The 55,249-nt window shown below is 63.8% G+C and carries 54 protein-coding genes and 1 pseudogene (1 of these 55 cut by a window edge); 28 read left to right on the plus strand and 27 right to left on the minus strand.

The annotated features are described in order from the left end of the window. The first annotated feature begins 48 nt into the window (after positions 1–48). Positions 49–672 (plus strand): glutathione S-transferase family protein, encoded by a 624-nt coding sequence (locus NKI08_RS18825; RefSeq protein ID WP_352771387.1) that lies wholly within the window; start codon positions 49–51, stop codon positions 670–672. Positions 673–687: 15 nt separating this feature from the next. On the opposite strand, the gene NKI08_RS18830 is transcribed toward NKI08_RS18825, so the two are convergent. Both NKI08_RS18830 and NKI08_RS18835 read right to left on the minus strand, forming a co-directional pair. Then, positions 688–1,944, minus strand: a complete 1,257-nt coding sequence (locus NKI08_RS18830) for an RNA polymerase sigma factor (protein ID WP_352771389.1) — start codon at positions 1,942–1,944, stop codon at positions 688–690. Next, on the minus strand, positions 1,944–2,297 hold the full coding sequence (locus NKI08_RS18835) for a YciI family protein (RefSeq protein WP_352614750.1): 354 nt from the start codon (positions 2,295–2,297) through the stop codon (positions 1,944–1,946). Before NKI08_RS18835 ends, NKI08_RS18830 begins: the two co-directional genes overlap by 1 nt. 253 nt (positions 2,298–2,550) lie before the next feature. Between NKI08_RS18835 and NKI08_RS18840 the strand changes: the two genes are divergently transcribed. The 3 genes from NKI08_RS18840 to NKI08_RS18850 all read left to right on the plus strand — a co-directional run bounded on the left by NKI08_RS18840 (position 2,551) and on the right by NKI08_RS18850 (position 6,145). Then, positions 2,551–3,510 (plus strand): TAXI family TRAP transporter solute-binding subunit, encoded by a 960-nt coding sequence (locus tag NKI08_RS18840; RefSeq protein WP_352771392.1) that lies wholly within the window; start codon positions 2,551–2,553, stop codon positions 3,508–3,510. Positions 3,511–3,668: 158 nt separating this feature from the next. Beyond that, entirely contained in the window at positions 3,669–5,765 is a 2,097-nt protein-coding gene (locus NKI08_RS18845; RefSeq protein WP_352684008.1) for a TRAP transporter permease, read from the plus strand. After that, positions 5,762–6,145 carry a DUF1850 domain-containing protein gene (locus tag NKI08_RS18850; protein ID WP_352451865.1) on the plus strand — a complete coding sequence of 128 codons (384 nt, stop codon included), beginning with the start codon at positions 5,762–5,764 and terminating at the stop codon, positions 6,143–6,145. Before NKI08_RS18845 ends, NKI08_RS18850 begins: the two co-directional genes overlap by 4 nt. On the opposite strand, the gene NKI08_RS18855 is transcribed toward NKI08_RS18850, so the two are convergent. From NKI08_RS18855 to NKI08_RS18865, 3 genes are all read right to left on the minus strand, one after another. Beyond that, positions 6,034–7,785 (minus strand): saccharopine dehydrogenase family protein, encoded by a 1,752-nt coding sequence (locus tag NKI08_RS18855; RefSeq protein ID WP_352771394.1) that lies wholly within the window; start codon positions 7,783–7,785, stop codon positions 6,034–6,036. The genes NKI08_RS18850 and NKI08_RS18855 overlap by 112 nt on opposite strands. Before the next feature lie 61 nt (positions 7,786–7,846). Next, entirely contained in the window at positions 7,847–8,290 is a 444-nt protein-coding gene (locus NKI08_RS18860) for a thiol-disulfide oxidoreductase DCC family protein (RefSeq protein ID WP_352771396.1), read from the minus strand. A gap of 194 nt (positions 8,291–8,484) precedes the next feature. Next, positions 8,485–8,631 carry a hypothetical protein gene (locus tag NKI08_RS18865; protein WP_023718851.1) on the minus strand — a complete coding sequence of 49 codons (147 nt, stop codon included), beginning with the start codon at positions 8,629–8,631 and terminating at the stop codon, positions 8,485–8,487. A 407-nt stretch (positions 8,632–9,038) separates the two neighbouring features. Between NKI08_RS18865 and NKI08_RS18870 the strand changes: the two genes are divergently transcribed. The 3 genes from NKI08_RS18870 (at position 9,039) to ligD (ending at position 13,027) form a co-directional block, all read left to right on the plus strand. Next, positions 9,039–9,545, plus strand: a complete 507-nt coding sequence (locus NKI08_RS18870) for a YciE/YciF ferroxidase family protein (protein WP_352473615.1) — start codon at positions 9,039–9,041, stop codon at positions 9,543–9,545. 119 nt (positions 9,546–9,664) lie between these two features. Continuing rightward, on the plus strand, positions 9,665–10,516 hold the full coding sequence (ku, locus tag NKI08_RS18875; protein ID WP_352771397.1) for a non-homologous end joining protein Ku: 852 nt from the start codon (positions 9,665–9,667) through the stop codon (positions 10,514–10,516). 9 nt (positions 10,517–10,525) lie between these two features. Then, positions 10,526–13,027: a DNA ligase D gene (ligD, locus tag NKI08_RS18880; RefSeq protein WP_352771399.1), complete on the plus strand. Its 2,502-nt coding sequence runs from the start codon at positions 10,526–10,528 to the stop codon at positions 13,025–13,027. Between the two features lie 120 nt (positions 13,028–13,147). Here ligD and NKI08_RS18885 read toward each other — a convergent pair whose 3' ends face one another. Then, a complete protein-coding gene (locus NKI08_RS18885) occupies positions 13,148–13,822 on the minus strand; it encodes an ArsR/SmtB family transcription factor (RefSeq protein ID WP_352539797.1) in 675 nt (224 codons plus the stop codon). 68 nt (positions 13,823–13,890) lie between these two features. Between NKI08_RS18885 and NKI08_RS18890 the strand changes: the two genes are divergently transcribed. The 3 genes from NKI08_RS18890 to NKI08_RS18900 all read left to right on the plus strand — a co-directional run bounded on the left by NKI08_RS18890 (position 13,891) and on the right by NKI08_RS18900 (position 14,876). After that, complete coding sequence (locus tag NKI08_RS18890; protein ID WP_352771401.1) at positions 13,891–14,106, plus strand: DUF1127 domain-containing protein; 216 nt, start codon at positions 13,891–13,893, stop codon at positions 14,104–14,106. Between the two features lie 96 nt (positions 14,107–14,202). Next, the gene (locus tag NKI08_RS18895; RefSeq protein ID WP_352614759.1) at positions 14,203–14,535 is read left to right on the plus strand and encodes an NIPSNAP family protein; all 333 of its coding nucleotides are present in this window, start codon (positions 14,203–14,205) and stop codon (positions 14,533–14,535) included. Next, the gene (locus NKI08_RS18900) at positions 14,532–14,876 is read left to right on the plus strand and encodes an antibiotic biosynthesis monooxygenase family protein (protein ID WP_352473592.1); all 345 of its coding nucleotides are present in this window, start codon (positions 14,532–14,534) and stop codon (positions 14,874–14,876) included. The genes NKI08_RS18895 and NKI08_RS18900 overlap by 4 nt, the downstream gene beginning before the upstream one ends. Here the strand turns inward: NKI08_RS18900 and mbfA are convergent. After that, the gene (gene mbfA / locus NKI08_RS18905) at positions 14,873–15,856 is read right to left on the minus strand and encodes an iron exporter MbfA (RefSeq protein WP_352473594.1); all 984 of its coding nucleotides are present in this window, start codon (positions 15,854–15,856) and stop codon (positions 14,873–14,875) included. The two genes, NKI08_RS18900 and mbfA, sit on opposite strands and share 4 nt — an antisense overlap. 179 nt (positions 15,857–16,035) lie before the next feature. On the opposite strand from mbfA, the gene NKI08_RS18910 reads away from it, so the two are divergent. From NKI08_RS18910 to NKI08_RS18920, 3 genes are all read left to right on the plus strand, one after another. Continuing rightward, positions 16,036–16,353, plus strand: a complete 318-nt coding sequence (locus NKI08_RS18910) for a hypothetical protein (RefSeq protein ID WP_352451855.1) — start codon at positions 16,036–16,038, stop codon at positions 16,351–16,353. A gap of 198 nt (positions 16,354–16,551) precedes the next feature. Then, positions 16,552–17,529 carry a threonine/serine dehydratase family protein gene (locus tag NKI08_RS18915; protein WP_352614761.1) on the plus strand — a complete coding sequence of 326 codons (978 nt, stop codon included), beginning with the start codon at positions 16,552–16,554 and terminating at the stop codon, positions 17,527–17,529. Between the two features lie 92 nt (positions 17,530–17,621). After that, entirely contained in the window at positions 17,622–18,260 is a 639-nt protein-coding gene (locus tag NKI08_RS18920) for a glutathione S-transferase family protein (protein ID WP_352614763.1), read from the plus strand. 51 nt (positions 18,261–18,311) lie between these two features. Here NKI08_RS18920 and NKI08_RS18925 read toward each other — a convergent pair whose 3' ends face one another. The 4 genes from NKI08_RS18925 to NKI08_RS18940 are packed head-to-tail and all read right to left on the minus strand — an operon-like array spanning position 18,312 to position 22,040. After that, a complete protein-coding gene (locus tag NKI08_RS18925; protein WP_352473617.1) occupies positions 18,312–19,448 on the minus strand; it encodes an ABC transporter permease in 1,137 nt (378 codons plus the stop codon). Between the two features lie 8 nt (positions 19,449–19,456). After that, positions 19,457–20,377, minus strand: coding sequence for an ABC transporter ATP-binding protein (locus NKI08_RS18930; protein WP_352614765.1), 921 nt, complete (start codon positions 20,375–20,377; stop codon positions 19,457–19,459). Further along, positions 20,374–21,327: an HlyD family secretion protein gene (locus tag NKI08_RS18935; RefSeq protein ID WP_352473602.1), complete on the minus strand. Its 954-nt coding sequence runs from the start codon at positions 21,325–21,327 to the stop codon at positions 20,374–20,376. Before NKI08_RS18935 ends, NKI08_RS18930 begins: the two co-directional genes overlap by 4 nt. Continuing rightward, positions 21,324–22,040 carry a CerR family C-terminal domain-containing protein gene (locus tag NKI08_RS18940; RefSeq protein WP_352771405.1) on the minus strand — a complete coding sequence of 239 codons (717 nt, stop codon included), beginning with the start codon at positions 22,038–22,040 and terminating at the stop codon, positions 21,324–21,326. The genes NKI08_RS18935 and NKI08_RS18940 overlap by 4 nt, the downstream gene beginning before the upstream one ends. Before the next feature lie 89 nt (positions 22,041–22,129). Between NKI08_RS18940 and NKI08_RS18945 the strand changes: the two genes are divergently transcribed. The 3 genes from NKI08_RS18945 to NKI08_RS18955 are packed head-to-tail and all read left to right on the plus strand — an operon-like array spanning position 22,130 to position 24,380. Continuing rightward, a complete protein-coding gene (locus NKI08_RS18945) occupies positions 22,130–22,603 on the plus strand; it encodes a CYTH domain-containing protein (RefSeq protein WP_352614767.1) in 474 nt (157 codons plus the stop codon). Beyond that, positions 22,600–23,541 carry a CHAD domain-containing protein gene (locus tag NKI08_RS18950; RefSeq protein ID WP_352771407.1) on the plus strand — a complete coding sequence of 314 codons (942 nt, stop codon included), beginning with the start codon at positions 22,600–22,602 and terminating at the stop codon, positions 23,539–23,541. The genes NKI08_RS18945 and NKI08_RS18950 overlap by 4 nt, the downstream gene beginning before the upstream one ends. 41 nt (positions 23,542–23,582) lie before the next feature. After that, positions 23,583–24,380: a C40 family peptidase gene (locus NKI08_RS18955; protein ID WP_352771408.1), complete on the plus strand. Its 798-nt coding sequence runs from the start codon at positions 23,583–23,585 to the stop codon at positions 24,378–24,380. 98 nt (positions 24,381–24,478) lie between these two features. Here the strand turns inward: NKI08_RS18955 and NKI08_RS18960 are convergent, their stop codons facing one another. Next, positions 24,479–25,282, minus strand: a complete 804-nt coding sequence (locus NKI08_RS18960; protein WP_352451850.1) for a helix-turn-helix domain-containing protein — start codon at positions 25,280–25,282, stop codon at positions 24,479–24,481. Between the two features lie 115 nt (positions 25,283–25,397). Here NKI08_RS18960 and NKI08_RS18965 point away from each other — a divergent pair, with 115 nt between their 5' ends. Continuing rightward, the gene (locus NKI08_RS18965) at positions 25,398–26,258 is read left to right on the plus strand and encodes an SMP-30/gluconolactonase/LRE family protein (RefSeq protein WP_352451849.1); all 861 of its coding nucleotides are present in this window, start codon (positions 25,398–25,400) and stop codon (positions 26,256–26,258) included. 13 nt (positions 26,259–26,271) lie between these two features. Here NKI08_RS18965 and NKI08_RS18970 read toward each other — a convergent pair. From NKI08_RS18970 to NKI08_RS18980, 3 genes and pseudogenes are all read right to left on the minus strand, one after another. After that, positions 26,272–26,519, minus strand: a pseudogene (locus NKI08_RS18970) (sodium-independent anion transporter); the annotation flags it as partial. Positions 26,520–26,778: 259 nt separating this feature from the next. Beyond that, complete coding sequence (locus tag NKI08_RS18975) at positions 26,779–27,480, minus strand: phosphatase PAP2 family protein (protein WP_352451848.1); 702 nt, start codon at positions 27,478–27,480, stop codon at positions 26,779–26,781. Between the two features lie 14 nt (positions 27,481–27,494). Continuing rightward, on the minus strand, positions 27,495–27,833 hold the full coding sequence (locus tag NKI08_RS18980; RefSeq protein ID WP_023679017.1) for a hypothetical protein: 339 nt from the start codon (positions 27,831–27,833) through the stop codon (positions 27,495–27,497). A 200-nt stretch (positions 27,834–28,033) separates the two neighbouring features. On the opposite strand from NKI08_RS18980, the gene NKI08_RS18985 reads away from it, so the two are divergent. Then, positions 28,034–30,028, plus strand: coding sequence for a PhoX family protein (locus tag NKI08_RS18985; protein WP_352771410.1), 1,995 nt, complete (start codon positions 28,034–28,036; stop codon positions 30,026–30,028). Between the two features lie 100 nt (positions 30,029–30,128). Here NKI08_RS18985 and NKI08_RS18990 read toward each other — a convergent pair whose 3' ends face one another. From NKI08_RS18990 to NKI08_RS19005, 4 genes are all read right to left on the minus strand, one after another. Next, positions 30,129–30,809 carry a GNAT family N-acetyltransferase gene (locus NKI08_RS18990; RefSeq protein ID WP_352771412.1) on the minus strand — a complete coding sequence of 227 codons (681 nt, stop codon included), beginning with the start codon at positions 30,807–30,809 and terminating at the stop codon, positions 30,129–30,131. Beyond that, positions 30,806–31,297, minus strand: a complete 492-nt coding sequence (locus tag NKI08_RS18995) for a MarR family winged helix-turn-helix transcriptional regulator (RefSeq protein ID WP_352539811.1) — start codon at positions 31,295–31,297, stop codon at positions 30,806–30,808. The genes NKI08_RS18990 and NKI08_RS18995 overlap by 4 nt, the downstream gene beginning before the upstream one ends. Before the next feature lie 167 nt (positions 31,298–31,464). After that, positions 31,465–32,226 (minus strand): ABC transporter permease, encoded by a 762-nt coding sequence (locus NKI08_RS19000; protein ID WP_352451914.1) that lies wholly within the window; start codon positions 32,224–32,226, stop codon positions 31,465–31,467. 14 nt (positions 32,227–32,240) lie between these two features. Further along, a complete protein-coding gene (locus NKI08_RS19005) occupies positions 32,241–33,167 on the minus strand; it encodes an ABC transporter ATP-binding protein (protein ID WP_352539812.1) in 927 nt (308 codons plus the stop codon). Positions 33,168–33,429: 262 nt separating this feature from the next. On the opposite strand from NKI08_RS19005, the gene NKI08_RS19010 reads away from it, so the two are divergent. From NKI08_RS19010 to NKI08_RS19020, 3 genes are all read left to right on the plus strand, one after another. Further along, the gene (locus NKI08_RS19010; protein ID WP_352771415.1) at positions 33,430–34,803 is read left to right on the plus strand and encodes a cytochrome ubiquinol oxidase subunit I; all 1,374 of its coding nucleotides are present in this window, start codon (positions 33,430–33,432) and stop codon (positions 34,801–34,803) included. Continuing rightward, entirely contained in the window at positions 34,800–35,804 is a 1,005-nt protein-coding gene (locus NKI08_RS19015; RefSeq protein ID WP_352771417.1) for a cytochrome d ubiquinol oxidase subunit II, read from the plus strand. The genes NKI08_RS19010 and NKI08_RS19015 overlap by 4 nt, the downstream gene beginning before the upstream one ends. A gap of 102 nt (positions 35,805–35,906) precedes the next feature. Next, entirely contained in the window at positions 35,907–38,441 is a 2,535-nt protein-coding gene (locus tag NKI08_RS19020) for a mechanosensitive ion channel family protein (protein ID WP_352771419.1), read from the plus strand. A 195-nt stretch (positions 38,442–38,636) separates the two neighbouring features. Here the strand turns inward: NKI08_RS19020 and msrA are convergent, their stop codons facing one another. The 4 genes from msrA to NKI08_RS19040 all read right to left on the minus strand — a co-directional run bounded on the left by msrA (position 38,637) and on the right by NKI08_RS19040 (position 41,770). Next, positions 38,637–39,365, minus strand: a complete 729-nt coding sequence (gene msrA / locus NKI08_RS19025; RefSeq protein ID WP_352771421.1) for a peptide-methionine (S)-S-oxide reductase MsrA — start codon at positions 39,363–39,365, stop codon at positions 38,637–38,639. A gap of 77 nt (positions 39,366–39,442) precedes the next feature. Continuing rightward, complete coding sequence (locus NKI08_RS19030) at positions 39,443–39,757, minus strand: hypothetical protein (protein ID WP_352771423.1); 315 nt, start codon at positions 39,755–39,757, stop codon at positions 39,443–39,445. Between the two features lie 78 nt (positions 39,758–39,835). Beyond that, entirely contained in the window at positions 39,836–40,552 is a 717-nt protein-coding gene (locus tag NKI08_RS19035; protein WP_502898622.1) for a DUF1223 domain-containing protein, read from the minus strand. Between the two features lie 186 nt (positions 40,553–40,738). After that, positions 40,739–41,770, minus strand: coding sequence for a pilus assembly protein TadG-related protein (locus tag NKI08_RS19040; RefSeq protein WP_352771425.1), 1,032 nt, complete (start codon positions 41,768–41,770; stop codon positions 40,739–40,741). Between NKI08_RS19040 and NKI08_RS19045 the strand changes: the two genes are divergently transcribed. From NKI08_RS19045 to NKI08_RS19075, 7 genes are all read left to right on the plus strand, one after another. After that, positions 41,721–41,849, plus strand: a complete 129-nt coding sequence (locus NKI08_RS19045) for a hypothetical protein (RefSeq protein ID WP_352771496.1) — start codon at positions 41,721–41,723, stop codon at positions 41,847–41,849. The genes NKI08_RS19040 and NKI08_RS19045 overlap by 50 nt on opposite strands. 134 nt (positions 41,850–41,983) lie before the next feature. Beyond that, a complete protein-coding gene (gene lepA / locus NKI08_RS19050) occupies positions 41,984–43,789 on the plus strand; it encodes a translation elongation factor 4 (RefSeq protein WP_352771427.1) in 1,806 nt (601 codons plus the stop codon). 267 nt (positions 43,790–44,056) lie between these two features. After that, the gene (locus NKI08_RS19055) at positions 44,057–44,569 is read left to right on the plus strand and encodes a hypothetical protein (protein ID WP_352771429.1); all 513 of its coding nucleotides are present in this window, start codon (positions 44,057–44,059) and stop codon (positions 44,567–44,569) included. Positions 44,570–44,843: 274 nt separating this feature from the next. Continuing rightward, entirely contained in the window at positions 44,844–45,218 is a 375-nt protein-coding gene (locus NKI08_RS19060) for a hypothetical protein (protein ID WP_352771431.1), read from the plus strand. Between the two features lie 376 nt (positions 45,219–45,594). Continuing rightward, the gene (locus NKI08_RS19065; protein ID WP_352771433.1) at positions 45,595–46,218 is read left to right on the plus strand and encodes a CDGSH iron-sulfur domain-containing protein; all 624 of its coding nucleotides are present in this window, start codon (positions 45,595–45,597) and stop codon (positions 46,216–46,218) included. Between the two features lie 246 nt (positions 46,219–46,464). After that, the gene (locus NKI08_RS19070) at positions 46,465–48,492 is read left to right on the plus strand and encodes a hydantoinase/oxoprolinase N-terminal domain-containing protein (RefSeq protein ID WP_352702080.1); all 2,028 of its coding nucleotides are present in this window, start codon (positions 46,465–46,467) and stop codon (positions 48,490–48,492) included. A 128-nt stretch (positions 48,493–48,620) separates the two neighbouring features. Beyond that, on the plus strand, positions 48,621–50,792 hold the full coding sequence (locus NKI08_RS19075) for a malate synthase G (RefSeq protein ID WP_352771435.1): 2,172 nt from the start codon (positions 48,621–48,623) through the stop codon (positions 50,790–50,792). Positions 50,793–51,044: 252 nt separating this feature from the next. Here the strand turns inward: NKI08_RS19075 and NKI08_RS19080 are convergent, their stop codons facing one another. From NKI08_RS19080 to NKI08_RS19095, 4 genes are all read right to left on the minus strand, one after another. Further along, complete coding sequence (locus NKI08_RS19080; protein WP_352771492.1) at positions 51,045–52,574, minus strand: YifB family Mg chelatase-like AAA ATPase; 1,530 nt, start codon at positions 52,572–52,574, stop codon at positions 51,045–51,047. 167 nt (positions 52,575–52,741) lie between these two features. After that, positions 52,742–53,683, minus strand: coding sequence for a glutathione synthase (gene gshB, locus NKI08_RS19085; protein ID WP_352491152.1), 942 nt, complete (start codon positions 53,681–53,683; stop codon positions 52,742–52,744). Positions 53,684–53,900: 217 nt separating this feature from the next. Beyond that, entirely contained in the window at positions 53,901–54,275 is a 375-nt protein-coding gene (locus tag NKI08_RS19090; RefSeq protein ID WP_352771437.1) for a GtrA family protein, read from the minus strand. Positions 54,276–54,283: 8 nt separating this feature from the next. Further along, positions 54,284–55,249: the 3' portion of a glycosyltransferase gene (locus NKI08_RS19095; protein ID WP_352472814.1), read on the minus strand. It continues 42 nt past the right edge of the window; 966 of the gene's 1,008 nt are visible here — the last part of the coding sequence; the start codon falls outside the window, past its right edge — the gene reads right to left on this strand; it ends in the stop codon at positions 54,284–54,286.

A 55,249-nucleotide genomic window follows, 5' to 3' on the forward strand; every position in this document is an offset into this window, starting at 1 on the left:
CGGGTCACTTCCGTATCAATCGTCGCTGCCCGGCAGGTGGAGGACTTTATGTACAAGCTCTATACGCGTGCCAATACCGGCGGCTTTGTCGTCGAGGCGGCGCTCGCTTTGGCGGGCGTGCCTTTCGACCAGATCGACGTTCCGAAGGGCCGACCCGACCAGGCCTTTTTAGATATCAGCCCCTTGAACCAGGTGCCGGTCCTGATCTTGCCGGACGGACGCTCGATGACCGAATCGGCGGCGATCTGCATCCTGCTGGCCGAGCGCCACCCCGAAGCAGGACTGGCGCCCGCAGCAAGTTCGGCTGACCGCGCCGACTTCCTGCGCTGGATGTTTTTCATGTCCTCCGTCATCTATTCGGCTGACCTGCGGTTCTTCTACGCTCATCGCTACACGACCGATCCCCGGGGCGTGGACGCTGTCAAACAGGCGGCGGTCTCGGAAATGGATCGCAGCCTCGCCATTCTCGATGCCGCCCTCGCAGGCCATGACTGGCTGGCCGGCGACCGGCTCTCGCTGGCCGACATCTATCTCGTCATGTTGGTGGCCTGGCATCCGGAGGTCGCGAAGGTTCCAACCGCTTGGCCGAACATCGAACGCCTGTGGGCCAATTTGCGGGAACACCGGGTGATAAAGAGGCTGAATGCTTCCCACGACATGTGGCCGGCCTAAGCACTCCGCCTTGTCTCAGTGTCTTTCCGCGCGGCCGAGCCCTGCCCGTCGTTCCTGCAGGAACCGGCGCACGGCCGGATCGCGTTCGAGGCCGATAGCCCGGTCATAGGCCTCGCTCGCTTGTGGAACTTTGCCGAGTCTGGCCAGCAGGCCCGCGCGGGCGGCCCAGTAAGGTTGATAGTCATACAGCCGCTTGTCGCCGCTGAGTTGATCAAGCGCGCCCAATCCTGCTGAAGCACCTTCGGCCTCGGCAATGGCCACCGCACGGTTGATCGACACCACCGGCGAGCCGGCAATCACCGACAGCGCGTCGTAGAGCTCCTTGATCGCGACCCAGTCGGTACAACCGGTCAGCCGCCGTGTCGTATGGGCGGATTGCACGGCGGCCTCGAGCTGGTAGCGGCCGACAACACCCTCGGCGGCCGCGCGCCCGAGCAGCGCCTCCGCTTCATCGATCAGGGTATCGTCCCACAATGCAAGATCCTGCTCGGCCAGCGGCACATAGTCACCCGCCGCATTGCGCCGGGCTGCACGCCGCGCCTCGGCGAACAGCATCAGCGCCAGCAGGCCGAGTGCTTCCGGCTCATCCGGCATCAGCGAGGCGATCAAACGGCCGAGCCAGATGCCTTCGGTCGCGAGATTGCGGCGCCGCATTTCGGTGCCGGCCGGGTCGGACCAACCTTCGGCAAACGCCGCGTAGATCGCTTCCAGAACGGTGCCCAGCCGCTCGCCGAGCTCGGCCCGCTCCGGCACGCGGAACGGAATGCCTGTCTCGCGAATTCGCGTCTTGGCGCGCACCAGGCGCTGGCTCATCGTGGCTGGCGAGACAAGAAAAGCCGAGGCGATGGTCGCTGCGTCGAAGCCCAGGACCGTCTGCAGGATCAGCGGTGCTCGCACGCCGGCCTCAATCGCGGGATGGGCGCAGGCAAACATGAGCCTGAGCCGCTCGTCCGGCAGGTCTTCCTCGGCCATGCGCGCCTCCATCTCCTCGGCGATCAGTCTGAGGTGCTCGCGGCCCGCCTCGCGTGTCAGCCGCCGTCTGATCGCGTCGACGCGGCGCTTGCGTGCCACCGCCAGCAGCCAGGCTTCCGGCTTGTCGGGCACGCCCGCCTGTGGCCAACGCTCGAGCGCCGCTGCAAAGGCATCGGCCAATGCGTCCTCGGCAGCGGCCACGTCGCGCGTGCGTGCGGCGAGATAAGCGACCAGCTTGCCGTAGCTTTGCCGGGCGGCCGCTTCCGCCGCCGCCCGCGCAGTATCGGGCAATTCCGGCATCACATGGTGAGTTCCCAGATCGGCCGCACCTCTACCGTGCCGGTGCTGGCGCCCGGGCAGCGCGCCGCCCAGGCGATGGCGGCGTCGACGTCCTCCGCTTCGATCATATAGAAGCCGGCAAGCTGCTCCTTGGTGTCGGCATAGGGGCCGTCGAGCACGTTGGTCTTGCCATTGGCCATCCGCACCGAGGTAGCGGATTGCGTCGGCTTCAGCCGGTCGCCGGCGAGCCAGGCGCCGGATTTCTTCAGCGCTTCGGTGTAGGCGACGTACGCGCTCGACATCTGTGTCACCGCATCTGGTGGCGCGGCTGCCATCCCCGCTTCGTTTCCATAGATCAAAAGCATGTATCGCATGGTCTTCTCCCGTTTCTCGAAGGCCGCATCGTTGCGAGCCGGACTTATGTCGCGCGGCCCTGCCGGATTTCGACAAGCGCTGGAAAAATCTTTCTGCCGCGATGCGACCTCGCGCAAGCGCCAACGTGTTGCGGCACTGCTTAGCCGTTCGTCTAATCGCTGCTATTGCGGGTTGGCATTTCCCGCCCGCTGTCTAAACTCGCTTCGTGCCGCCGAGGAGGGCACGGCGGCGAATTTTCAGGGAGGAAATCGCATGCTCAATTTCAGAACGAAATTTGTTGCAGCCGGCGTGCTGGCGCTGTCGCTTGGCCTTGGCGCGGTATCGGTCAAGGCACAGGAATTCATCAACGTGCTGACCGGCGGCACGTCCGGCGTCTACTATCCGCTCGGCGTCGCGCTGTCGGAAATCTACGGCAAGGGCATCGAAGGCGCGCGTACTCAGGTGCAGGCGACGAAAGCGTCGGTCGAAAACCTCAATCTGCTTCAGCAGGGCAAGGGCGAGATCGCCTTTGCGCTCGGCGATTCCGTCAAGCTGGCCGCCGAAGGCAATACTGAAGCAGGCTTCCCAGGCAAGCTCGACAAGCTGCGCGGCATTGCCGCCATCTATCCCAACTACATCCAGATCGTCGCCAGCAAGGAATCCGGCATCAAGACGCTCGCCGATCTCAAGGGCAAGAGCCTTTCGGTCGGCGCGCCGGCCTCAGGCACCGAGCTCAACGCCCGCACGATATTTGCCGCTGCCGGGCTGAAATACGAAGACCTCGGGCGGGTCGAATATCTGCCCTTCGCCGAATCGGTGGAGCTGATCAAGAACCGCCAGCTCGACGCCACGCTTCAGTCGGCTGGCCTTGGGGTCGCGTCGATCCGTGACCTCGCCACCTCATTGCCGGTAAACATCGTTGCCGTGCCGGCGGAGGACGTCGCCAAGATCGGCTCGCCCTATCTTTCCGTGGTCATCCCCAAGGGCACCTACGAGGGCCAGACCGAGGATGTTGCGACCGCCGCCGTCGGCAATTTCCTGATCACCAGCGCCGATGTCTCCGACGAGACCGCCTACCAGATGACGAAACTGCTGTTCGAGCATCTCGACCAGCTCACCGCTGCCCACGCCGCCGCCAAGGCGATCGACCCGGCTAAGGCGCTCGACGGCATGCCAGTGCCGCTGCATCCAGGCGCCGAGAGGTATTACAAGGAAAAGGGATTGGTGAAGTAAGGAGCCATCCCTCCCCCTTGAGGAAAAGGTGAACAGCTGCCGAAGGCGAATGGACCGGTAGGTTCGGTTGAGGCCGTACACTGCCGCACCGACCCCACCCGCCTAGCTTCGCTCGCACCTCCCTCGGGGAGGGGAGCGCCCCGCCAGGAACCCCGCTAATGACCGCAACCCCGACCGTTCTTTCCCCCACAGCGGAAGCTCCTGTCGAAGGATTGCCGCCTGGCTTCGGCGAAGGCATCGCTGGCAAGGCGGCTTTTTTTATCGCCATCGCCTTCTCCATCTTCCAAATCTACATCGCCGCCTACGGCAGCCTACCGAGCCAGGTCATACGCGCCATGCATGTCGGCTTCCTGCTGCTGCTCGGCTTTGCCCTAATCGCCAATCTGCGCGCCAAAAGCGTCCCGGCGAAAGCAGTGTTCTGGACGCTCGGCCTGCTTGGTTTCGCCACCGGTCTGTACAATTGGGTGTTCTATGCCGACCTCATCCGCCGCTCCGGCTTTCTCACCACGCCTGACCTGATCGTCGGCGCGGTGCTGGTCGTGCTGGTCTTCGAGGCGGCGCGGCGGTTGATGGGGCTGCCGCTTGCCGTCATTGCCTTCATCTTTCTCGCCTACGCATTCGCCGGCAATCATCTGCCACCGCCGTTCATCCATCGCGGCTATGATTTCGCCCAGCTCGTCGACACCTTCGCCTACGGTACCGAAGGCATCTACGGCACGCCGATCTATGTCTCGGCCGCCTACATCTTCATCTTCGTCGTTTTCGCCGCCTTTCTTGAGCGCGCCGGCATGATCGCGCTGTTCAACGATTTTGCGCTTGGCCTGGTCGGCTCATGGCGCGGCGGCCCGGCGCAAGTCTGCGTGCTGTCCTCGGCGCTGATGGGCACCATTTCCGGCTCCGGCGTCGCCAATGTGGTGGCCAGCGGCCAGTTCACCATCCCGCTGATGAAGCGCTTCGGTTTCCGCTCGGCTTTCGCCGGCGCCGTCGAGGCGACCTCGTCGATGGGCGGTCAGATCATGCCGCCGGTGATGGGAGCGGTTGCCTTTATCATGGCCGAGACCCTGAACATCCCCTATGCCGCTGTGGTCAAGGCGGCGATCATTCCGGCGCTGCTCTATTTCGGCGCCTGTTTCTGGCAGGTGCACCTGGAAGCCGGCAAGGCCGGCCTGCACGGCATGGCCAAGGCCGACCTGCCCAACCCGTGGGATGCGGTGAGACAACATTGGCCGCTGGTACTGCCTCTCGCAGCACTGATCTACCTGCTGTTTGCCGGCTACACACCGGTGTTCGCCGGCACCATGGGCCTGGCGTTGACCATTGTGCTTATCCTCGGCACGCCGCTGGCAGCATCGATCGGGCCGCTCGCCTTCCGCATCGTCTTCTGGCTGGCGCTCGGGCTTGCCGCGGCTTCCTTCATGAAATTCGGCGTCAACATCCTCAGCCTGGTCATCGCCGTGCTGGTCGCCGCCTGCCTCACCTTCAAGGGCGGGCGCGAGACGCTGCGCATATGCGTGGATTCGCTTGCCGAAGGAGCAAAGAACGCGCTGCCGGTCGGCATTGCCTGCGCCATTGTCGGCATCGTCATCGGCACGTTGACGCTTACCGGCATCGCCTCGACCTTCATCGGCTGGATCATCTCGATCGGCGAGAACAATCTGTTCCTGTCGCTGCTTTTGACCATGCTCACCTGCCTGGTGCTCGGCATGGGCATACCGACCATTCCCAACTACATCATCACTTCGTCGCTGGCCGGGCCAGCGCTGCTGTCGCTCGGCGTGCCGTTGGTGGTCAGCCATATGTTCGTCTTCTATTTCGGCATCATGGCCGATCTCACCCCGCCTGTGGCGCTGGCCGCCTTCGCCGCCGCGCCCATGGCCAAGGAAAGCGGCCTCAAGATCGGCGTCCAGGCCACCAAGCTTGCCATTGCCGGCTTCGTTGTGCCGTTCATGGCGGTCTATACCCCGGCGCTGATGCTGCAGGACCCCGGCCCGATCGCCGCCCAGTTCGGCTATCCCGTCGAGGTCGCCTATATCGTCATCAAAGCCTGCATGGGTATCGTCCTGTGGGGCGCCGCGGCCGTCGGATTTCTCGCCCGGCGCATGGCCTGGTGGGAACGCCTCGTCGCCTTCGCCGCCGGCGTGCTGCTGGTTGCGGCGCTGCCGCTCACCGACGAGGCGGGCTGGGCGCTATCCCTTGCCTGGATCGGCTGGCACTGCTGGCGCGCGCGGCAGGCTTCGCTGGCTAATTCAGCATGAGCCTCTGCATCGTCGCGGCCGGCAAGACGGTGACGCTCGCGGTCGCTGCCTTCACGCTCTCCTGGGTGCATTCGGTGGAGAAGACCCAGTGGCAGGAAGACTGGAAGGTGCTGCCGTCCGGCCTGCAATTGGTCGAGGCCCGCATCAAGGGATCGGGCGCCGGGATGGAGCCGCCGCAAGGCTCGGTGCTGAGAAACGGCTGGTGGGTCTATGCGCCCAAGGTCGGGCCACAGCGGCGCCTCGCGCTCGCCGCCTCGGGTGCCACGGGTCAGGGCTGGACGCTGTGCACGGCGCAGGACTGTCGCGAACTGGCCAAACTGGCAGGCGGCACGATCTCGCTGGAGCCGTGCGGGCCGGAGGGCTCCAGCCAGCCGCGGTAGCGGACGATCATGCCGGCAAGCGGATGCGAGATCTCGACATGGAAGCGGAAGCGGCCATCCTTCACCGTTTCGTAGGAAGTCGAGCGTGGACCGAGCCACATCGGAAGCGGCAGGCCAAAAAAACTCCAGCGGCGCAAGACCAGCGCCAGCCGGCCGTCTTCTGCAACCAGCGCCATCGCGAAGGTCAGCGGGCCGAAGCGTTCGCACAGCAGGCGCTGCGATCGACCCCGGCCCGCGGACTGTACGCTCGAAAAACTGTGCTTGCCGAATGTCCGCGTCCAGGTCTCGCCGTCCTTGTCGGTGTCGAAGCGGACATGAACCGGGATGGCCTCGCTTGCCCCGGGGAAGCCGACCATCCAGGCCATTAGCCGGCCAAGAACATTGCGCCCGCGGTCGACGCACGCGCGGCCTGCCGCCGTGATCGTACGGTCATGCATTGAACGAATTGCGTCGGGCAGGTCTTGCCAGGCATTGCCGAGCAGCTCGGCATAAAGCGGCTCGCTCTCGTCGCTGGGCTCGTCCCTGAACCCGGTGCAGATCGTTTTGCCAGCGAACAGGGCTTCGTAATCCCGGAGTTCCAGATCGCGCACGGCAGCCCGTGCGCCCGGCGCGGGCTGATCTCCGGCCAATGCTTTGCGGACCAACGCTTCGACCGCCATCGACGGGATCAGCGGCCCGTCATTGCCCTCCGCCAAGAGATGCCACGAGCGCTTGACGATGGCGCCCGCCCGGTCCGATCCCTCCACCTCGACGAACATGCCGCCGCGATGCTCGCCCCGGCACAGCCGGTTCGTTGCCTGATGCATCAGCGGCGCCAGTGGCGAAAGCGAACCGATCAATCCGGCGCGTACAAGCCAGGCGAGGCCGATCAGGGCGCGGTGCAGCGTCTCGGGAACCGGCCCGGCGCCCATCCAGATGGTCTTCGCCTCCGGCCAAAGCTTGGCCAGAGCGCGCAGGTCCGGAACGTCGACCAGCGAGAACAGCGTGTTTCGAAGCGGCAGCCGGCCCGGCGGCGCGACGGAGTAGCGCAATTGCTCTGTGAACGGATGGCCTTGTTCGGGACGGCCATTACGAACAAGCCGCACCGGCTGACCGGCGTAACCGGCGATAGCCCGAATGACGTTCTCGCCGACTCCGGCAAAGGGCGACGGCGCGATGCCGCCGCGAATGCCGTCGACCCGCGTCAGGTCCGAAGACAGGCGACGCACCACTGCCGCCGTCAGCACCGGAAAGCTCGACACGCCGGACAGCACGAAGACGCCGGCGTTTCGCGCCGCCTCGTCGAACGCAGAGACACCGGCGACGAAATCCGAGCCGTCGGCTAGATCGAGATAGTTGATGCGCCGGGCGATGCAGCCCTCGATCAGGCGATAGCGTCCCTCGCCATAGGCCTGGAACGGACCGCTCGCGTCGACTACAATATCAGGCTCTAATGCAGCGAGTTGCGCGGCGAGATCGCCGTCACGGTCGAACAGTGCCGGCACCAGCTGGGCTGCTGTCGGGGCGCGCTTCTTGCAATACGCGTCAGCCTTGGCGAGCGAGCGCCCGGCGACAAAGAGGATCAGATGCGGCTCGCCCTCCAAAAGCTCGACAGTGCGACCGCCAAAGGTGCCATAGCCGCCGACGACAAGAACCTTCATCCGCAGTTCCCCCAACAGTTCCCCCAAAATGCCCCGCCCGCTCCCGGCCACGGCAACGAATCTAGCCGATCAATCTTGCCCTCACCTCGGCGGAAGGGATTTCGCAATTGTCTTTCTTGCCGAACAGGGCGTAGCGGTTCTTTGCGATGCGGCCGTAGAGCCAGTCGCGAAGCGGGCGCGGCAACAGCAGCAGGATCCGCGCCGACCGACACGGCCAGCCGAGTTCGGCCATGACGGCAACGAAACTGTCCAGGCGGGTGAAAGCCGCGCCATCGACGATGACGAGATTGGTCTCGTAGCGATCCGTCCGCAGCCCGTATTTCTTGAACAGCACCTCGCCGAACGGTGACTGCGCCGTTACGAAATGGAAGCGGCCTTTGCGGTCGAGCTTCACCACCATGCGCACAAAGCCCGAGCACAACACGCAGACGCCGTCGAACACGATCAACGGGCGACTTGCATCGAATTCCGGCGGCTCAGGAGAATGGTTCGGCTTGACGGTCACGTGGCGCCTGACAGCTGGTGTCAGATGAAACTAGGCCTGCCGGCGGCTGGATCAAAGCCCGGAATGTCAGGGCCTTGGCGTTGTCGCACGCCGTCTGTCGGTCAGCGCAGGGCGCTCGGCGCGATAGGTCGTTGACCGGTTGTCGGCGTCGGGCCGGCAGATCCGGCTGTCGTGACGGCTTTCCGTGGTCATCATCAGTGCACGCTGATCCCAAGCGTGTTGCCACGGCGCGCGCAGGCGGGGCCTGGGCCGCGCATATAATAGCGCTCAGGCCGATAGGTCGGAGCGACGAATTCGCGGATGGCGGCGGCATAGCCGGCGATTTGATTCCAGAAGCTCATTTTACTCGGTCCCTGTCCCGCTTCGGATGTCCCTTCCGAATTGCGGGGATCATAGCGTCCAGGCGTGAATAGTCGGTGAACGCGATGTTAATCTCTGGTCGAAAATGCCTTTGTTCATGGCTGGAATGCGGCTGATTCGCGGTGTTTCCATGCAGTCCGTCGGCATTTCGTCCAGTGTGACTTTTGCATCACATATGTTTCGCCTGAATGTCGCAGAGGCGCGGTTTTGTTTCAGGTTTTGCCGGACCGCGAAATTTCCGTGCACGCGGCCGGAAAACCAGGAACCGGCCCGTCAGCCGCACGTTGATTTCCCAGTGCCGGGACGAACCGGCTCCGCAGGCTGTGGTGCTCGGGTGGGCCGCAGCCAAAAAATCCGAAACCGCAAGAGCAATGGAAAGGCAAAGGCCATGGGTTTCTTTTCGAAGGATATCAAAACCCTCGACGACCTCTTCGTGCACACGCTGCGCGACATCTATTACGCTGAAAAACAGATCGAGAAATCGCTGCCGAAGATGATCGACAAGGCGAGTGATCCGCAGCTGAAAGCCGGCTTTGAGAAACATCTCGCTCAGACCAAGGGTCATATCCAGCGTGTCGAGCAGGTGTTCGAACTGCACGGCGTGAAGGCCAAGCAGGTCGACTGCCCAGCCATCGACGGCATTCTCGAAGAAGCCGACGACGTCAGCGGCGACATCGCCGACAAGGAGGTCCTCGACGCTGCGCTGATCGCCTCCGCCCAGGCGGTCGAGCATTATGAGATGACCCGTTACGGCACCCTGATTGCTTGGGCCAAGCAACTGGGCCGCAGCGACTGCGCCAATGTGTTGGCCAACAACCTCAAGGAGGAGCAGGCAACCGACCGCAAGCTTACCGAGATAGCGGAAAGCAAGGTCAACCTGCAAGCCGCCGAGTAGCGCAGTGAGCGAGAACAAGGCAAGGCTGGGTTGAAAGCCCGGACTTGCCTTTTGCGCCGCCGGAACTGGAACGGACTTTGCCCGTTCTCGGTTGAACATTGTCGTGCAGGGAGTTTGTCATGGCGCCGCGCCCGGCCTGGAGAGGGTATCTCAAGCTTTCGCTGGTCACTTGCGCCGTCGAACTGACCAATGTCGTCACCCACGCGGAGAAAGTCTCATTCCGCGTGCTCAACCGCAAGACCGGCAATACCGTCAAGCGCGTCTATGTCGATTCGGCAAGCGGCAAGCCGCTCGATGAAGGCGACGAGATCAAGGGCTACGAAATCGGCGACGGCGACTTCGTCCAAATCGAGGAGGAGGAGATCGAAGCCGTGCAGATCGAATCCTCGCACACGATGAACCTCGATGGTTTCATCGAAAAATCCTCGATCCAACAGATCTATCTCGACGCGCCCTATTATGTGACGCCTGCGGACGAGGTCTCGGAAGAGGCCTTCGCCGTCATCCGCGACGCCATGGCCGCCAAGAAGACGGCGGGGCTAGCCCGCATTGTGCTCTATCGCCGCGAACGTCCGGTGGTCATCGAGCCGTTGGGCAAGGGTCTGCTGCTGACGACCTTGCGCTATGGCGATACGGTTCGCAGGCCCGAGATAGTGTTCGGCGACATCAAGACGGTGAAGACCGACGCCGAGATGATCAGGCTGGCCGAACACATCGTCGATGAGAAACAGGCGGCGTTCGATCCTTCCGAATTCGAGGACAAATACGAAAATGCCCTGATCGAGCTGGTCCGCGCCAAGAAGGCCGGCAAGAAGGCACCGAAGGCCAAGGCGGAACCACGGCCCTCCAACGTCGTCAACCTCTTCGATGCGCTGAAGAAGAGCCTTTCGTCGGAAGCCGGTGCGCCGGCAAAGACCGGACGCCCGGGAAAAGGCGCCAAGTCCAAAGCCGCCCGGCGCAAATCTGCTTAGGATCCGCCCATGGCCAGCCTCGAGCAGTATCACGCCAAGCGCAATTTCAAGAAGACGGCCGAACCAGCCGGCAAGGTTTCGCGCGGCAAGAAAGCCGTGGCGGGTGGCATCTTCGTCATCCACAAGCATGCCGCCACCAGGCTCCACTACGACCTTCGTCTCGAGCATGGTGGCGTGCTGTGGAGCTGGGCCGTGACGCGAGGCCCGAGCCTCGACCCGCACGAAAAGCGGCTCGCCGTGCACGTCGAGGACCACCCGATCGACTATGCACCGTTTGAAGGCACTATCCCGAAGGACCAATATGGCGGCGGCTCGGTCATTGTCTGGGACGAGGGAACTTGGGTCCCCGATGGCGAACCGGCAAGGGCGATGAAGAAAGGCCATATCAGTTTCGAACTGTATGGCCACAAATTGCATGGCGCCTGGCATCTGGTGCGGCTGAAGCCGCGTCCGGGCGAAAAGCGTGACAACTGGTTGCTGATCAAATCCGACGATGCCGCCGCGCGTCCGGGCGAGGACATTTTGCAGGAGGCGCCGCAATCGGTGAAATCCGGCCTGACCATCGAAGAGGTCGGCGAAGGCAAGACCGCCGACGGCAAGAAGCCAAGCGTCTGGCAGTCCGACAGGCCGGCCGCCAGCAAAGCGAAGGCCGTCGCGGCAAGGCGGCTGGAATTCATCGAACCGGCGCTCGCAACGCTGGAGCGGGACGCCCCGCCCGGCAAGGACTGGCTACATGAGGTGAAGTTCGACGGCTATCGCATGCAGGCGCAGCTTGCCGGCACCGAGGTGCGGCTTTTGACACGCGCCGGCCTCGACTGGACCGACAAATTCGGTGGCGCAATTGTCGCGGCACTTGGCGGCCTGAAATGCACCGATGCTATCATCGACGGCGAAATCGTCGTGCTGGCGCATAATGGCGTGTCATCATTCTCGCTGCTGCAGCAAGATCTGTCGGCGGGCCGTACGGATCGTTTCATCTACTACGTTTTCGACCTGTTGCGTCTCAACGGTGAGGATATCCGTTCAGAGCCGCTGGTCGAGCGCAAGGAAAGGCTGCGCACTTTGCTCGCCGGACAGGCCGAGGATCAGGCCGTGCGCTTCAGCGACCACTTTGCCGAGCCCGGCAAGATCATGCTGGAGCATGCTTGCCGGCTGGGGCTCGAAGGCGTCGTCTCCAAGCGCGCCGATGCGCCCTACCGCAGCGGCCGTGTCCCGTCCTGGGTGAAGTCGAAATGTACGGCGCGCCAGGAATTCGTCATCGGCGGCTACATGCCGTCGGACAAGACCGGGCGGGGCCTGCGCTCGCTGCTGGTCGGCTATCACGAGGGCGGCAAGCTGCGCTATGCCGGCCGCGTCGGCACCGGCTTCACGGCCAAAAGCACCAACGAGCTGAAGAGGAGGCTTGATGCGCTGAAGACGACAACCTCGCCCTTCGACAGGGCGGTGCCAAGGGGCAAGGGGCTGGTCTGGGTCAAGCCCGAACTTGTTGGCGAAGTGGAGTTTCGCAGTTGGACGTCGGACCGTATAATACGCCACGCGTCGTTCCAGGGATTGCGCGAGGACAAGCCGGCGGAGGAAGTCGTGCAGGAGAAACCGAAAGCACGCTCAGCTCCGGCAGAGTCGAAGCCAAAGCCCGACAAACCCGCGGCCACGGCGAAAACCTCGGTTACGCTGTCCCGCCCCGACAAGCTTCTGTGGCCGCAGGAGAACGTATCGAAGCAGGATCTGGTCGATCACTACGCGCTGGTCTGGCCGCGCATGAAGCAATTCGTCATCAACCGGCCGCTCAGCCTCGTGCGGGCGCCGGACGGTGTTGGCGGCCAACGGTTCTTCCAGAAGCATGCCTCGGCCGGCATGCACGACAAGATCGCCGTGGTGAAGGACCCCACCGACGGCGAGGAGATATTGTTCATCCGCGATTTCGACGGTGTCGTGGCCCTCGTTCAACTCGGCGTCGTCGAGATCCACATCTGGGGCTCGACCACGGACGAGCTGGAAAAACCAGACCAGATCATCTTCGATCTCGATCCCGACGAGGGTGTCGACGTGAAGGCGGTGCGTGCCGCGGCGCTCGATATCCGCAGCCGGCTCGACGAACTGTCCCTGCCTAATTTCGTCAAGACCTCGGGCGGCAAGGGCTATCATGTCCTCGTCCCGCTGAAGCCGTCGGCGGACTGGGACGAGGTCAAAGGCTTCGCCCATGAGTTCGCCCGAGCGCTCGAGCAAGCCGCACCCGACCGCTACACGGCGACGCTGTCTAAGAAGGCGCGCACCGGCAGGATATTCGTCGATTATCTGCGCAATGGCCGTGGCGCGACCACGGTCGCGCCCTATTCGTCGCGCGCCAAAAAAGGCGCCACGGTATCAATGCCGGTGACCTGGGCGGAAATCGAGGCCGGATTGCCGCCGAACGCCTTTCCGATCGGCGACAAGACGACGCTGAAGCGGCTTGGGCAAGCCGATCCCTGGGAGGATTTTTTCAAGCAGGCCAAGCCGCTCAAGCGCGGCTAGAGCAATTCCAGGAAAAGTGTGGAACGGTTTTCCGTCTGGGATTGCGTCAAAACAAAAAAGATAGAGCGGTTCGGTGTTTCCGTGAAACGACGAGCCGTTCTAGTGCGTCGAAGCGAGCCGTCAGGCGAGAAACGTCTTCTCGAACGCCTGCTTGCCTGTCGGCGAGAAAATCACCGCACGGCTGTCCTTCTCGCGCCGCGCCCATTTCTCGGCGAGGATCTTGTCGAGAATGGCGGCGCCCAGCGTGCCGGCGAGGTGCGAACGCCGCACGCTCCAGTCGAGGCAGGCCCGGCACACCGGTCGCCGCGCCTTGCCCTCGACATCGATGCCGATCGCGGCGAAATGCGAGGCGGCCGACGGCCCAAGCTGAATCTCCTCATCATCTCGCAGGAGCACTTGTCGAGCGACGAGACGGTCCAGCATCGCCACCGCCTGCTCGCCGGCGAGGTGGTCGTAGCAGACCCGCGCCACGCGCATGGCCGCGTCGCGTGGGCCAGGCCGCACTCGTTGCGGCCCGGCCGCAGCGGCAACACCTGTGATCGCCTCGATCATGCCTGCTACCTGCGGGCCGGCGAGGCCGTAGTAGCGATGCCGTCCCTGGCTTGCCAGCGTCAGCAGCCCGCCTTCCATCAGCTTCGACAGATGGGAGCTCGCTGTCGGAAGCGACACCCCGGCCTCGAGTGCCAGTTCACTCGCCGTCAGTGCCGTGCCGCCCATCAGTGCGGACAGCATGTTTGCCCGCGCTGGATCGCCCACCAGGCTGGCAATGCGGGCTATGTCAGGTCCTTCGCGCATGGTTCGTTCCTCATCGAAGCATCCTCGTCAGGAAAGCATTAGTCTCGATGCAAATCAAGGAGACAACGATGCCTGCAAGGACCATTCACGGCGCCGCGCCTGCTCGCCGGCCGTTCCCGTTCATTGTCTTGCGGCGCTTGCGGCTGCGGCTCCTGAAGTGGTGGTACGACCGTCATCTGCAGCGTCTCGACCTCGCCGAGATCGACGATCATCTGCTGCGGGACCTTGGCCCGACACCTGAAGACGTCCGCCGCGAATGCGCGAAATCGTTCTGGCAGGCATGATCAGCGAAGGATTTGCCTAGCATATCGATCTTCGGAACGTTTCGATCCGGCTCGAACTGTGACCGCAAGAAAACATCCACCGCCAAGGAGGCGAAAATGACCATCACCTGCTTCATCCGCTACGAGATCGATCCGTTCGGCAAGGCGGCGTTCGAGGAATATGCACGCAATTGGGGGCAGGCGATCCCGCGTTGCGGCGCCGATCTGATCGGCTATTTCGCGCCGCACGAAGGCTCGGCCACCAGGGCTTATGCCGCCTACAACATCGACAGTCTTGCGGCCTACGAAGCCTACCGCGCCCGGCTCGCCGCCGATCCCGCCGGTAAGGCGAATTACGAGTTCGCCCGGCGGGAAAAATTCATCCTGAAGGAGGACCGCACCTTCCTCAAGCTGGCCTCCGGGCCACATGCTCCGTTGGTGAAACCATGATCGCCGTCATCTTCGAGGTCGAGCCGGCGGCGGGCATGCGCGATGCCTATCTCGGCATCGCCGCCGATCTGCGCCCACTGCTCGACGGCATCGACGGCTTCCTGTCGATCGAGCGCTTCCAGAGCCTTGCCGATCCGAACCGCATCCTGTCGCTGTCCTTCTGGCGCGACGAGGATGCGGTGAAGGCCTGGCGCAACACGCAGGAACATCGGCAGGCGCAGAAGGCCGGGCGCGGCGGTATCTTTGCGGACTATCGTTTGCGTATCGCTCATGTCGTGCGCGATTACGGCCTGACCGAACGCGCCGAGGCGCCTCAGGACAGCCAGGCGGTGAATGGTTAAGCATTCCCGATCAGCACCCCTGCCGCAAACACCAGCGCGCCACCCAGCACCACCTGGAAGGCGGCGCGCCAGAATGGGGTCTGCATGTAGCGGTTCTGCACGAAGGCGATCGCCCACAGCTCGAAGAAAACCACCACGGCGGCGACAATGGTCGCCGTCCAAAAAAGCGGGATGAGATAGGGCAGCGCATGGCCGAGCCCGCCCAGCGTCGTCATGACGCCGACGGTCAGCCCGCGTTTTGCCGGCGAGCCGCGGCCAGATAATTTGCCGTCGTCGGAAGCCACCTCGGTGAAACCCATCGAGATGCCAGCGCCGATCGAGGCGGCAAGCCCGACCAGAAAGGTCTGGAACGTATCATGCGTGGCAAAGGCGGCGGCAAAGATCGGCGCCAGCGTCGACACCGAGCCATCCATCAGCCCGGCCAGCCCCGGTTGCACATAGGTCAGGATGAACTGGCGCTGCTCGGCCGCCGCCTCTTCGTCCTTGACCGCGCCCGGCACATGCTTTTGCTCCAGCCGCTGCGCCAGTGTCTCGTGGCCCTGTTCTGCGATCGCCAGGTCGTCGAGCAGCTTTCGCGTCGACGCATCGCCTGTGCGTTTGGCCGCCTCGATATAGAACAGGTAGGCTTGGCGCTCCATGGCCTCGGCCTGGCTGCGCACATGATCGATGCCGAGCGGCCTCACCAGCCAGTCCGGCTTGCGCTCGTAATAGCCCTTCACATGTTCGCGCCGGATCAGCGGTATGCGCTCGCCGAAGCGCTTGCGGTAAAGCTCGATCAGCGAATCGCGATGGCCGTCCTCCTCCTCCGCCATCTCCTCGAACACCTTGGCCGATTGCGGAAAGCTCTCCGCCAGCCCGTCGGCATAGGCGCGATAGATGCGCCCGTCATCCTCCTCGGAGGAGATGGCGAGCGCCAGGATCTCCTGTTCCGAGAGCGATTCAAAGGGACGGCGGCCGAAGCCGAAAACGCGGGAAAGCATGAGAAATTCACCCTAGTTTAGAACGGTTCTAAACTAGAGCTTCGCACATCCTCGGTCAATCGTGCCCGCTCCACTCATGCTCAAAGGTACAGGCTTCAAAATCCCGAACACATTGCCGTTGCTATCGGCAAACGTTCACCTATATAACCGAATCTCAACCAAGAGAAAGGAACCCGCAGATGCTGGAAAAACAGCAGCCGTTTGACCCCAAGCCGGTTCTCGACCTGATCGCTAACATCGAGGCGGACTTGCAGCGCCTGAAAGGGCTGGTCGAGCAGCAGGTCGAAAAATTTGATCCCGCCAATCCGCATAACAAGGCTCCCGACGGCAAGTTGACCGAGGAGGGCGTCGAGTGCTGCTATCGCCTGTTCGACGAAGGCAAGTCGCGCTATTCGGTCGCTCAGCAGATGAAGATCTCCTTCGCCGCTGCCACCCATCGCTTCAACACCTGGCGCAAGATCGGCGGCCCCAAACGGCAAAAGACGCTGTTGGGGTGAGGGGCGGCCGGCAAATGCCGGTAAATCGGCAGCGATTTGTCGAAATGACGAATGCATGGCGGAGGGCGGAGGAGAGGTGGGTGACAGTCACGCCCACTCCTGCCTCCAAGTCGAATTGTAACGGTCACATTTTTTCATTGGTGCGCGGCTTCCCTTTCCGTGCACCATAGGCCGTCTCATCTCTTGCAGGACCCAGCCATGATCACCCCTCCCGGCATCGCCGATATTCACAGTGCAGCAGCGCGATTGTCCGGACTGATCGTCGAAACGCCGCTGATCGAATCGCCGGAGTTGAACAATCGCTTCGGCGCCAGGATCCTGTTCAAGCCGGAGACGTTGCAGCGCACCGGCTCGTTCAAGTTCCGCGGTGCATACAACAAGCTCTCCTCGCTCTCGGCGGAAGAACGCGCCCGCGGCGTCGTCGCCTTCTCGTCGGGTAATCACGCGCAAGGCGTTGCCGCCGCAGCGGCGATGTTCGGCGTCAAGGCCGTCATCGCCATGCCCGCCGATGCGCCGGCGATGAAAGTCGGCAATGTCAGGAAGATGGGCGCGGAAGTGATCACCTTCGACCGGGTCCGCGACGATCGCACTGCCGTCGTCCGTTCTTACGTGGAAAAGGGCATGGTCCTGGTGCCGCCCTACGACGATCCGGCCATCATCGCCGGCCAGGGCACGATCGGCCTCGAATTGATGCGCCAAGCAAGAGCGCTTGGCGTCAGCCTCGATGCGGTAGTGGTTCCCTGCGGCGGCGGCGGGTTGAGCAGCGGCATTTCGATCGCGGTCAAGGATGCCCCGCCGGGCACCGCCGTCTGGGCCGTGGAACCTGAGCATTTCGACGACACACGCCGCTCGCTGATCAAAGGCGCCAGGGTGTCGAACGCGCCCGGCCACACCTCGATCTGCGATGCCCTTCTCGTCGCCGAGCCGGGCGCCATCACTTTCGAGATTAACCGCAAGAATCTCGCGGGCGCCATCGCCGTTTCCGACAAGGCGGTGGCACAGGCGATGCGCGATGCGATGGCTTGTCTGAAGCTGGTGGTCGAACCCGGCGGTTGCGTCGGCTTGGCCGCGCTGTCGTCAGGCGAGATCGACCTTGCCGGGAAATGCATTGCCGTGGTGCTCTCCGGCGGCAATGTCGATCTCAGCACCTATGCCGAGATCATTGCTGCCAGCTAAGATAGCAACCAATTCCAGGTCATGTGCCGGTTCGAGGCGCTCGAGCCTCCGTTGCGCCCAGCCGAACCGGTACCCTTCAAAGACTGAGATCAATGAAACTGTTCTTCAGCCGCAATCCCAATCCTCGCCTCGCGGTCGCGGTGGCACGGTATCTCAACGCCAAGGTCGAGTTTGAATTCGCCTCTCCCTTCGCTCCGGGCCAGGCCGAGCGATTTCGGCCGCTCAATCCAAATCTTTCATTGCCCATCCTTATAGGTTCGGGAAAAAGCCTATGGGAGGCCGACGCCATAGCCTGTCGGCTTTCGCGCGATATGCATTCGGATTTCTGGCGCGCTGGCGACGACGAGCCCGAGATGATCCGATGGCTGAGTTGGGGGAAAGAGAACTTCGCAAGAGCCTGCGATGTCGTGCATTTCGAACGCGGGACCAAACAGCGCTATGGGCTCGGCCCGATCGATCAGGCGCGGGTTGAGGAGGGCCTGAGCGACTTCCGCACGGCCGCTGCCATACTTGATGCCGAGCTTTCTGAGCGAGAATGGCTGGTCGGCGCTTCGGTTTCCTATGCCGACTTTCGAATGGCGACGTTTCTGCCCTTCAACGATGTCGCCCGATTGCCGCTCGATGACTATCCCTCTGTCAGTCGCTGGTATCTTGAACTCGAAGAAATCGACGCCTGGCGCGATCCCTTCGAAGGGCTCAATGCGCCTGAATTGACACCGGTCCCGGGCTAGGCCAAGTCCGTGTAAATCTCGATCATTTGCACAAGCGGATCGAGTTCGACCCTAATCCAGCGTCCGGCGGAACCGCACCAGCGCAATACCGGCGAACAGGGCCACGAACACCACCAGCCAGCCGATTTCCGTTGCCACCGCCGGCAGCTCGGCGCCCTTCAGCATCACCGCGCGGATGATGCGCAGGAAATGCGTCAGCGGCAGCACCTCGCCGAAAATCTGCGCCCAGTCCGGCATGCCGCGATAGGGAAACATGAAGCCGGACAGCATGATCGACGGCAAGAAGAAGAAGAAAGTGAGCTGCAGGGCCTGCATTTGCGTGCGGGCGATCGTCGAGATCGTGTAGCCGAGCAGCACCAGCGCCAAGACGAAGATAAGGACCGCCGTCAACAGCAGCGACATCGACCCGGTGAAGGGGATGGCAAACAGAAGCTTCGAGGCTGCCAGCACCACCAGCACCTGCACGGCGCCGACCGCCAGATAGGGCAGCACCTTGCCCAGCATTATCTCGAGCGGGCTGGACGGCATCGCCAGAAGGTTCTCCATCGTGCCGCGCTCGGTCTCGCGCGTCAGCGCGATCGAGGTCATCATCACCATCGTCATCTGCAGGATGACGCCGAGCAGGCCGGGCACGATGTTGTATTGTGAGACGGCTTCCGGATTGTAGCGCCGGTGCACCACCACCTGGAGCTGGCCCCGGGCAGCTTCGGCCGCCGTCTCCTGCATACCGCGTGCCCTGAGCAGCGCCTGATTGGCGACGGTGCCGAGCGTCGAGATGGCGCCGCTGGCGACGGCCGGGTCGGTCGCATCCGCCTCGATCAGGATCTGCGGGCTGTCGCCGCGCTCGACCCGTCGGGCAAAATCGGCGGGAATGGTGACGACGAAGGCGACGTCGCCGCGCGCCATCAGGAATTCGGCTTCGGCGGCACTTTGCGCAACATGGTCGAAGCGGTAATAGCCGGTGGTCTGCAGCGCCGAAACCATGGCCCGCGTGTAAGGATCGCTGCTCATCGTCACCAGCGCTGCCGGCAGGCTCTTCGGATCGTTGTTGATGGCATAGCCGAACAGCACCAGCTGCATCAGCGGTACGCCGAGCATCATGGCGAAGGTGATGCGGTCGCGCCGCATCTGGATGAACTCCTTGATCAGCAGCGCGCCTAGCCTGGCGAACGAAAAGATGCTGTCTATCCCATTTTTCATCCCATGTTGTCCTTCGAACCGGACATGAACTGGATGAACACATCTTCCAGGCTGGTCTCGCCGGGCGATACCGTGACGCCCTTGTTTTCCTTCTCGACATCGGCGAGGGCTGCCTGAAGTGCCGTCCTGTCGGAGCCGACGACATGCAGCGTCGCGCCGAACGGCGCCACCTGGTCGACGCCGGGGCGGCCATGAAGTGCGGCAGCGACCTGATCGAGCCGCGGCCCTTGCAGGACGAAGGTGGTCAGCCCGGCATTCCTCACCACGTCCTCGACCGTGCCGGTGGCCAGCATCTTGCCGTAGGAGATGTAGCTGATGCGGTGGCAGCGCTCGGCTTCGTCCATGTAGTGGGTAGAGACCAGCACGGTCAGGCCGCCGCTCGCCAGCCGGTGGATCTCGTCCCAGAATTCGCGTCGCGCTTTCGGGTCGACGCCCGCCGTCGGTTCATCGAGCAGCAGCAGTTTCGGCTTGTGCATGATGCAGGCGGCCAGCGCCAGCCGCTGCTTCCAGCCGCCGGACAGGGTGCCGGCCAACTGGTTCCTGCGCGATGTCAGGCCGAGCTCCTCAAGCGTCTTAGCAACGTGCTCGTCGAGCGGCTTCAGCCGGTAGAGCCGTGCCACGAATTCGAGATTCTCGCCGATCGTGAGATCTTCGTAGAACGAGAATCTCTGCGTCATGTAGCCGACTTCGCGTTTGATCCGCAGGCTGTCGGTGCGGATGTCGAAGCCCAGAACGGTGCCTTCGCCCTCATCCGGCGTCAGCAAGCCGCACATGATGCGGATGGTCGTCGTCTTGCCCGAGCCGTTCGGTCCGAGGAAGCCGACGATCTCGCCCTCGGCCACAGCCATAGTCACATGATCGACGACGGTCTTGTCGCCGAAGCGCTTGACCAGGCCGTGCACGTCGATGACGTTCATTTTCCGATGTCCGCCAGATCGACGTCGACGATCTGCCCGGGCTGCAATGCGCTGGCGTCGCCCTCCGGCCGCGCTTCGACCAGATAGACCAGCTTTTGCCGGGTCTCGAGCGAGTAGATCACCGGCGGCGTGAATTCCGGATCCGGCGACACGTAGCTGACGCGAGCCTTCACGCCCGATCCGCAGCCGTCGCAACGGACGTTGAGCAGCGTGCCGACGTCGACCGAGGAGAACGCGCTTTCCGGCACATAGACGCTGAGCTTCACCGCGCCATCCGGCAGCATGGAGATGACCGGCGCGGTCGGCCCGGCCGTGTCGCCAGGATAGCGGATGACATCGTTGACGCGGCCGGGCGAGGGCGCCGTCAGCACGCGCTTCGACAGCCGCCATTGCGCTTGCTCCAGCGCCGACTGCGCCTGCCTGACCTGATTGTCGGCGGCCTTGATCGTCTCCGGCCGTGCCGGCAGGCCGCCGACGGCGAGATTGGCCTCCGCCTGGCCGACCTGCGCGTTGGCCGTCTCCAGCGTCGCGGAAGCCGTGTCGTAGTCGGCCTGTGTGCCGGTGCCGCGTTTGAACAGATCGCTGGCGCGGATGTAACGGCGTTTGGCGTCGGCGGCTTGCGCCTTGGCCATGTCGAGCTGCGCCTTGAGCACCGCAATCTCTTCAGGCCGCTTGCCGACCTGCAGGTCGGCAAGTTGCGCCTGGGCCTGCGCAAGGGCCGCCTCGGCTTGTGCGATGGCGATCTTGGCGTCGGCGTTTTCCAGCGTCACCACCGGCGTGCCGGGCGCGACGCGGTCGCCGCGCTTGACCGCAATCGTCTCGACCTGCGCCACCTCGATCGGCGCGAGCAGGACGTAGTCGCCCTCGACGTAGCCGACGGCGAGCGGTGCTGCCGGCGCGCAGGCGCTGAAAAGCTGGGCGGCAAGCGGCAAAGAACAGAGCAGGCTCATGATCCACGATCCTTTCGGGCAGCCAAATCGCGGCGAGCCAAAATCGCGCTGAGATTATCCGTCACCACCGCCGCGATCTTTCCGGCCTCGTCATTGCCGATCTCGCGCCAGCCCATGCGGCGCATAACCGCCTCGCGGCCGATGCGGAAATAGACGACCTGGCCAATTAGCGTGAACACGGTGAGTTTTGTGCGCTCGCTCTCGGCCGGCTCGCCCGTCGCCTGTTCCCAGATCAGGCAGAGCCGGTTATGCGCCGGTTCGAACACGCCGTCATAGATACGGTCGAGCGCCGCGGTAGGATGCGACAGCTCGCGCAGGACGAACTGTACAATCTCGCCGGCTTCCGGCCTTGCCGCGATGAAGGCGACCATCCGCTCCAGTGCGACGGCTAAATGTGCCCGCGCGGCCTCGGTGTCGGCCAATGCCGCGACCGGCGCCTGCAGATTGCCGATCGCCTGGCCGGCAACGGTCTGGATGGTGTCGACGATGTAGTCGGCCGCCGCGTTGCGGAGCCCTTCCTTGCCGCCGAAATGATAGGCGATCGAGCCGAGATTGGCCTTGGCCTCCGCCGCGATCTGGCGCGTCGAGGTGCCGTCGAAACCTTGCCGTCCGAACAGTTTCAACGCCGCGCGGACAAGTGCCGCCCGCGTCATATCGGCGGCGGTCTTGGGCGCCTCATGAGGAAGGCCGCTGGCGCTGGGCGATTTGATCATGGGCCAACAATTTAATCAATCGAATGATTAAAGTCAAGTGCGGTCAAGCGGCTTGCCAACTCTGGCCGTGCGCGCTTTAGTGCCTGGCCATGGGCAAGGAAATCGAGCGTAAATTCCTGGTCTCAGGTGAGGAATGGCGGGCAATGGTCGAGGCGGACATTCATATCCGTCAATTCTATCTTGTCGCCGAACCCAGCCGTACGGTTCGTGTTCGCATCAGCAACGATGCGGCCGCCAAGCTGACGCTCAAGTTCGGCAGCCAGGCACGCGAGCGCGATGAATTCGAATATCCGGTACCTTTGGCGGAGGCGCAAGAGATGCAGGCTTTTGCCATCGGACATGTCATCGAGAAGACACGCCACCATGTTAAACATCGCGGCTATCGCTACGAAGTCGATGTCTTCGGCGGGACGCTTGCGGGGTTGGTGATCGCCGAGCTCGAGACGCCGGATGATATACAGGACGAAATGCTGCCAGATTGGCTCGGCCGTGAAGTCACCGGCGAGCCGAGATTTTACAACGCGTCGCTCGCCCTTGGGGGGATTCCGGAGATCGTCGCATGAGCTTTCGTATCGATCCGCGCATGTCGCTGACCGGAGAGGTCAGGCGCATCCTCGCCGAGGAGATCGGCAAGGTGATCGACCATCTGAACGCGGCGCGTGACAGGCCCGAACCGGGGCTGCACAAATGCCGCAAACGGCTGAAGAACGTCCGCGCCTTGCTGCGCCTTGTCCGTTCCGGAGACGAAACATTCTGCGTGACGGAGAATCAGTGCTACCGCCAGGTGGCGGCCCTGCTTGCCGGCCCGCGCGAGGCGACCGCGCTGGTCGAAACAATCGACCGGCTGGCGGCAAGCTTTCCCGAGCAAAGTGCCGGCGATGGCCTCGGTGCGGTGCGTGACAGGCTCGTCGCGCGCCAGCATGAACTGCATGGCGGAGCAGGCCTCGATGCTGCGATAGGCGCGGCGATTTCCGCTTGCGAGGAAGGTGTCGCCCGGATCGACAAGCTCGCTCTGCCCGACAAGCCGGAGCAGGCTGCCGACGTGCTCGCCGAAGGCGCGCGCACCACTTTGCGCCGTGCCAGGAAAGCGCTGGACAGGGCGGCTTCGCGCGGCGAAGCCGATGACTTTCACGACCTGCGCAAGGCGGCCAAGACGCATGGCATGCACCTGTCGCTGCTCGGCCGGCTGTGGCCGACGCCGATCAAAACGCGGCGCAGGGCCGTCGACGAATTGGGCGAGCGGCTCGGCGAGCTGCACGATGTGTTCGTCATGCGCGCGCTTCTCGATGCCGAGGACCAGCCACTCGGTCCTGCTGAAGAGACGCGGTTGCTTGCCAAGCTGCTGAAGCGTTCGGAAAAGAGCCTGAAAAAGACCTGTCTCGCCGAGGCGGCCGAGCTTTTCGGCGACAGCCCGAAGCGCTCGACGAGGAAGTTCGCCCGTAAGGCGCGCGAAGATCTCACAGTTGCGCACGAAGACGCCGGCACGCCTGGCGTGGGCTGATCATGGTCTAACTTGCCGCCCTGTGGTAATCGCCGTCTGGCATGACCGAGCCCGGCGACACGCTTCTGGACCGACTTGGCCGCTGGCTTGCCGGCCGGCTGCAGGAGGAATCGTCCGGCTACGAGCCTTACACGCCGTCGGACGCCGAAACGTTGCGCCGCACGCTCGAGCCCGGCGACATCCTGCTCATCGAAGGCAACCAGAAGATCTCGGCGGCGATCAAATACCTCACCCAGTCGACCTGGTCGCATGCCGCCTTCTATGTCGGCGATGCATTACCGGAGCCGGAGGACGGATCGGAGCGGCGGCGCCTGATCGAGGTCACGCTCGGCGATGGCTGCATCGCCGTGCCGCTGTCGCGCTATCGCAGCTACAACACCCGCATCTGCCGTGCGAGTGGCCTGGCTCCAGATGACCGCGAAGCGGTCGTCGCGTTCATGATCGGCAGGCTCGGTCTCAGATACGATCTCAAGAACATATTCGACATGCTGCGCTACTTCTTGCCGACGCCGCCGGTGCCGGTGCGCTGGCGCCGCCGCATGCTGGCTTTCGGTTCCGGCGACCCGACGCGCGCCATCTGCTCGTCGCTGATCGCCGAGGCGTATGGCCTGATCCGCTACCCGATCCTGCCGGAGATTACCCGGGCGCCTGGCCGTGCCTCGGCCCAGTCGAGCTATTCGCGCAGGGAAATCCTGCACATCCGCCATCACTCGCTCTACACGCCGCGCGATTTCGACCTGTCGCCCTATTTCCGTATTGTCAAGCCGACGCTGGAATACGGCTTCGACTACCGGCAGATGGTCTGGGATGACAAGGTGGCGAACAAGACCGCCGAATAGCGGCTCGATCTTGTGTTTGCGGCCGATACTCAGGGGTAAGAAGCTCAGTCAGACTGGCTGCCGCCAACAGCCCGGACTCGGTCGTTCTGCATTTTGACCTAGGCCGGCAGACGTCGTCCGTTTGCGGCAGCCGCAACTCGATCGTCGGTCCGTGCGCCTGCGTCGCGCGGATGCGGCCCGATCGGCATGATCACCGGGAACGGCGTTGCGCCGAACGCAAACGTCCATTTGTAGCCGACCAGTCGGTCTTCAGGCGTCGTGTGCTGGTCGTGATGAGCAAGCAATTTGGCGCGCTCCGCCAATTCCTCCGCCTCGCGCCTGACCATTTCCGCCGTTTCCGGCCGCATCCGCCTGGAGAAGCTGACGAACGTCGACTCGCGCTCAAGATGGGTGATGGCCCAGCCGATGAAATTCTTGTTGGTCGTCTCGAACAGCGGCCGCAATGGCCCCTCGAAATTCCACTGGATCGGCGCCTCGATCAGCAGCCTTGCCGACAGGCCGCGACCGAGCGCGACCAGGCCGAGTTCCTCGAGCTCGCGCAGATAGAGGAACATCGAAGCCTCGCTCAGCCCTTGTGAGCGCATGATGCCTTCGGGCGTGAATTTCTCGGAAAGCATGACAAAGACGAACAGCAGTGCCGGCCGCCCGGCGAGCTTGCGCTCGATCTCCGGCGCGATTTGGTTGGCGGGTCCTGGTCCTCTGTTCATAGAGCCGAGCACGTTCTCCAACTCTACGCCGGCGGCAGTGCAGATCTCCATCAGCCGGTCGAGCTTGCAGTTGCGCTCGTGGAAGATGCGCTTCACCGTCGGCTCGGAAACACCCATCCGCTCGGCAAGGACGCGATAGGTGATGCCCTTTGCCTTAAGCGTCCGCTTCAGCGCTTCGAAGATCAGGCCGTTCATGGGATGCACCTCTTTTGCACGATTTGGTATCAGCCTTCGGTACTAGTCCTGATAGCTCTTCCCGAAAAGTATCGAAAGGCCTAGCTCTCCGCCAGTCCATTACAGGAGACTAGCCATGAAGAGCCTCTTCACCTCGATACTTCTCGCCCTGGTCGGCATCGCGGCCGCGCCGGCAGTTCAGGCCGCTGAACTCTGGCGCACCGGCGGCCTCGAGCAGCCTGAATCGGCGCTGTTCGACGCCGCCGGCCAGCGCGTTGTCGTCTCGAACATCGTCGGCAATCCCGGCGAAGCCGACGGCAACGGCTATCTGTCGATCCTGTCGATGGACGGCAAGCTAGTCACGCAACACTGGACCGACGGCATGGACGCGCCCAAGGGCATGGCGATTGTCGGCGGCAAACTCTACGTCGCCGACCTCACCCATGTGCGCGTCGTCGATCTCGCAAGCGGCAAGCTAACATCGACGATCGACGTGCCGAACGCGGTCTTCCTCAACGACGTGACCGCCGACGCGTCCGGCAAGATCTATGTCACGGATATGCTTGCCGATACGATCTATCGCATCGACGGCGACCGGCCCGAACTGTTCGTCAGGGATGCGGCGCTTGCTTCGCCGAATGGCATCTTCGCCGATGGCGGCCGGCTGATCGTCGCTTCCTGGGGCAAGGGCATCAAGCCCGACTTCAGCACCGCGGAGCCGGGCGGCCTGCTCTCGGTCGATCTTGCTACCAAGGCCGTTTCGCCACTGCCCGGCGCGGAAAAATTTGCCAACCTCGATGGCGTCGTTGCCATCGGCGGCAGCATCTACGCCACCGCGTATATGACCGGCACGCTCTACCGCTACAAAGCCGGCGGCACGCCGCAAGCGGTTGCGACGTTCAAGCCGGGCAGCGCCGACATCGGCACCGACGGCAAGTCGACAATCTTCGTGCCGCTGATGAACGACGGCGAGATCGCGGCATTGGGCCTCGACTAAGCCAGCCATCGGCTCAGGCGGCGGGCGCGGCTTTCTTCAGCTGCGCCCGCGATCCGTGATCGAGGCGGTATAAGTCACCAGCGGCCGCTTGACGCCGTGGTTGATCAGCATGCGGCGTATCTGCGGCGAAGCGCCTGATATAATGAAGCGAACGCCGGCGCGGCTCGCCTTGTGGGCCGCACCCTCGATGACATTGGCCGCCGTTGAATCGAAGAACGGCATCGCCGAACAGTCGAGGATGAAGTTCCTGCGCTGGCGCGGTCGGCGACGTCTTCCTGCACCAAGGATTGATGGTCTGCCTCCAAACATGCAGCACTCTTTGCCAGCCGATGCACTGTGATGCTACAAACCTCGGCATCGTTTGGCGGGACATCCACTGCGATCCCGATTTCACAGGCACGACTTCAAAAGGATGAGCGGGTGAAGATATTCAAAGCGTTGGCAACCTCGACAGCCTTGCTGTCGATGGTTTTCCTGCTGGCAGGCTGCGGTCATGGCCTGATCAACAGGCTGATTTGAGTCAGGTGCCGTCGGCCCGCCCAAGCCATCGCTGCAGGAACCGTGCCGCAAGCCAGCACAGCATCGCCCAGGCAAAGCCGGCGCACCAGCCGGCCAATACGTCGGACGGCCAGTGGACGCCGAGATAGATGCGGCTGATGCCGACCACCACTGTCGTCAGCACCGCCAGCCCGAGTACATAGATCTTCGTTGTGCGCCCGGGCAAAACCCGCGCCGCCATGCTGCCCAGCGTCAAATACGTCACCGCCGACAGCATGGCGTGGCCGCTCGGAAACGAAAGCGATGCCACATCGGCGAGATGCGAGACCAGATCGGGGCGCGGCCGGTCGATATCGAATTTCAGCACGCTTGACAGGAGCTGGCCGCCCGCTACCGCGACGAACATGAGAAGCGCCGCGCCTGGCCTGCGGATAAGAAGCAGATAGACGATCATTGCTGCCGTGATCAGCAGCAGTACGCTGGCGCTGCCGAGGCTGGTGATGTCGCGCATCGCCCCTTCCAGCCACGCCGGTCCGATCGGATTGTCGGGCTGGCCGGCCTTGCGGAAGGCAAGCAGGATTTCGGTGTCGAAGGCATGCGGCGTGGTCGCCCGCGCCAGCTCCATCAGCTCCTCGAACCCCCACAGCCCGCCGGCAATGACCAGCCCGGCCAGCAGAACCGGGAACTCCAGCCAGTTGGGCAGTCTGCTTGCAATCTTCTTCATCGGCCCGATCGCAGTTACAGCCTTTGCAGATAGGGCCCGAGCGTGATCAGCGCCACAGCTGCGATGGCAAGCACGATGCCGGTTGCCTGCAAGGCATTGACGCGCTCGCCGAAGAAGACCAGCGCCACCACATTCACCGACACCAGCTGGATCACCGCCGACAGGCTGAACGACACCGACATGCCGAATTCACGGATCAGCCTCAGCATGATCAGATTGCCCAGCGAATAGAGCGCCAACGTCAGCACAATCTTGCCGAGGCTCGGCGCCAGCCCCCACTGTTTTGCGGCCATCGCCGCCAGCAGGAAGATCACCGTCGAAACGCAGAGCTGCCCAAGTCCCCAGAAACTCACTTTTGTTCCTCCCGATGCGGTCCCTACCGCCTGCCGCAGCTCTTGTTTCCGAAGCGCCGGTCGCGGTCAAGCGGGGCCGATGTTGGATACGAAATCGCAGGTGGCAATTAGCCGGCATGTCATCAAACTGTGACCTGCCGGTAATACCGGATTGGCCAGGCAACACGCTCCAGCAATCCATCCAGCCAGAGGCAGGCCCTATGACCGAACATCGCACCCCTGACGCCCATTTCCGCACCAGCCTGCTCGAGGAAAACGATGGGCCAGGAGCCAATCCCACCGACAACCGCACCATGGGTGAGATCATCGCCGCGCGGTTCTCACGCCGCGGCTTCCTCAAGGGTTCGCTTGCCGTCTCGGCCATAGCCGCTACCGTCAGCCCGCTGGCGCTGATCACCGCCGACAATGCCCGCGCCGCCGAAGGCTCCGCCTTCGCTTTCGACGAGCTCGAGGCCGGCATCGACGACAAGCATCACGTCGCACCTGGCTATGACGCCGACGTGCTGCTGCGCTGGGGCGATCCGCTGTTCGCCGATTCGCCGGGATTCGATCCGACAAAACAGTCGGCGGAAGCCCAGGCCAGACAATTCGGCTACAACAACGACTATGTCGGTTATATCCCGATCGACGGCTCGGCCGAGCACGGCCTGCTGGTCGTCAATCACGAATACACCAATCCGCACCTGATGTTTCCGGGCCTCGTCACCATCGTCGATGGCAAAGCCAAGCAGGCGCCCCTCAGCAAGGAGCAAGTCGATGTCGAGATGGCCGCGCATGGCGGCACTATCGTCGAGATACGCAAGGTATCAGGCAAATGGCAGGTCGTTCGCGACGGCAAGCTCAACCGCCGCATCACCTCCTCCAACACCGAGATCGCGCTCTCCGGCCCGGTCGCCGGCCACGACCGCGTCAAGACCAGCGCCGATCCGACCGGCACGAAGGTCATCGGCACCATCAACAATTGCGCCGGCGGCGTCACGCCGTGGGGCACCTATGTCATGGCCGAGGAGAACATCCACGGCTATTTCTCGGGCGAGCTGCCGCAGGGGCATAAGGAGGCGGCCAATTACAAGCGCCTCGGCATTCCCGAAGATGCCTATGAGTGGGCAGCGCATTACGACCGTTTCGACATCGGCAAGGAGCCTAACGAGCCGAACCGCTTCGGCTGGATCGTCGAGGTCGACGTCCAGGATCCGACTTCGGTGCCGAGGAAGCGCACCGCCATGGGCCGCTTCAAGCATGAGGGCGCCGAATCGATCGTCGCCCAGGATGGCCATGTCGTCTTCTATCTCGGCGACGACGAGCGCTTCGACTATGTCTATAAGTTCGTCACCACAGGCAAGTTCGATCCGGACAACCGCGCCGCCAACATGGATTTGCTCGACGACGGCACCTTGCATGTCGCCAAGTTTGCCGACGACGGTTCGGTCGAATGGCTGCCGATCGTCTTCGGCCAAGGGCCGCTGACGGCGGAGAACGGCTTTGCCAGCCAGGCCGACGTGCTGATCGAGACGCGCCGCGCCGCCGACCTGCTCGGCGCCACCAAGATGGACCGCCCGGAAGACATCCAGCCCAATGCCGTCAACGGCAAGGTCTATGTCATGCTGACCAACAATTCGAAGCGCAAGGCCGACCAGGTCGACGCTGCCAACCCGCGTGCCGAAAATGCCTTTGGCCACATCATCGAGATCGTCGAGGACGGCGGTGATTTCACCGCGACAAAGGGCAGGTGGGAAATCCTGCTGAAATGCGGCGATCCCGCTGTGGCCGACGTCGGCGCCACCTTCTCGACCGCAACCACCGCCAATGGCTGGTTCGGCATGCCGGACAATTGCACGGTAGATTCGGCTGGCCGCCTCTGGGTCGCCACCGACGGCCAAGGCCCGAAAGCCACCGGCCGCACCGACGGTCTGTGGGCTGTCGATACGGAGGGGACGGCACGGGCGACATCAAAGCTGTTCTTCCGCGTGCCGATCGGCGCCGAAATGTGCGGTCCCCTGTTTGCGCCGGACGACCAGACCGCCTTCGTTGCGGTCCAGCATCCGGGCGACGGCGGCGAGGACTGGGAGGCTTTCGGCCGTCCGTCCTACTATGAGGATTTGTCGACGCGCTGGCCCGACTTCAAGCCGGACATGCCGGTGCGCCCGGCGGTCGTTGCCATCACCAGGCAAGGCGGCGGCAAGATCGCGGTCTGACACGCAGCAGGTCTTGCAGTCTCAAGGAAGGATTTCGGCGGTACGAAATCCTTCCTTCCGATACGGGATGCATCCATGCTGCGCATCATGCGCCGACTAATCATTCGCTGCGCTGAACCACGGCCACATTCATTGTGCTTCGCAACCTGAAGCCGATGGACTCGTATAACGCTATGGCCGCGGCGTTGCTGGCATAGGCGTGGAGATAGGGAACTTCGCCGCGCGCCACTATCCGGTTTGCCACGAATAGGGACAGCAGCTTTCCTAGACCACCGCCGCGAAATTCCGGATGTGAGCACACCCCGCTGAGTTCAGTATAGCCAGGTTGCTTCATGCGCTCGCCGGCCATTGCCGCAAGCCTGCCCTCGATCTTCACACCCCAAAAATCGCCCAGGCTCAAGGCTTCGAGCGTGAATGGGCCAGGCTTGGTGAGCAATGCCAGGGCGAGCATCTCAGCAGCATCGTCTCGGGTCAGACGATGCACGCGCGGGTCGGAGACGATCTGCAATGACTGCTCGGCGATCATCTGAACCCCGGCTGCGGTCGAAGTCGCGGAAAGCCCCGTGGGCAGAGCAATCGCGTCCGCTTGAAGCAGGATCACACTCTCGCCCGGGGAGACAAGCTTTTCGAGCGCCAGCAGGCTTTCCGGGTCGTCCGCGCCAGTGGCGGCGAAAGGGACGATCGACGGCCGATATCGCATGGCGAGGTTGTCACCCTCCGCGAAGGCCCGATGTCGCGTCTGAAGCGCGCTCCAGATCGGGCGGTCGAGCAAATGTCTCATTGCGCGGCACCCTCAGGCTTATTTACACGACGGTCGAGAGGGGCAGCGGCGAGGCCGTCCTCGATGGCAGCCAGCTGCTCAAGAAGCGGCCCCGAAAAACCTGCGCACAAATCCGCGACCACGTTCTCGATGCAAGGCCAGACGTCGCGCTTTGCGACATCGACCAGCCGCCGCCCGTCCCGAGTAAGCGAGACGATCCTGCGCCGCTGGTCATCGGTCGACGGACTGACTTCGAGCAGTCCCAATTCGGCCAGAAGCGAGACGCTTCGCGTTACGCCTGGCTGCGCGATGCCAAGGGATTGCGCCAGTTCCCCGACCGACAGCGGACCCAGCCTGTCGAGCGCGGCCAGCAGCGGGTATTGGCTCGCCTGAACCGGGACATCCAGCCTGTCGAGCAGGCGCTGCGCCTCCGCTTGCAGTTGCTCGCCTATACGCTTCAGCCTGCTGCCCAGGCACAGGAAGCCAAGCGATCGTATGACGTCTTCCATAGGTCAATGCATCCCATGAACATCGATAACATGATATATAACAATGCATGAAAAGCAAGATCGAGGCATTCAAGCGCGGGTTCCAGGCATCGGGCGCAGGCCTATGTCGCCTTCGGCAAGGAAAGGTCGATCGATAAGGCTGCTTCGCCTGGACGAGGCCCGTTCGATCAGTTGCGCAGCCGGTAGCCGGTCCTGAAGATCCAGGCGACGATCGCTATGCAGATGAGCAGGAAGACCACCGTCATGCCGAGGCTGACGCCGACCGAAACGTCGGACTTGCCGTAGAAGCTCCAGCGGAACCCACTGACCAGGTAGACCACCGGGTTGAACAGCGTCACCGTGCGCCAGATGCCGGGCAGCATGTTGATCGAATAGAAGCTGCCGCCGAGGAAGGTCAGCGGCGTGATGATCAGCAGCGGCACCAGCTGCAGCTGCTCGAAGCTCTTCGCCCAGATGCCGATGATAAAGCCGAACAGGCTGAAGGTCACCGCCGTCAGCACCAGGAAGGCGAGCATCCAGAACGGATGCTCGATCGTCAGCGGCACGAACAGCGAGGCCGTCGCCAGGATGATCAGGCCAAGCACGATCGACTTTGTCGCCGCGCCCCCGACATAGGCGATGACGATCTCCAGATAGGACACCGGCGCGGACAGCAATTCGTAGATCGAGCCGACGAATTTCGGAAAATAGATGGCGAAAGAGGCGTTGGAGATCGATTGCGTCAGCAGCGACAGCATGATCAGCCCCGGTACGATGAAGGCGCCGTAGCTGATGCCGTCGATCTCGGTGATGCGCGAGCCGATGGCCGAACCGAAGACGACGAAATAGAGCGACGTCGAAATCACCGGCGAAACGATGCTCTGCAGCACAGTGCGAAGGGCGCGCGCCATCTCCACCCGATAGATCGCCCATACCGCATGAAGATTCATGGCCGCGCGCAGGTTCATGCCGGTTTCCTCACCAGATTGACGAAGATCTCCTCGAGCGAGCTGTTTTCGGTATCGATGTCGCGGAACTGGATGCCGGCCGCCTCGAGCTCGCGGATCAGCGAGGCGACGCCCGGCCGTTCGCTCTGGTTGTCATAAGTATAGGTCAGCTGTCCGCCATCCGGCGAAAGCTCCAGCGCGTAGTGCGAAAAAGCATCGGGAACGGTGGCCAGGGGACTGCGCAGTTCCAGCACAAGCCGTTTGCGGCCAAGCTTGCGCATCAGCTCGGCCTTGTCCTCCACCAGCACGATCTCGCCGCGGTTGATGACGCCGACGCGGTCGGCCATCGCCTCGGCTTCTTCGATGTAATGCGTGGTCAGGATGATGGTGACGCCGTCTTCGCGCAGCCGGCGCACCATCGCCCACATGTCCTGGCGCAGCTCGACATCGACGCCTGCCGTCGGTTCGTCGAGGAACAGGATGCGCGGCTCGTGCGACAGCGCCTTGGCAATCATCAGCCGGCGCTTCATGCCGCCGGACAGCGTGATCGCCTTGGCGTCCTTCTTGTCCCAGAGCGACAGGTCGCGCAGCACTTTTTCGACGAACGCCTTGTCCGCCGGCTTGCCGAACAGGCCGCGGCTGTAGTTAACCGTCGCCCAGACGCTCTCGAAGGCGTCGATGGTCAGTTCCTGCGGCACCAGCCCGATCAGACTGCGCGCGGCGCGGTAGTCGCGGTTGATGTCATGGCCGTCGACGGTGACGGAACCCGACGAGCGGTTGACGATGCCGCAGACGATCGAGATCAGCGTTGTCTTGCCGGCGCCATTCGGCCCGAGCAGCGCAAAGATCTCGCCGCGCACGATGTCGAGATTGATCTCCTTCAGCGCCTTGAAGCCGGTGGCGTAGGTCTTGGAGACCCCGGAAATCGAGATGATCGGCTGCATGGCTGAAAACGACTGCTTGAAACAGAGTTGTTGGTTTAATCCGCTGAATGTCGGTTCGCAAATCCGGATGTCAATGGCGCTTCTGACAGTTCTGGACATCGAGGTTCGCCGGAATAGGCAACACCTGCCCGGTCGTCCAGCCAAATTCCACGCAACAGCAGATTAACCGCACTGCGGCGTTCCGCCTCGCGGCGGGACGCCGCTTTGACCGTCCGGTGCATCAAGCCTATCCTTCAACAAACAAGCAGCAGCCGGAGCCGCCATGGACCCGCTCATCCTGTCGCGCATACAGTTCGGCGCGAACATCTCGTTCCACATCCTGTTCCCGGCGATCACCATCGCGCTCGGCTGGGTGCTGCTGTTCTTCAAGCTCCGCTACAACGCGACAAACGATTCCGCCTGGATGCGCGCTTATTTCACCTGGGTTAAGGTATTCGCGCTGTCCTTCGCCATGGGCGTAGTTTCCGGCGTCACCATGAGTTTTCAGTTCGGCACCAACTGGCCGGGCTATATGGAGACGGTCGGCAACATTGCCGGCCCGCTGCTGGCCTACGAAATCCTGACCGCCTTCTTCCTCGAGGCGGCGTTCCTCGGCATCATGCTGTTCGGCTTCCGCCGCGTCTCGAACCGTGTCCATACACTGGCGACGGTGCTGGTGGCCGGCGGCACCACCTTGTCCGCCTTCTGGATCATCGCGCTCAATTCGTGGATGCAGACACCGGCCGGTTTCGAGATGCGCGATGGTGTTGCGCATGCCACCGACTGGTGGGCCGTTGTCTTCAATCCGTCCATGCCCTACCGGCTCGTCCATATGCTGCTTGCTTCGGGGCTGACCGTCTCGTTCCTGATCGCCGGCCTGTCGGCGCTGCGCTATCTCTACGGCGATCGCTCGGAATCGATGTGGAAGGCCTTGCGCACCGGCGTCTTCACCGCCGCTATCCTGATTCCCATCCAGATCTTTGCCGGCGACCAGCACGGCCTCAACACGCTGGAACACCAGCCGCAGAAGATCGCCGCCATGGAAGCCAACTGGAACACCGGTCCCAACGTGCCGCTGGTGCTGTTTGCGTTTCCCGATGAAGCGGCGAGCGAGAACAGGTTCGAGCTCACCATTCCCGACGGCGCCAGCCTCATCCTCAGGCACAGCGCCGGCGGCATCGTACCGGGGCTGAACGATTATGCCGGCAACCATCCGCCGGTATTTCCGGTGTTCTGGGGCTTTCGCATCATGGTCGGCACCGGCCTCCTGATGCTCGCCGTCTCCTGGTCGGCGGCCTTCTTCCTCAAGCGCCGCCACGGCCTGCCCAAGCCGCTGGCGCTTGTCATGGTGCCGATGGCGCTGTCCGGCTGGCTGGCGACGCTGGCCGGCTGGTACACCACCGAGATCGGCCGCCAGCCCTGGCTGGTCACCGGCGTGCTGCGTACCGCCGATGCTGTCGGGCCGGTCGCCGGCAGCCATGTCGCGCTGTCGCTCGCGGTCTATCTCATCCTCTATGTGCTGCTCTTGATCGCCTATCTCGGCGTGTTGGTGCATCTGGCATTGAAGGCGGCGAAGGATGGTGACACCTCGCCGCTGCCGGGCGTCATGAACAGGCCGCTGTCGCAGCCGGTTGCGCAACCGGGAGAAACATCATGAGCTTCGACTGGCCGACCCTGCTGCCTCTGATCTTCGCCGGCCTGATGGGCCTCGCTATCCTGATCTACGTCATCCTCGACGGCTTCGATCTCGGCATCGGCATCCTGTTCGCCGCAGCCGAAGACACCGAGCAGGATACGATGATCGCCGCCATCGGCCCGTTCTGGGACGCCAACGAGACCTGGCTGGTGCTGGCGGTCGGCCTGCTGCTGGTCGCCTTCCCATTGGCGCACGGCACCATTCTGACGGCGCTCTACATTCCGGTCTTCGTGCTGCTGGTGGGTTTGATCCTGCGCGGCGTCGCATTTGATTTCCGCGCCAAGGTGCCGGCCGGCAGGAAGCACCGCTGGAACCGCATCTTTTTCCTCGGCTCGGTCATCGCGTCGCTGGCGCAAGGTTATATGCTCGGCGTCTATGTGCTCGGCCTCGACGTCGGCCCCGGCGGCGTCGCTTTCGGCGCGCTGGTGGCGCTCTGCCTTGCCGCGGCCTACGCGGCGATGGGAGCGGCCTGGGTCATCTATAAGACCGAAGGCGATCTGCAGAAGAAGGCGGTGCTGTGGCTGCGGACGGCGCTGGTGCTGACCGCGCTCGGCATGGTCGCGGTATCGCTGGCCACGCCCTTTGCCAGCGCGCGCATCTTCGACAAATGGTTCGTCTGGCCGGCCATGCTCTATTTGTCGCCGCTGCCGATCCTGTCGGCAGTGCTGTTCCTGTGGCTGTGGCGCCAGACCTTCCATCTGCCGAAACCCGGCGACCGCCACGCGCTGCTCCCGTTCCTGACATTGGCCGCGATCTTCACGCTCGGCTTTGCCGGCCTCGCCTGGTCGTTCTACCCCTTCGTGGTGCCCGACCGGCTGACCATCTGGCAGGCTGCTTCGGCACCCGAAAGCCTGGCCGTCATCCTGGTCGGGACGGTCGTCGTGCTGCCGATCATCATCTTCTATTCGTTCTTTGCCTACCGGGTGTTCGCCGGCAAGGCGACGGATCTGACCTATGACTGACCGGCATCGCCGTCGCAGCCTGAAACAGAATATTCATCTTCAAGCGGAATAACCTTCTGTGGCCGGACCAGCAGAATCGCCGGCAAGAAGAAGGGCAACAGAATGAACCCCTTTTTTGCGGCAGGACTGGATCGGCTGCTGCTTTTGCTGATCCGGACGGTCGCGCTGATCGGCGCACTCGCGCTTGCCGGCCTGCTGCCGGCCATGCCGCAGGCGCATGCCCAGGACGCGGCCAACTGGACGGGCGTGTGGGACACGAAGTGGCGCGGCGGCGGCGCCCAGATCAAGTTCGAGCAGACCGGCACTGACGTAAACGGCGTGTACCCGCTTTATAACGGCCGTATCGAGGCCAAGGCCGAAGGCGACAAGCTTGTCGGCCACTGGTTCGAAGGCGACCGCCAGGGCGCCTTCACCTTCGTCCAATCGCCTGACGGCGGCAGCTTCATGGGCCGCTTCGATGCCGCCACCGCCGAATGGTGGACAGGTGTGCGCGTCAGCGCCGTCGAGGACGTCCGTGTCGACCAGTCGAGCCCGATGAGCACCATGCGCTCGTTCCTGCAGACGATGAACGAGAGCGGCGCCGACAATGTGCCGCGCGCCACCGGCGGCGGCATGGGTCTTGCCGGTCTGGCAGCGGGTCTCGTCGACGTCACCGAGGCCGACCGCGGCGGCCTCAACATGCCCGATTACACCAAGCTTCTGTTCACCGTCATCGACAACGCGACGTTCCGTCTGTGGAGCCTGCCGCATGATGCGATTTCCGGCGACGAGGTGACGTCGACGCTGCCGCAATACGGCACCAGGATCTCCTTCGACGTCACTTTTCGCCGCAAGAATGGCGACTGGTTCATCGTCGGGCCGCCACTTGGCCAGCTCCAGGCCAAGCTCGCCGAATTCCAGGAAGCGCGTGGCGAAGCCGTCGACATGGTCGACGATCCGAGCAGGCTCGCCTCGCCGCGCGACACGTTCAAGGTACTGTTGAGCGGCCTCACCGAAGCCGGCGACCCGGCCCAGGCGGCGCTCGACCTGCGCAACTACAGTCAGGCGGTGCGTGGCGACGAGGCGTTCCTGCTTGAGCGCTATCTCAAAAAGGTCATCGACCGCATCGGCTACGTCTATTGGCAGGAGATCCCCGACGATCCGAAGAGCAACACCCCCTTCGTCTATTTCGAGCATCCCGCCGGCAACATCGTCATCGGCCCGGTCGAGACTGAGAAGGGCAAGATCTGGCAGTTCACGCCCGAGACGCTCGCCCACATCCGCGCGCTCTACGCCGATGTCGAAGACGTGCCGGTGGCGCCGGAATTCGCCGCCTTCGCCAGCACCGACCCGTTCTTCATCGCCCGTGGCCTCGCCCGCGAGATCAGCCCCGGCCTGCTCACCCGCGCCGGCCCGATGGAGCGCTGGCAATGGTCGATGCTCGGCCTTGCCGCACTGGCCGGCATCGTCTTCGGTTTCATCGCCAATGCGCTGATTTCCTTGTTTGTGCGAAGGACGGACAGCCCTGCCTTCTTCCGCATCGTCGAATGGGCGGTGCGCTCGATCGTGCTTGGCTTCTTCCTGCTGTTGACGCTGCGCCCGCTCGGTCTGCCGCAAGTGGTCGCCGCCCCGGTCAAGGCAATCGCCTGGAGCCTGGTCGTGATTGGCGCCGTGCCGGTGGTCTGGCACCTGATCGGCAAGGTCGCCGACCATTACCGTGGATTGTGGCAGGTGCCCGGCTATCACGACACGCTGATTTCGCTGTCCACCGGCGTGGCGCGCGTCGCCGTGCTGGTCGTCGCCTTCCTGCTGCTGGCCGAAGTGCTCGCCATCCCCTACGAAGGCGTCATTGCCGGTCTCGGCATCGGCGGTTTGGCGGTGGCGCTGGCCGCGCAGCCGACGCTGCAGAACTTCCTCTCCGGCCTGACGCTCTATGCCGATCGGCCGGTCAGCGTCGGCGACTTCTGCAAGTTTGGCGACCAGTCCGGGACGATCGAGCATATCGGCATGCGCTCCACCCGCATCCGGTCGCTCGACCGCACGATCATCTCGGTGCCGAACTCGGATTTCGCCGGCATGCAGATCGAGAACTACGCGCATCGCGATCGCACCCGGTTCGCGACGACGCTGCAGCTGCGCTACGAAACGACGCCCGATCAGCTACGTTACGTCCTGGCCGAGCTGCGCAAGCTGCTGATTGCCCATCCGCGCGTCATCGATGAGCCGTGCCGCGTGCGCTTTGCCGGCTTCGGCGCCTATTCGCTCGACATCGACGTGTTCACCTACGTCAAAACCGCCGACGTGGCCGAGTTCCAAGCCATCCGCGAGGACATCCTGCTGTCCATGATCAACATCATGGATGATGCCGGCGCGCAGTTCGCCTTCCCTTCGTCACTGGAATACAGAGCCACCGACCTTCCGGTCGACGACGAAAAACGCATCGCCGCGGAGAAAAGGGTCAGCGATTGGCGCGAGACGGAAAACCTGCCTTTCCCCGACTTCAGCCAGATCGACAAATTCGCCCTCAACAACACACTTGCCTACCCGCCTGAGGGCTCGGCGCATTATCGCGAGACAGAGCCCGATCCGGACTCGACCGAGGCAAAGGCGACGCTGGAGAAGGTGCGCTGGAGCCTGCCTTGGAAAAAGGGGAACTAGTGCGAAGCGCGGAAACTGCTGATCTCCCCCCTTGAGGGGGAGATGTCGCTGAAAGCGACAGAGGGGGTCGCCGCGCGTGGAGTGCCAACTTCGTCTTCCTCGATATGCCGGACCGCGTCGCGCCAACCGAACCGACCCCCTCTGGCCTGCCGGCCATCTCCCCCTCAAGGGGGGAGATCAGCAGGCCCCAAAAGCTCAGCTCTTGTTGGCGGCCAGCACCAGCACCGGCTTTTCGCGGTAGAGGTTGGGGAACAGCCGCTTCAGGTTCTCGACCTTGGGCAAATCGTTGTAGACGATATAGGGGTAGGTCGGGTTGAGCGTCAGAAAGTCCTGGTGATAGTCCTCGGCCGGATAGAAGGTCTTGCCGGTCTCCAGCGTCGTCACGATCGGCTTGGGAAACACCTTGGCCTTGTCGAGCTGGGCGATGTAGCTTTCGGCGATCTTTTTCTGCGTGTCGTTTTCGGCAAAGATCGTCGAACGGTACTGGGTGCCGCTGTCCGGACCCTGGTAGTTCAATTGCGTCGGGTTGTGCGCCACCGAGAAATACACCTGCAGCAGCTGGCCGTAGGTCACCTTGGACGGCTCGTAGGTGATCTCGACGGATTCGGCATGGCCCGTCCGGCTGGTGCCGACCATTTCATAGACGGCCGTGTCCTTGTCGCCGCCGGCATAGCCGGAAACGGCGCTGGTAACGCCCTTGACGTGCTGGTACACGCCTTGCACACCCCAGAAGCAGCCGCCGGCGAAGACCGCCTTTTCGGTGCCGGCGGTGGCCTTCTCGTCCATTGCCGGCGGCGGGATCACCACCGCGTCTTCGGCCGAAACTGCCGGCGTCTGCCAGAATACGGCCGCGGCGGCCGTGACGATGAGCGTGGCAAGTGCTGCTTTTGCGAAAATCGACGATCGTTTCACGACTCCGGTCATGTCTGATCTCCCATGATGCTGGTTTGGATTATACGACGGATAGGTCCGCCGGGCTCTCACATTGCTGTGCGCATCGCCTATTTGGCCGGAGCCATGGCATCGCAGGCCTTGGTCGCTTCGGCTTTCTTCATGGCGTCCGTCTCGGCGGCGGCCTTGTTCATGCAGTCGGCCTTCATCGGATCGCCCGCCCTCATCGCGGTCGTGGCCATCGCGTCAGCGGCCATGGCGCCGGCCGGCTTCATGGCATCCGTTGCCGGCTTCATGGCGTTTGTCGCCATCGCCGGCTTCATCGCATCTTCGGCCCGTGCAGCGCCTCCCGCAAACAGCGCCGTCGAGCAAAGTGCGAAGGCGAGTGCCGGCAGGGTCGGGCGATTGGTCAAACGATTGGTCATGATGATCTCCTAGGGTTTGGCAGGGGTTGACGGCATGCGGCGGCGCCGCTGCGCGTTGTGAAAATTTCGGCAGGGTTTTTAGTTCGTAGCGGCAGCAAGGATCGGCCCGCCGCCCGGCACCTGCACCAGCACCGCTGTGCTGAGGCCGCCCGTCGCCGCCGGCAGCGGCAGTGCGGTGGCGTCGCCGGTCCAACTGCCCAGCCTGGTCAGCGAATGCACGACGTTGGCGTGCGGCAGCGTGCGGCCGGTGTTTTCGCCGCGCGCCACCGGCACGTCGACGATGCCCTTGCCGTAACGCACCAGCCAGACGTCGGCCTTGCCGCCGGGCACCGGACCGGCGCCGATGCTGACCTTTCCGCCGGCGAGCGACAGCGAAGGTCCGTCACCGTGGCCGCCGCTCGAAATCAGCTGCTCGATCTCGCCCGGCCTGGCGCCGACGGCATCGGCCCTGCCATTGACCACCACTTGCGGCGTGAACGGGCCGGAACGGCCGAGCGACGGTTCATAGCGGACCTGGCGCTGCGTGAATTCTTCTTTGCCGAATGTGTCCTTCCAGCCGAGATAGTCCCAGTAGGTGACGTTGAAGGACAGCGCCAGCACGCCGGGCCGGTCCTTGACCTTGATCAGATTGGCGTTGGCCGGCGGACAGGACGAACAGCCCTGGCTGGTGAACAGCTCTACGACGGTCAGCGTCTCGCCGGCGGCCGCGCTGGTTGCCGACAGCACAGTCGCGGAAAACAGTGCCGCGGCGAGCCCCATCAGGGCTGTGCTGCGTTTCGCTGTCGATCCGGGCATCGCATTTCTCCTGCGCAGACATCGTGTCATGTCCACACTTCGCCGCCGACGCACGCTTCGTTACAGCATCACCGCTTCGTGATTGAGGAGAAGTCCGAGTTCCTAGAGCATTAGCGAGGGCCGAGGCAATGTCCGATCTCCCCCCTTGAGGACCCACAAGGGGGAGGTAGGCGACTCAAGTCGCCCCTATTGTGTAAGCACGGTTTCCGAAGGCCGCTTGTTGAACGCGCACTTGCCGGTCACAAAATAGGAAAAATCGGCATCGTCTATGGTGTTGTTGGTAAGTGATCCGCCATCTTCCCACGCTTGACTGCTGGTGATGCCGCACGGCACGGCCTCAAAGATGTCGACAGTCGTATTGGCCAGCGTCTTGACCTTGTCGATGAACAATCGGTCGGACGTGGCCGGATCGTCCGATCGCAGGGTTTCTTTCGTGCCCGAGGCCAGATAGCCGCCGCCAAGACCAGGATTGGGATTCGGAATCTTCATCTCCAGAGACAGGTTATCCATGTCCTTCACGTCGATCACCGCACCGGCGCCGGTCGCGGGATACATCGTGTTGACACAGGTGGTTGCGTATTTCCTGGTACCGCTGATCTGAGTGATTGTGCCGGTGGGCAAGCCATAGAAGCTGGTCACTGTGACGGTCGTGCATACTTGTTTCTGGACCAGCGTCTCCGTCGTTCCGTTGATCGTGTAAACAGAGGACGTCCCGTAACCTTTGGGATCGCCAAACCTGTTGTACGCGTAGGAGATCCTCATCAGCTTGTTGGCCGCCGCGTCACCGGGTTTCGTGCCGTAGAGCGTCACCGTCTTGTCCCACCAGCCAGAGATCTTGTCGACCTTGAACGTGGCCTCCACCAATGCCGGCCGCTTTGTCACTGCCGACGCAACGCCGACCTGCACCGTGTTGATCCTGGCGATCTGCATGAAATTCGTCGGCATGGCAAAGCCGGCCGAAGCCTTGATGCTGGCGGCGCCGTCGGTGGCGACGACGAAGCTGTCGAGCTTGGCCGTGCCTTGCCCGCCATTGGCCAGGTATGAGTCCTGCAGGCTTACCTGGCGGTCCGCCAACGTCGTGGTCGTCGCAAGCGTCGTGATCGACAGCGACGCTGCATCGAGGGCGTTCTGCATCGATGCCCTGGTTGAAACCGCGGAGGTATAGTCGATGGAAAAACCCAATGCGGCAACCATGGGGATAAGCAAGATGGCGAGCAATGGCGCGAACGAGCCGCTCACCGATCTGAGAAATTTGCGTGCTGACGGCGGCATTCCGATCCCCCCGAAACGGCGATAGACCGGTGGGCTACCACGCCGGGCGCAAACTATGCTCTAATCTCATGGATCAAAGTTTAACGACTTTGCCGCCCCGCCGCCGCACCCGCGTCCCGCCGCTTGCCGATGTACCGTGCCCCTGCTAAAGCGCGCCGCATGACCACGCCGATCAAGAACATCCGCAACTTCTCCATCGTTGCCCATATCGACCATGGCAAATCCACGCTTGCCGACCGGCTGATCCAGTCGACCGGCGGGCTGGAGCTGCGCGACATGAAGGAGCAGGTGCTGGACTCGATGGACATCGAGCGCGAGCGCGGCATCACCATCAAGGCGCAGACGGTGCGGCTAAAATACCGCGCCAACAATGGCGAGGACTATATCCTCAACCTGATCGACACGCCCGGCCATGTCGACTTCGCCTATGAAGTGTCGCGCTCGCTCGCCGCCTGCGAAGGTTCGCTGCTGGTCGTCGACGCCTCGCAAGGCGTCGAGGCGCAGACGCTGGCCAATGTCTACCAGGCGATCGACAACAACCACGAGATCGTCGTGGTGCTGAACAAGGTCGACCTGCCCGCCGCCGAGCCCGAGCGCATCCGCGAACAGGTCGAGGAGGTGATCGGCATCGACGCCTCCAACGCCGTGCTGATTTCGGCCAAGACCGGCCTCGGCATTCCCGACGTGCTCGAAGCGATCGTCAACGATCTGCCGCCACCGCGCGAGGGCGACATCACGGCCCCGCTGAAGGCGATGCTGGTCGACAGCTGGTACGACGCCTATCTCGGCGTCATCGTGCTGGTCCGCATCATCGACGGCGTCTTGAAAAGGGGCCAGACCATCCGCATGATGGGCACCGGCGCCAGGTACCTGGTCGAGCGCACCGGCGTCTTTACGCCCGCCCGCATCAATGTCGACGAGCTCGGCCCCGGCGAGTTCGGTTTCTTCACCGGCTCGATCAAGGAGGTTGCCGACACCCGCGTCGGCGACACCATCACCGAGGACAAGCGGCCGACGGCGCAAGCCCTGCCCGGCTTCAAGCCGGCACAGCCGGTGGTGTTCTGCGGCCTGTTCCCGGTCGACGCCGCCGATTTCGAGGATCTGCGCGCCGCTGTCGGCAAGCTGCGCCTCAATGACGCGTCCTTCTCCTTTGAAATGGAAACCAGCGCCGCGCTCGGCTTCGGCTATCGCTGCGGCTTCCTCGGGCTGCTGCATCTCGAAATCATCCAGGAGCGGCTGGAGCGCGAGTTCAATCTCGACCTCATCGCCACCGCACCTAGCGTCGTCTACCGCCTGCTGTTGAACGACGGCTCGGTCAAGGAACTGCACAACCCGGCCGACATGCCCGACGTGGTCAAGATTGCGGCCATCGAGGAGCCGTGGATCCGCGCCACCATCCTCACCCCCGACGACTATCTCGGCGGCATCCTAAAACTCTGCCAGGACCGGCGCGGCATTCAGGCCGACCTCTCCTATGTCGGCAAACGCGCCATGCTGATCTACGATCTGCCGCTCAACGAGGTCGTCTTCGACTTCTACGACCGGCTGAAGTCGATCTCCAAGGGCTACGCCTCCTTCGACTATCATTTGACCGACTACAAGGAAGGCGACCTGGTGAAAATGTCGATCCTGGTCAATGAGGAGCCGGTCGACGCGCTGTCGATGCTTGTCCACCGCACGGCGGCGGAAAAGCGCGGCCGCCAGATGTGCGAGAAGCTGAAGGAGCTGATCCCGCATCATCTGTTCAAGATCCCGATCCAGGCGGCGATCGGCGGCAAGGTCATCGCCCGCGAGACTATCTCGGCGCTGCGCAAGGACGTCACCGCCAAATGCTACGGCGGCGACGTCTCACGCAAACGCAAGCTGCTCGACAAGCAGAAAGAGGGCAAGAAGCGGATGCGGCAGTTCGGCAAGGTGGACATCCCGCAGGAGGCGTTTATCCAGGCGCTGAAGATGGGGGATTGAGAAGCCGGTTGGCGCGCACAGCGCGCCAAGCCATCGATCCAGTGAATCGATGGCAGGCTTCGAAAGCGGGGGAGCTGCCGGAAGCAGTGGGCCCCCGCCAGCGCGGCGCTGAAGCTGCATGGTGGAGCATGGTGGAGATTGGGCAGAAGAGTGCGACAGGTCAGCAAGCTGGATACGCGCCGGCCATTGCGACCCTTCAGGACAGCGGACCATCATTGGAGAATGCCCCATCCCGAAGTATCCTCGCGTCGGCTTGGGGAGACATCAATGCGTTCCACCTTGGACACCATTGCCGCGATCGGCCTCGCCATCGGCGGCGCTCTGGGCCTCGCCGGCACCTTCGTCGAGAGCGCGCCACTCCGCGAAACGCTCTGGACGATCGACGGCGTGGCGCTCGTGGTGGCGACGGCGCTGCTGACGATGAAGTATCAGCGGCTGGACAATGACTGCGTGGCCGCCGGATTTCTGACCTTTCTCGCCGGCGAGAGCCTGCTGCTCGCCGGCAATGCGGCCGGGCTTGAGGCCAGCGTGCCCTCCTATGTCGGCGGTATCTCGCTTTGGGCGGCGGCGCTGGTCATGGTCAGCGCGCCGAAAACCTTCGCGGTGTGGATGCGGCTTACCGCTGTCGTGGCGGCTGTGCTGTTCGTCGTGTCGGCCGGCCTGATCCTGTGGGGTGCGCCTTTGCTGCCGACCTCGGCGCCGCTGCCCGCTGCCGGATATCCCTTCCTGGTGCTTACATTCATCGGCTGGATCTGGTCACTGCTGAAGCCTGGCCGGTGAGGCGAGTCGGACCGCCCCCTCTCCGGCCGCTTCGCGGCTCCCCCACTTTGTGGGGGCGAGGAACCCAGGTCTTGTGAGGCTTTCGGCGATTGGCATTTCCTCGCCCCACGAAGTGGGGAGAGGTGGTTTGCGAAGCAAACCGGAGAGGGGTCTTCCTTGGCAACGCTGCGCCTTTCGCGATGTGCAAATGGCGCACCCCCTTCCACCCATCCCGCCGCCATGCCATGCTCTCCCGCGCGCCAGACAGGCCGTGTCGTTCCGGGGGGAAATCATCATGTCGTCCTACGCTTTCGTGCGCCGCGCTGCCGCGTCGCTGTTCATTGTCACGCTGTTTGCGCCCGTCGCGCATGCCGGCGATGTCACCTTCGAGATCAAGAACAGCCATCCGAACGCCATGCGCGTCGAGCTCTACAGCCAGGACCGCGATCATGTCTGGCCGGGCAACAATCAGGATTACTATCTCAACGACGGCGAGACCAAGGCAATCCCGCTGTCCTGCAGTGACGGCGAATCGATCTGCTACGGCGCCTGGGTCGATGGCGACGAGAATACCTATTGGGGCGTCGGCCCCGGCAATACGGAAAAGTGCGACGATTGCTGCTACACCTGCAGTGGCGGCGAGACCGAGGAAATCGATCTGGTGCCGTGACGTAGCAGATCTCCCCCCTTGAGGGGGAGATGTCGCCAAAGGCGACAGAGGGGGTCGCCGCGCATAGAGCGCCAACCTGTTCTGCAGCAGTAGGCCGAGTCCGGTCGGGCCGTCCCGCGAGTGCAGGCCGGCAACGGAATTTCAAAGCTGAAACAAAAAACCCGCCTCGGCAGGCGGGTCGTTGGAGCCAATTGGCACCATACGCAAGTTAGTAGCATAGCTGCCGGCACAAAGCAAGAACAAAATGTGGTGCTGCGAGCAAAAAAATGGGAATTCCCTTAGCGCCGCGCCCGAGGTCGGCCCTCACGAGGGGGAGAATGCTGCCTTGACGTCGTCCTGACTGTCGCCATAGCGTAGTCCGACAGGAGACCCACCCATGGCAGTGGTCGAAGGCGAGAAGATCGACATCGGCTTTTCGGGAAAACGTTGCATCCATTCGCGCAACTGCGTGCTTGGCGATCCGCATGTTTTCGTGCCCAACGCGCCCGGCCAGTGGATCCATCCGGATGCGGCCAGCGTCGAGAAGATTGTGGCGCTCGCCGAAGCCTGCCCGTCCGGCGCCATCACCTATGTCCGCAAGGATGGCGGGCCGCAGGAACAGCCGCCGGTGGTCAACATTGTGCGCATAAGGGAAAACGGTCCGCTTGCCGTCCATGCCGAGATCGTGTTGGGCGGCGAAACGTTTTACCGCGCCACGCTGTGCCGCTGCGGCGCCTCGGAAAACAAGCCGTTCTGCGATGGCAGCCACGCCAAGGCTGGCTTCATCGCCACCGGCGAGCCGGCGCTGAAGGACACGCCGGCGCTGGAGGTGCGGAATGGCCCGCTGACCGTCACACCGACGACCAACGGCCCGCTCAAGCTCGAAGGCAATGTCGAAATCGTCACCGGCACCGGCCACACGGTCGACCGCACGCAACGCACCTTCCTCTGCCGCTGCGGCCACTCCGCCAACAAGCCGTTCTGCGATGGCTCGCACAAGCGCGTGGGGTTTGTGGGGTAGGGGCCGCCGCTATCTCCCTCCTTGAGGGGGAGATGTCGCCGAAGGCGACAGAGGGGGTCGGTGCGTCCTGACGCCAACGCCATCGCGGCCAGAGAATGCCGGCGCTCCACGCGAGACGACCCCCTCTGGCCTGCCGGCCATCTCCCCCTCGAGGGGGGAGATTACGCTGCCTTGGCCCAGCGCTCGTGCCTTTATCGGCCCGTTCATATCCGCTAAGGGGCGGAGACGAATTCTCCGGACCCAAATATGACCGCCAAGCCCAAACCCTCACCCCTGTTCCTCGGCATCGACACCGGCGGCACCTATACCGACGCCGTGCTGTGGTCGGAGGCCGGCGGGCCAAGCGGCAAGGTGCTGGCCAAGGCCAAGGCGCTGACCACGCGGCATGATCTGGCGGTCGGCATCTCCGGCGCGGTCGATGCGGTGCTCGAAATGGCCGGCACCGACCCGGCAGCGATCAAACTGGTATCTATGTCGACGACGCTAGCCACCAACGCGCTGGTCGAGGGCCAGGGCGGCCGCGTGGCGCTGGTGATGATCGGCTTTGCCGAGGGCGACCTTGCCCGCGACGGGCTGAAGGCGGCGCTTGGCACCGACCCGGTGGTGTTCTGCCCCGGCGGCCACGATGTCCACGGCAATGCGGCAAAGCTCGATCTGTCCGGGCTGGAGGCAGCTTTGCCGGAACTGGAAAAGTCGGTGTCCGGCTTTGCCGTCTGCGCCTATTTCGCCACCCGCAACCCGGCGCATGAGCTAAGCGCGCGGAACCTGATCCGCGACAGGACCGGCCTGCCGGTCACCGCCAGCCACGAACTGTCGGCCAAGCTCGGCGGCCCGCGCCGGGCGCTGACGACATTGCTCAACGCCAGGCTGATCTCGATGATCGACCGGCTGGTCGCGGCAACGGAAGGCTTTTTGGCCGCGCGCAACATTGCCGCCCCGCTGATGGTGGTGCGCGGCGACGGCGCTCTGGTCTCGGCTGCCTTTGCCCGCCAGCGGCCGATCGAGACCATCCTGTCCGGCCCGGCCGCCAGCCTCGTCGGTGCCCGCCACATGACCGGCCTCGACGATGCCGTGGTCTCCGATATCGGCGGCACCACCACCGATGTCGCCGTGCTCGACAAGGGCCGGCCGCGGCTTGATCCGGAAGGCGCCACCGTCGGCGGTTTCCGCACCATGGTCGAGGCCGTCGCCATGCGCACTTTTGGGCTCGGCGGCGATTCCGAAGTGGCGCTGGAGGACGGCGCGCTCAGCCCGAAGATCCTGCTCGGCCCGCGCCGCCTGGTGCCGCTGGCGCTGGCCGGCTTGATGCATGGCGAGGCCGTCACATCAGAGCTCGAACGCCAGCTGCGCGCGCCCAACCCCGGCCGCATGGATGGTCGGCTGGCGGTGCGCACCGGCGTGCCGGAGCGGCTGGCGGCCGGACTGACCGGTGCCGAAGCCAAGCTTTACGAGCTGATCGGTGCTGTGCCGCAGGCTCTAGACAGATTGCTGACCTCGAACGCCCAGAACGCCACCTTGAACCGGCTGGTGTCGCGCGGGCTGGTGCATGTCGCCGGCTTCACGCCGTCGGATGCGGCGCATGTGCTGGGCAGGCAGGCCAATTGGGATGCGGCCGCGGCGCGTCTGGGTGCCGAGCTGTTCGCGCGCAGGCGCGACGGCCGCGGCCAGTTCATCGCCGCCTCGCCGGAGGCGATCTCGGAACGGGTGCTGACCGCGCTGACCCGCCTGTCGGCCGAAGTCATCCTCGAAACCGCCTTTGCCGAGGACGGGCTGGATGGCGCTGCGACCGTCGCCCATGCCCTGGTCCAGCGCGCCGTCGACGCGCATCCCGGCATCGCCCGCTTGAGCGTCGCGCTCGACCGTCCGGTGATCGGCCTCGGCGCCTCGGCGCCGCTGCATTATGCCGGTCTGGCCGAGCTGGTCGGCAATCGATGCGTGGTGCCGCAGGATACCGATGTCGCCAACGCGCTCGGCGCCGTCGTCGGCCAGGTCCGGGTATCGGCCGAGGCGCGGGTCAGCCAGCCCAAGGAAGGGCTATTCCGCGTCGCCTCAGGCGAAAGCGTGCGCGATTTCAACGACGAGGCGGCGGCAATCGCCGCGGCGGAGAAGGATGTGCGGGCGATTGCCGCCGGGCGGGCGAAGGACGCCGGCACCGACAGCGCCGAGATCGAAATCGCCAGCGAATACCGCGTCTCCACCGTAGAGGGCCAGCGCATGTTCATCGAGGCGCACGTCGTGGCGGTGGCGTCGGGACGGCCAAGGATTGCGGTGTGAGCGCGTAATCGCCCTCCTCAAGGGGGAGATCGGCAGCGAAAACGCCCTACCTTCACCCTGAGCTGAATTGACCCTGCCACCGTGACATGCCAAAGGCCCGGCCTAGCCTTTCGTCTGGAGAAGCCCTGATGACCGATCGCGTCGAGATCGCCGGATTGCGGATTGCCCGCGAGCTTCATGATTTCGTCGTGAACGAGGCGCTGCCGGGCACCGGCATTGAAGCGGAGGCATTCTGGAGCGGTTTTTCGGCGATCGTCCATGATCTCTCGCCAAAAAATCGGGCGCTGCTCGAAAAGCGCGATGCCATGCAGGACAAACTCGACCGCTGGTATCGCGACAATGGCGCGCCCGTCGACATGGAGGCCTACACGAGCTTCCTGCGCGAGATCGGCTATCTCCTGCCCGAGGGGCCGGCGTTCAGCGTGACCACCGAAAATGTCGACCCGGAAATCGCTTTGGTTGCCGGGCCGCAGTTGGTGGTGCCGGTGATGAACGCGCGTTATGCGCTGAATGCTGCCAATGCGCGCTGGGGCTCGCTGTACGATGCGCTCTACGGAACCGACGTCATCCCGGAGACGGACGGCGCCGAGCGAGGCAACAAATTCAATCCGGCGCGCGGCGCCAAGGTCGTCGCCTGGGTGAAAAGCTTCTTCGACGAGGCGGTGCCGCTCACGACAGGCAAATGGGCCGGCGTCAACGGGCTTTCGGTCGCCAACGGCATGTTGCGGCTCGGCGAGGGTGCCGGCGCCACCACGCTTGCCGACCTCAGACAGTTTGCCGGCTATCGCGGCGATGCCGCCGACCCTGAAGCCGTGCTGCTCACCAAGAACGGCCTGCACATCGAAATCGTCATCGACCGCAACAACCAGATCGGCCGCACCGATCCGGCCGGCATTGCCGATGTCGTGCTGGAATCGGCACTGACCACCATCCAGGACTGCGAGGATTCGATCGCCGCAGTGGATGCGCAGGACAAGGTGCTGGTCTACCGCAACTGGCTCGGCCTGATGAAGGGCGACTTGGCGGAGGAGATCACCAAGGCCGGCAAGAGCTTTGTCCGCAGGCTCAACCCCGACCGCACCTATACCGCGCCCGATGGCGGCACGCTGACCTTGCCCGGCCGCTCGCTGATGCTGGTCAGGAATGTCGGCCACCTTATGACCAATCCGGCGATATCGGACCGCGACGGCAACGAGGTGCCGGAAGGCATCATGGATGCGGCGCTGACGGCGCTGATCGCGCTGCATGACATCGGCGTGAACGGGCGCCGCGCCAATTCTCGCGCCGGCTCGATGTACATCGTAAAGCCCAAGATGCACGGGCCCGACGAAGTTGCCTTCGCCGTCGAGATTTTCGACCGCGTCGAGGCGCTGCTCGGCGTGCCCAAAAACACCATCAAGATGGGCATCATGGACGAGGAGCGGCGCACCACCGTCAACCTCAAGGAGGCGATCCGCGCCGCGAAAGAACGCGTCGTCTTCATCAACACCGGCTTCCTCGACCGCACCGGCGACGAGATCCACACCTCAATGGAGGCCGGCCCGATGATCCGCAAGGGCGACATGAAGCAGGCCGCCTGGATTGCCGCCTACGAAGCCTGGAACGTCGACATCGGGCTGGAATGTGGGTTGGCCGGCCACGCCCAGATAGGCAAGGGCATGTGGGCGATGCCCGACCTTATGGCGGCGATGCTGGCCGAGAAAATCGCGCATCCCAAGGCCGGCGCCAACACCGCCTGGGTGCCGTCGCCGACGGCGGCGACACTGCACGCCACGCACTACCACAAGGTCGATGTCCACGCCGTCCAGGCGGCGCTGAAGAGCCGGCCCAAGGCGAAACTGGACGACATCCTGTCGGTGCCGGTAGCAAGGCGGCCGAACTGGTCGCCTGAAGACGTCCAGAAGGAACTCGACAACAATGCGCAAGGCATTCTGGGCTATGTCGTGCGCTGGATCGACCAGGGCGTCGGCTGTTCGAAAGTGCCTGACATAAACGACGTCGGCCTGATGGAGGACCGCGCCACGCTGCGCATCTCCTCGCAGCACATCGCCAACTGGCTGCATCACGGCGTCTGCACCCCCGAGCAGGTCATGGAGACGATGAAACGCATGGCGGCGATCGTCGACCGCCAGAACCAAGGCGATCTGCTCTACCGGCCGATGGCGCCGGATTTCGACAAGTCCATCGCCTTCCTCGCCGCCTGCGACCTGGTCTTCAAAGGCCGCATCCAGCCCAACGGCTACACCGAGCCAGTGCTGCACGCACGGCGGCTGGAGCTGAAGGCGCGGGATAACGGCTGAACCGAAAGCAACGATGCACGCCGGCCAAGGGTAAGCGCCGGCGTCCCCCTCCCCCTTGAGGGGAGGGTGGGCCGAAGGGCCGGGTGGGGTCGCCAATGCAGTGCGCCAACCCAATTCTGACGGTGCGCCTTAGGAGGAACATCGCAACGCTCCGCACCTCGGCCGGTTTCGAAATGCGACAGGCCGAGCGTCTCACCGGCGACCCCACCCGGCCGCTTCGCGGCCACCCTCCCCTCAACGGGGAGGGGAACGTCACGCCGCCTGCGCCATCCGTTCCGAGCTCATGCGGTAGGAAATCGCTTCGGCCAGATGGATGCGGCCGACCGTCTCGCTGGCCTCGAGATCGGCCAGGGTCCGCGCCACCTTCAAGACGCGGTGATAGGCTCGTGCGGAAAAGCCGAGCTTTTCGCTGGCGTCCCTGAGCAGCGACAGGCCGGCGGCATCGGGCATGGCGATCTCCTCGATGACTGACGGCGAGCAATGGGCGTTGGTGGTGGCGGTCGCGCCGAGCCGCTCGAAGCGCTCGCGCTGGATCGTACGGGCGCGGGCAACACGTAGTGCGACGGCGGCACTTTTCTCGGCCCGGTCCGGCCGGATCAGATCGCTGGCCGAGACCGCCGGCACCTCGATCCTGAGATCGATACGGTCGAGCAGCGGGCCGGAAATGCGCGCCTGGTAGTCGGTGCGGCAGCGATCGCCGCGCAGGCAGCGATAGCCCGGCTCGCCGGCCATGCCGCAACGGCACGGGTTCATCGCCGCGACCAGCTGGATACGCGCCGGATAGGTGACGCGATGATTGGCGCGCGCAATCATGCAGTCGCCGGTCTCGAGCGGCTGGCGCAGTGCATCGAGCGCCTGCGGCGAGAATTCGGGGAACTCGTCGAGGAACAGCACGCCGTGATGGGCAAGCGAGGCCTCGCCCGGCCGCACGCGCAGACCGCCGCCGACCATCGCCGCCATCGAGGCCGAATGATGCGGCGCGCGGAACGGCCGCCGGTCGGTGAGTTTTCCTTCGCCGAGTTCGCCGGCCACCGAGGCGATCATCGAGACTTCGAGCAATTCCTTGGGCGCCAGCGGCGGCAGGATCGACGGCAGCCGCTGCGCCAGCATCGACTTTCCCGACCCCGGCGGTCCGACCATCAAAAGATTGTGGCCGCCGGCGGCCGCCACCTCCAGCGCCCGCTTGGCGGTCTCCTGGCCCTTGATGTCGGCGAGGTCGGGCAGGTCGCGCGCCGCGGCATGGATGCCGGCTTCCGGCCGCGACAGAACCTGCGTGCCGCGAAAATGATTGGCGATGGCGATCAGGCTGCGCGGCGCCAATATGTCGAAATCCTTGCCGGCCCAGGCCGCTTCCGGCCCGCAGGCGAACGGGCAGATCAAGCCCTTGCCTTCGGCGTTGGCACCGATTGCCGCCGGCAGCGCGCCGGCCACCGCGGCAATGGTTCCGTCGAGCGACAATTCGCCAAGCACGACATAGCCGGCCAGCATGTCGCCCGGAATGGCGCCGAGCGCCGCCATCAGCCCGAGCGCGATCGGCAGATCGTAGTGGCTGCCTTCCTTGGGCAGGTCGGCGGGCGCCAGATTGACGGTGACCTTCTTCGACGGCATCGACAGGCCGGATGCATGCAGCGCTGCCTGCACCCGCTCGCGGCTTTCGGCGACAGCCTTGTCGGCCAGCCCGACGATGTGCATGTTGACCTTGCCCGGCGCGATCATCACCTGCACGTCGACCGGCACGGCCTCGATGCCCTGGAAAGCAACCGTGCGAACCCGCGCCACCATGTCTTCACCCCGGATGCAGGCTTTGCCCCAAGCCTTTGCGATCATGCCGCGAACGGCGTCACCGGAGACAACCACAGATTTCCGGCGAAGGCAAGAACATTTGGGGAACAGCTGAGCGCCACGGCTGCAATGGTCCGGAACGCGGCCGCTTCCAGAAGCAATGTACGCTAGTTGCGCTTCTCCTCCACGGCATCCCAGAACAGGCTGGCGATGTCGGCGCCGCCGAAGCGCTGCACTTCGCGTATGCCGGTCGGTGAGGTCACGTTGATCTCGGTCATGTAGTCGCCGATGACGTCGATGCCGACGAGGATGAAGCCGCGCTCCTTCAGCGCGGGGCCGATGCGGGCACAGATCTCGCGTTCGCGTTCCGTCAATTCGGTCTTTTCGGCGCGGCCGCCGACATGCATGTTGGAGCGCGAATCATGCTCGGCCGGCACGCGGTTGATGGCGCCGACAGGCTCGCCGTCAATCAGGATGATGCGCTTGTCGCCACCCCGCACCTCCTTGAGGTAGCGCTGCACGATGTAGGGTTCGCGGAACAACTGGCCGAACATTTCGAGCAGCGAGGCGAGGTTGCGGTCGGCCTCGTGCAGGTGAAAGATGCCGGCGCCGCCATTGCCGTAGAGCGGCTTGACGATGATATCGCCGAACTCCTTGCGAAAGGCGGCGACCTCGAGCGGGTCCTTGGTGATCAGCGTGTCCGGCATCAGGTCGGGAAATTCGGTGACGAAGATCTTTTCCGGGCTGTTGCGCACCCAGGCCGGGTCGTTGACCACCAGCGTCTTCGGATGGATGCGCTCGAGGATATGCGTGGTGGTGATGTAGTTCATGTCGAAGGGCGGATCCTGCCGCAAAAGGATGACGTCCATCTCCGCAAGGTCGGTGCGCACCTTCTCGCCCAGCGAATAATGGTTGCCCTTCTCGTCGCGGACCTGCATCGCCTCGATACGGGCAAACACCTTGCCTTCGCGCAGCGACAGCCGGTCGGGCGTGTAGTGGAACAGCTGGTGCCCGCGCCGCTGCGCTTCCAGCGACAGCGCAAACGACGTGTCGCCGGCAATCGACACGGTAGAGATGTGGTCCATCTGGACGGCGACTTTCAGGGGCATGGGTGCTCTCCGGCGCAGTTGCAACAAACGTGCGTCCACCCGGACGCACATACGCTCCAACACTTTGAATCCATGCATCGTGCTTTCCGAAAATCGTTTCCGATTTTTCGGGCCGATGCATCGACGAGAGCGATATAAGGAAATCGGCGGCCTCTGCCAATCGGCCAAGGTCATGATGAGGCTGCGCTTCTGGCGCAGACCCCAATGCGATGTGCGTTCAGCGGTCGAAGACCAGCTTGGAATAGCCGAGGAAGGACAGCGCCATGGCAACCAGCGAGGCGACCGCAAGGGCGACGAGCGGCGGCACCATCGGCAGCGCGAACAGCATGGCGCAATAGACGAGATAATTGACGAGGCTGGTGGCGATGCCGACGCCGCCATAGCGTGCGCCCTCTTGCGCGACGCCGCGGCTGGAAGGCGAGAAGGTCAGATGGCGATTGATCAGCCAGGTGACGGACAGGGCAAAACCGATCGAGATGATGCGGGCTGCGAAGGGGCCAAGCGGCGTTGTCGCCAGCACCAGCCAAAGCGCCGCCGCGTCGGCGACGAAGCCGATGCCGCCGGCGACCATGAAGCGGGCGAGGCGTCCCATTTAGGGCTCTAAGCCGCCCGTGGGGTCTTGCGCGGTCCGGTCTTCAAAGTCGCGAGCGCACTTGCGCGTTCGCGTTCGACGCGGCCGGAAGGCATCGACAGATAGAAGATGCGCTTCTGCTCGGCCCGGCCGCGCGACACCGAATCGAGGATTACCCCGGTCACCGCCGCCAGCATCGACAGCAGCAGCAGCCCGACCGACAGCACCCACGTCGGCATGCGCGGCACAAGCCCGGTTTCGGCGAACTCGATCAGCACCGGCGCCATCAGAAACAGGCTTGATGCCAGGAAGAACACCGAAAAAGCGCCGAAGAAACGCAGCGGCTGCGTCTCCTTCATCAGCATGGCGAACATCCACAGGATCTTCGCGCCGTCGCGAAAGGTCGACAGCTTCGACGAGGAGCCTTCCGGCCGGCGGCCATAGTCGAGTCCGATCTCGCTGACCGGCAATTTGAGCTGCGAGGCGTGCACCGACATTTCGGTCTCGATCTCGAAACCGCCGGAAACGGCGGGAAAACTCTTGACGAAGCGCCTGGTGAAGGCGCGGTAACCCGAGAAGATATCGGTAAAGTCCGAGCCAAATAAACGTTTGTAGAGGCTGTTGAAGATGCGGTTGCCGAAGGCGTGGCCTGTCCTGCCGGCGTCGTTGGCGACACCGCGCCTGGTGCCCACCACCATGTCGGAGCGCTCGGTCAGCAGCGTGTTGATCAGTTGCGGCGCGTCCTCCGGCGCATAGGTGCCGTCGCCGTCGGCCATCAGGTAGATGTCGGCCTCGATGTCGGCGAACATGCGGCGCACGACATTGCCTTTGCCCTGGCGCGGCTCGCGCACCACGATGGCGCCGGCGGCGCGGGCTCGGAGCGCCGTCAGGTCGCGCGAATTGTTGTCGTAGACATAGATCGCTGCGGCAGGCAGCGTTTCGCGAAAGCGCCGCACCACTTCGCCGATCGTCAGCTCCTCATTGTAGCAAGGCAG

The sequence above is a fragment of the Mesorhizobium sp. M0768 genome, assembly GCF_040320195.1.
In the GTDB taxonomy this organism is placed as follows: domain Bacteria; phylum Pseudomonadota; class Alphaproteobacteria; order Rhizobiales; family Rhizobiaceae; genus Mesorhizobium.

Excerpts from the sequence above, each read along its gene's own strand:
- NKI08_RS18825 (WP_352771387.1), top strand. The coding sequence starts at position 49 with ATGTACAAGCTCTATACGCGTGCCAATACCGGCGGCTTTGTCGTCGAG.
- NKI08_RS18830 (WP_352771389.1), bottom strand. The coding sequence starts at position 1,944 with ATGCCGGAATTGCCCGATACTGCGCGGGCGGCGGCGGAAGCGGCCGCC.
- NKI08_RS18835 (WP_352614750.1), bottom strand. The coding sequence starts at position 2,297 with ATGCGATACATGCTTTTGATCTATGGAAACGAAGCGGGGATGGCAGCC.
- NKI08_RS18840 (WP_352771392.1), top strand. The coding sequence starts at position 2,551 with ATGCTCAATTTCAGAACGAAATTTGTTGCAGCCGGCGTGCTGGCGCTG.
- NKI08_RS18845 (WP_352684008.1), top strand. The coding sequence starts at position 3,669 with ATGACCGCAACCCCGACCGTTCTTTCCCCCACAGCGGAAGCTCCTGTC.
- NKI08_RS18850 (WP_352451865.1), top strand. The coding sequence starts at position 5,762 with ATGAGCCTCTGCATCGTCGCGGCCGGCAAGACGGTGACGCTCGCGGTC.
- NKI08_RS18855 (WP_352771394.1), bottom strand. The coding sequence starts at position 7,785 with ATGAAGGTTCTTGTCGTCGGCGGCTATGGCACCTTTGGCGGTCGCACT.
- NKI08_RS18865 (WP_023718851.1), bottom strand. The coding sequence starts at position 8,631 with ATGAGCTTCTGGAATCAAATCGCCGGCTATGCCGCCGCCATCCGCGAA.
- NKI08_RS18870 (WP_352473615.1), top strand. The coding sequence starts at position 9,039 with ATGGGTTTCTTTTCGAAGGATATCAAAACCCTCGACGACCTCTTCGTG.
- ku (WP_352771397.1), top strand. The coding sequence starts at position 9,665 with ATGGCGCCGCGCCCGGCCTGGAGAGGGTATCTCAAGCTTTCGCTGGTC.
- ligD (WP_352771399.1), top strand. The coding sequence starts at position 10,526 with ATGGCCAGCCTCGAGCAGTATCACGCCAAGCGCAATTTCAAGAAGACG.
- NKI08_RS18885 (WP_352539797.1), bottom strand. The coding sequence starts at position 13,822 with ATGCGCGAAGGACCTGACATAGCCCGCATTGCCAGCCTGGTGGGCGAT.
- NKI08_RS18890 (WP_352771401.1), top strand. The coding sequence starts at position 13,891 with ATGCCTGCAAGGACCATTCACGGCGCCGCGCCTGCTCGCCGGCCGTTC.
- NKI08_RS18895 (WP_352614759.1), top strand. The coding sequence starts at position 14,203 with ATGACCATCACCTGCTTCATCCGCTACGAGATCGATCCGTTCGGCAAG.
- NKI08_RS18900 (WP_352473592.1), top strand. The coding sequence starts at position 14,532 with ATGATCGCCGTCATCTTCGAGGTCGAGCCGGCGGCGGGCATGCGCGAT.
- mbfA (WP_352473594.1), bottom strand. The coding sequence starts at position 15,856 with ATGCTTTCCCGCGTTTTCGGCTTCGGCCGCCGTCCCTTTGAATCGCTC.
- NKI08_RS18910 (WP_352451855.1), top strand. The coding sequence starts at position 16,036 with ATGCTGGAAAAACAGCAGCCGTTTGACCCCAAGCCGGTTCTCGACCTG.
- NKI08_RS18915 (WP_352614761.1), top strand. The coding sequence starts at position 16,552 with ATGATCACCCCTCCCGGCATCGCCGATATTCACAGTGCAGCAGCGCGA.
- NKI08_RS18920 (WP_352614763.1), top strand. The coding sequence starts at position 17,622 with ATGAAACTGTTCTTCAGCCGCAATCCCAATCCTCGCCTCGCGGTCGCG.
- NKI08_RS18930 (WP_352614765.1), bottom strand. The coding sequence starts at position 20,377 with ATGAACGTCATCGACGTGCACGGCCTGGTCAAGCGCTTCGGCGACAAG.
- NKI08_RS18935 (WP_352473602.1), bottom strand. The coding sequence starts at position 21,327 with ATGAGCCTGCTCTGTTCTTTGCCGCTTGCCGCCCAGCTTTTCAGCGCC.
- NKI08_RS18940 (WP_352771405.1), bottom strand. The coding sequence starts at position 22,040 with ATGATCAAATCGCCCAGCGCCAGCGGCCTTCCTCATGAGGCGCCCAAG.
- NKI08_RS18945 (WP_352614767.1), top strand. The coding sequence starts at position 22,130 with ATGGGCAAGGAAATCGAGCGTAAATTCCTGGTCTCAGGTGAGGAATGG.
- NKI08_RS18950 (WP_352771407.1), top strand. The coding sequence starts at position 22,600 with ATGAGCTTTCGTATCGATCCGCGCATGTCGCTGACCGGAGAGGTCAGG.
- NKI08_RS18955 (WP_352771408.1), top strand. The coding sequence starts at position 23,583 with ATGACCGAGCCCGGCGACACGCTTCTGGACCGACTTGGCCGCTGGCTT.
- NKI08_RS18960 (WP_352451850.1), bottom strand. The coding sequence starts at position 25,282 with ATGAACGGCCTGATCTTCGAAGCGCTGAAGCGGACGCTTAAGGCAAAG.
- NKI08_RS18965 (WP_352451849.1), top strand. The coding sequence starts at position 25,398 with ATGAAGAGCCTCTTCACCTCGATACTTCTCGCCCTGGTCGGCATCGCG.
- NKI08_RS18975 (WP_352451848.1), bottom strand. The coding sequence starts at position 27,480 with ATGAAGAAGATTGCAAGCAGACTGCCCAACTGGCTGGAGTTCCCGGTT.
- NKI08_RS18985 (WP_352771410.1), top strand. The coding sequence starts at position 28,034 with ATGACCGAACATCGCACCCCTGACGCCCATTTCCGCACCAGCCTGCTC.
- NKI08_RS18990 (WP_352771412.1), bottom strand. The coding sequence starts at position 30,809 with ATGAGACATTTGCTCGACCGCCCGATCTGGAGCGCGCTTCAGACGCGA.
- NKI08_RS18995 (WP_352539811.1), bottom strand. The coding sequence starts at position 31,297 with ATGGAAGACGTCATACGATCGCTTGGCTTCCTGTGCCTGGGCAGCAGG.
- NKI08_RS19000 (WP_352451914.1), bottom strand. The coding sequence starts at position 32,226 with ATGAATCTTCATGCGGTATGGGCGATCTATCGGGTGGAGATGGCGCGC.
- NKI08_RS19005 (WP_352539812.1), bottom strand. The coding sequence starts at position 33,167 with ATGCAGCCGATCATCTCGATTTCCGGGGTCTCCAAGACCTACGCCACC.
- NKI08_RS19010 (WP_352771415.1), top strand. The coding sequence starts at position 33,430 with ATGGACCCGCTCATCCTGTCGCGCATACAGTTCGGCGCGAACATCTCG.
- NKI08_RS19015 (WP_352771417.1), top strand. The coding sequence starts at position 34,800 with ATGAGCTTCGACTGGCCGACCCTGCTGCCTCTGATCTTCGCCGGCCTG.
- NKI08_RS19020 (WP_352771419.1), top strand. The coding sequence starts at position 35,907 with ATGAACCCCTTTTTTGCGGCAGGACTGGATCGGCTGCTGCTTTTGCTG.
- msrA (WP_352771421.1), bottom strand. The coding sequence starts at position 39,365 with ATGACCGGAGTCGTGAAACGATCGTCGATTTTCGCAAAAGCAGCACTT.
- NKI08_RS19030 (WP_352771423.1), bottom strand. The coding sequence starts at position 39,757 with ATGACCAATCGTTTGACCAATCGCCCGACCCTGCCGGCACTCGCCTTC.
- NKI08_RS19035 (WP_502898622.1), bottom strand. The coding sequence starts at position 40,552 with ATGCCCGGATCGACAGCGAAACGCAGCACAGCCCTGATGGGGCTCGCC.
- NKI08_RS19045 (WP_352771496.1), top strand. The coding sequence starts at position 41,721 with ATGGAAAAACCCAATGCGGCAACCATGGGGATAAGCAAGATGGCGAGC.
- lepA (WP_352771427.1), top strand. The coding sequence starts at position 41,984 with ATGACCACGCCGATCAAGAACATCCGCAACTTCTCCATCGTTGCCCAT.
- NKI08_RS19055 (WP_352771429.1), top strand. The coding sequence starts at position 44,057 with ATGCGTTCCACCTTGGACACCATTGCCGCGATCGGCCTCGCCATCGGC.
- NKI08_RS19060 (WP_352771431.1), top strand. The coding sequence starts at position 44,844 with ATGTCGTCCTACGCTTTCGTGCGCCGCGCTGCCGCGTCGCTGTTCATT.
- NKI08_RS19065 (WP_352771433.1), top strand. The coding sequence starts at position 45,595 with ATGGCAGTGGTCGAAGGCGAGAAGATCGACATCGGCTTTTCGGGAAAA.
- NKI08_RS19070 (WP_352702080.1), top strand. The coding sequence starts at position 46,465 with ATGACCGCCAAGCCCAAACCCTCACCCCTGTTCCTCGGCATCGACACC.
- NKI08_RS19075 (WP_352771435.1), top strand. The coding sequence starts at position 48,621 with ATGACCGATCGCGTCGAGATCGCCGGATTGCGGATTGCCCGCGAGCTT.
- NKI08_RS19080 (WP_352771492.1), bottom strand. The coding sequence starts at position 52,574 with ATGGTGGCGCGGGTTCGCACGGTTGCTTTCCAGGGCATCGAGGCCGTG.
- gshB (WP_352491152.1), bottom strand. The coding sequence starts at position 53,683 with ATGCCCCTGAAAGTCGCCGTCCAGATGGACCACATCTCTACCGTGTCG.
- NKI08_RS19090 (WP_352771437.1), bottom strand. The coding sequence starts at position 54,275 with ATGGGACGCCTCGCCCGCTTCATGGTCGCCGGCGGCATCGGCTTCGTC.